The sequence below is a fragment of the Acidovorax sp. FG42 genome, assembly GCF_057809195.1.
The window spans coordinates 280881-337477 of the sequence record NZ_JBMDJM010000002.1; the positions used below are offsets into that span (position 1 = coordinate 280881).

48 protein-coding genes (2 of these 48 cut by a window edge) are annotated in these 56597 nt (G+C 66.2%); 26 read left to right on the forward strand and 22 right to left on the reverse strand.

Features of this window, described 5'->3' with window-relative positions; genetic code table 11:
• The 4 genes from coaBC to ACODSM_RS03935 all read left to right on the forward strand — a co-directional run.
• A protein-coding gene (coaBC, locus tag ACODSM_RS03920; RefSeq protein ID WP_488804378.1) for a bifunctional phosphopantothenoylcysteine decarboxylase/phosphopantothenate--cysteine ligase CoaBC crosses the window boundary here: on the forward strand, positions 1 to 532 show its final stretch. It extends 692 nt beyond the left edge of the window; only the last 532 of its 1224 coding nucleotides appear in the window; the start codon falls outside the window, past its left edge; its stop codon occupies positions 530 to 532.
• Positions 533 to 619: 87 nt separating this feature from the next.
• Positions 620 to 1054 (forward strand): hypothetical protein, encoded by a 435-nt coding sequence (locus tag ACODSM_RS03925; RefSeq protein WP_488804379.1) that lies wholly within the window; start codon positions 620 to 622, stop codon positions 1052 to 1054.
• Entirely contained in the window at positions 1051 to 1497 is a 447-nt protein-coding gene (gene dut / locus ACODSM_RS03930; RefSeq protein WP_015013334.1) for a dUTP diphosphatase, read from the forward strand. Before ACODSM_RS03925 ends, dut begins: the two co-directional genes overlap by 4 nt.
• A 216-nt stretch (positions 1498 to 1713) precedes the next feature.
• Positions 1714 to 2214, forward strand: coding sequence for an outer membrane lipoprotein (locus ACODSM_RS03935; protein ID WP_015013335.1), 501 nt, complete (start codon positions 1714 to 1716; stop codon positions 2212 to 2214).
• 81 nt (positions 2215 to 2295) lie between these two features.
• Here ACODSM_RS03935 and ACODSM_RS03940 read toward each other — a convergent pair whose 3' ends face one another.
• Entirely contained in the window at positions 2296 to 2820 is a 525-nt protein-coding gene (locus ACODSM_RS03940) for an FKBP-type peptidyl-prolyl cis-trans isomerase (RefSeq protein WP_488804380.1), read from the reverse strand.
• 54 nt (positions 2821 to 2874) lie between these two features.
• Here ACODSM_RS03940 and ACODSM_RS03945 point away from each other — a divergent pair, with 54 nt between their 5' ends.
• The 3 genes from ACODSM_RS03945 to ACODSM_RS03955 all read left to right on the forward strand — a co-directional run bounded on the left by ACODSM_RS03945 (position 2875) and on the right by ACODSM_RS03955 (position 5073).
• Positions 2875 to 4005, forward strand: a complete 1131-nt coding sequence (locus ACODSM_RS03945) for a JmjC domain-containing protein (protein WP_488804381.1) — start codon at positions 2875 to 2877, stop codon at positions 4003 to 4005.
• A 13-nt stretch (positions 4006 to 4018) separates the two neighbouring features.
• Entirely contained in the window at positions 4019 to 4540 is a 522-nt protein-coding gene (locus ACODSM_RS03950; RefSeq protein WP_488804382.1) for a hypothetical protein, read from the forward strand.
• Between the two features lie 251 nt (positions 4541 to 4791).
• Positions 4792 to 5073 (forward strand): hypothetical protein, encoded by a 282-nt coding sequence (locus ACODSM_RS03955; RefSeq protein ID WP_043565263.1) that lies wholly within the window; start codon positions 4792 to 4794, stop codon positions 5071 to 5073.
• Between the two features lie 123 nt (positions 5074 to 5196).
• On the opposite strand, the gene ACODSM_RS03960 is transcribed toward ACODSM_RS03955, so the two are convergent.
• The 6 genes from ACODSM_RS03960 to ACODSM_RS03985 all read right to left on the reverse strand — a co-directional run bounded on the left by ACODSM_RS03960 (position 5197) and on the right by ACODSM_RS03985 (position 10201).
• Positions 5197 to 5979 carry an MBL fold metallo-hydrolase gene (locus tag ACODSM_RS03960; protein ID WP_488804383.1) on the reverse strand — a complete coding sequence of 261 codons (783 nt, stop codon included), beginning with the start codon at positions 5977 to 5979 and terminating at the stop codon, positions 5197 to 5199.
• Between the two features lie 110 nt (positions 5980 to 6089).
• Entirely contained in the window at positions 6090 to 7187 is a 1098-nt protein-coding gene (gene bamC / locus ACODSM_RS03965; protein ID WP_110959280.1) for an NlpB/DapX family lipoprotein, read from the reverse strand.
• 47 nt (positions 7188 to 7234) lie between these two features.
• Positions 7235 to 8131, reverse strand: coding sequence for a 4-hydroxy-tetrahydrodipicolinate synthase (gene dapA / locus ACODSM_RS03970; RefSeq protein WP_488804384.1), 897 nt, complete (start codon positions 8129 to 8131; stop codon positions 7235 to 7237).
• A gap of 30 nt (positions 8132 to 8161) precedes the next feature.
• Positions 8162 to 8716 (reverse strand): class I SAM-dependent methyltransferase, encoded by a 555-nt coding sequence (locus tag ACODSM_RS03975; RefSeq protein WP_209817790.1) that lies wholly within the window; start codon positions 8714 to 8716, stop codon positions 8162 to 8164.
• 91 nt (positions 8717 to 8807) lie between these two features.
• The gene (locus ACODSM_RS03980; protein ID WP_203422208.1) at positions 8808 to 8963 is read right to left on the reverse strand and encodes a hypothetical protein; all 156 of its coding nucleotides are present in this window, start codon (positions 8961 to 8963) and stop codon (positions 8808 to 8810) included.
• 20 nt (positions 8964 to 8983) lie between these two features.
• A complete protein-coding gene (locus ACODSM_RS03985; RefSeq protein ID WP_488804385.1) occupies positions 8984 to 10201 on the reverse strand; it encodes an MFS transporter in 1218 nt (405 codons plus the stop codon).
• A 130-nt stretch (positions 10202 to 10331) separates the two neighbouring features.
• On the opposite strand from ACODSM_RS03985, the gene ACODSM_RS03990 reads away from it, so the two are divergent.
• The 4 genes from ACODSM_RS03990 (at position 10332) to ACODSM_RS04005 (ending at position 17628) form a co-directional block, all read left to right on the forward strand.
• Positions 10332 to 12314 (forward strand): DNA topoisomerase IV subunit B, encoded by a 1983-nt coding sequence (locus tag ACODSM_RS03990; protein WP_060986401.1) that lies wholly within the window; start codon positions 10332 to 10334, stop codon positions 12312 to 12314.
• A gap of 33 nt (positions 12315 to 12347) precedes the next feature.
• Positions 12348 to 13202 (forward strand): lytic transglycosylase domain-containing protein, encoded by an 855-nt coding sequence (locus ACODSM_RS03995; protein ID WP_488804386.1) that lies wholly within the window; start codon positions 12348 to 12350, stop codon positions 13200 to 13202.
• A 10-nt stretch (positions 13203 to 13212) separates the two neighbouring features.
• Positions 13213 to 15570, forward strand: coding sequence for a DNA topoisomerase IV subunit A (parC, locus tag ACODSM_RS04000; RefSeq protein ID WP_422849158.1), 2358 nt, complete (start codon positions 13213 to 13215; stop codon positions 15568 to 15570).
• Between the two features lie 255 nt (positions 15571 to 15825).
• Complete coding sequence (locus tag ACODSM_RS04005; protein ID WP_488804387.1) at positions 15826 to 17628, forward strand: methyl-accepting chemotaxis protein; 1803 nt, start codon at positions 15826 to 15828, stop codon at positions 17626 to 17628.
• 139 nt (positions 17629 to 17767) lie between these two features.
• Here the strand turns inward: ACODSM_RS04005 and ACODSM_RS04010 are convergent, their stop codons facing one another.
• Positions 17768 to 18226, reverse strand: a complete 459-nt coding sequence (locus ACODSM_RS04010) for a RidA family protein (protein WP_008906002.1) — start codon at positions 18224 to 18226, stop codon at positions 17768 to 17770.
• A 136-nt stretch (positions 18227 to 18362) separates the two neighbouring features.
• Here ACODSM_RS04010 and ACODSM_RS04015 point away from each other — a divergent pair, with 136 nt between their 5' ends.
• From ACODSM_RS04015 to ACODSM_RS04030, 4 genes are all read left to right on the forward strand, one after another.
• A complete protein-coding gene (locus ACODSM_RS04015; protein WP_488804388.1) occupies positions 18363 to 20930 on the forward strand; it encodes a DNA internalization-related competence protein ComEC/Rec2 in 2568 nt (855 codons plus the stop codon).
• Between the two features lie 85 nt (positions 20931 to 21015).
• Positions 21016 to 22530 carry a circularly permuted type 2 ATP-grasp protein gene (locus tag ACODSM_RS04020; protein WP_488804389.1) on the forward strand — a complete coding sequence of 505 codons (1515 nt, stop codon included), beginning with the start codon at positions 21016 to 21018 and terminating at the stop codon, positions 22528 to 22530.
• Between the two features lies 1 nt (position 22531).
• Positions 22532 to 22678 (forward strand): alpha-E domain-containing protein, encoded by a 147-nt coding sequence (locus ACODSM_RS04025; protein ID WP_082753467.1) that lies wholly within the window; start codon positions 22532 to 22534, stop codon positions 22676 to 22678.
• Complete coding sequence (locus ACODSM_RS04030) at positions 22672 to 23631, forward strand: alpha-E domain-containing protein (RefSeq protein ID WP_209817071.1); 960 nt, start codon at positions 22672 to 22674, stop codon at positions 23629 to 23631. Before ACODSM_RS04025 ends, ACODSM_RS04030 begins: the two co-directional genes overlap by 7 nt.
• Before the next feature lie 35 nt (positions 23632 to 23666).
• Here ACODSM_RS04030 and ACODSM_RS04035 read toward each other — a convergent pair whose 3' ends face one another.
• Together ACODSM_RS04035 and ACODSM_RS04040 are read right to left on the reverse strand one after the other, a co-directional pair.
• On the reverse strand, positions 23667 to 23948 hold the full coding sequence (locus tag ACODSM_RS04035; protein WP_488804390.1) for a VF530 family protein: 282 nt from the start codon (positions 23946 to 23948) through the stop codon (positions 23667 to 23669).
• 162 nt (positions 23949 to 24110) lie between these two features.
• Entirely contained in the window at positions 24111 to 25028 is a 918-nt protein-coding gene (locus ACODSM_RS04040) for a LysR family transcriptional regulator (protein WP_488804391.1), read from the reverse strand.
• A 192-nt stretch (positions 25029 to 25220) separates the two neighbouring features.
• On the opposite strand from ACODSM_RS04040, the gene ACODSM_RS04045 reads away from it, so the two are divergent.
• The 4 genes from ACODSM_RS04045 to ACODSM_RS04060 all read left to right on the forward strand — a co-directional run bounded on the left by ACODSM_RS04045 (position 25221) and on the right by ACODSM_RS04060 (position 32700).
• Positions 25221 to 26102: an alpha/beta hydrolase gene (locus ACODSM_RS04045; RefSeq protein ID WP_488804392.1), complete on the forward strand. Its 882-nt coding sequence runs from the start codon at positions 25221 to 25223 to the stop codon at positions 26100 to 26102.
• 470 nt (positions 26103 to 26572) lie between these two features.
• Positions 26573 to 27835 (forward strand): efflux RND transporter periplasmic adaptor subunit, encoded by a 1263-nt coding sequence (locus ACODSM_RS04050; protein WP_488804393.1) that lies wholly within the window; start codon positions 26573 to 26575, stop codon positions 27833 to 27835.
• 34 nt (positions 27836 to 27869) lie between these two features.
• The gene (locus ACODSM_RS04055; RefSeq protein WP_488804394.1) at positions 27870 to 31103 is read left to right on the forward strand and encodes an efflux RND transporter permease subunit; all 3234 of its coding nucleotides are present in this window, start codon (positions 27870 to 27872) and stop codon (positions 31101 to 31103) included.
• Between the two features lie 100 nt (positions 31104 to 31203).
• Positions 31204 to 32700 (forward strand): efflux transporter outer membrane subunit, encoded by a 1497-nt coding sequence (locus ACODSM_RS04060; RefSeq protein WP_488804395.1) that lies wholly within the window; start codon positions 31204 to 31206, stop codon positions 32698 to 32700.
• 893 nt (positions 32701 to 33593) lie between these two features.
• On the opposite strand, the gene ACODSM_RS04065 is transcribed toward ACODSM_RS04060, so the two are convergent.
• Positions 33594 to 34766 carry a pyridoxal phosphate-dependent aminotransferase gene (locus ACODSM_RS04065; protein WP_488804396.1) on the reverse strand — a complete coding sequence of 391 codons (1173 nt, stop codon included), beginning with the start codon at positions 34764 to 34766 and terminating at the stop codon, positions 33594 to 33596.
• An 88-nt stretch (positions 34767 to 34854) separates the two neighbouring features.
• Here ACODSM_RS04065 and ACODSM_RS04070 point away from each other — a divergent pair, with 88 nt between their 5' ends.
• Together ACODSM_RS04070 and ACODSM_RS04075 are read left to right on the forward strand one after the other, a co-directional pair.
• A complete protein-coding gene (locus tag ACODSM_RS04070; RefSeq protein WP_209817063.1) occupies positions 34855 to 36291 on the forward strand; it encodes an NAD-dependent succinate-semialdehyde dehydrogenase in 1437 nt (478 codons plus the stop codon).
• A 169-nt stretch (positions 36292 to 36460) separates the two neighbouring features.
• On the forward strand, positions 36461 to 37234 hold the full coding sequence (locus ACODSM_RS04075; RefSeq protein WP_488804397.1) for a hypothetical protein: 774 nt from the start codon (positions 36461 to 36463) through the stop codon (positions 37232 to 37234).
• A 25-nt stretch (positions 37235 to 37259) separates the two neighbouring features.
• Here the strand turns inward: ACODSM_RS04075 and ACODSM_RS04080 are convergent, their stop codons facing one another.
• The 6 genes from ACODSM_RS04080 to ACODSM_RS04105 form a co-directional block, all read right to left on the reverse strand.
• The gene (locus ACODSM_RS04080) at positions 37260 to 37982 is read right to left on the reverse strand and encodes a formylglycine-generating enzyme family protein (protein WP_488804398.1); all 723 of its coding nucleotides are present in this window, start codon (positions 37980 to 37982) and stop codon (positions 37260 to 37262) included.
• A 287-nt stretch (positions 37983 to 38269) separates the two neighbouring features.
• Positions 38270 to 39238, reverse strand: coding sequence for a porin (locus ACODSM_RS04085; protein WP_015013363.1), 969 nt, complete (start codon positions 39236 to 39238; stop codon positions 38270 to 38272).
• A 455-nt stretch (positions 39239 to 39693) separates the two neighbouring features.
• A complete protein-coding gene (locus ACODSM_RS04090) occupies positions 39694 to 41883 on the reverse strand; it encodes a TonB-dependent siderophore receptor (protein ID WP_488804399.1) in 2190 nt (729 codons plus the stop codon).
• 87 nt (positions 41884 to 41970) lie between these two features.
• A complete protein-coding gene (locus ACODSM_RS04095) occupies positions 41971 to 42726 on the reverse strand; it encodes a TonB-dependent receptor (protein WP_488804400.1) in 756 nt (251 codons plus the stop codon).
• A 266-nt stretch (positions 42727 to 42992) separates the two neighbouring features.
• Positions 42993 to 43217 carry a hypothetical protein gene (locus tag ACODSM_RS04100; protein WP_488804401.1) on the reverse strand — a complete coding sequence of 75 codons (225 nt, stop codon included), beginning with the start codon at positions 43215 to 43217 and terminating at the stop codon, positions 42993 to 42995.
• Positions 43214 to 44416, reverse strand: coding sequence for a PepSY-associated TM helix domain-containing protein (locus ACODSM_RS04105; RefSeq protein ID WP_488804402.1), 1203 nt, complete (start codon positions 44414 to 44416; stop codon positions 43214 to 43216). The genes ACODSM_RS04100 and ACODSM_RS04105 overlap by 4 nt, the downstream gene beginning before the upstream one ends.
• 478 nt (positions 44417 to 44894) lie before the next feature.
• On the opposite strand from ACODSM_RS04105, the gene ACODSM_RS04110 reads away from it, so the two are divergent.
• On the forward strand, positions 44895 to 45653 hold the full coding sequence (locus tag ACODSM_RS04110; protein ID WP_488804403.1) for a hypothetical protein: 759 nt from the start codon (positions 44895 to 44897) through the stop codon (positions 45651 to 45653).
• Between the two features lie 256 nt (positions 45654 to 45909).
• On the opposite strand, the gene ACODSM_RS04115 is transcribed toward ACODSM_RS04110, so the two are convergent.
• The 5 genes from ACODSM_RS04115 to bfr all read right to left on the reverse strand — a co-directional run bounded on the left by ACODSM_RS04115 (position 45910) and on the right by bfr (position 51659).
• Positions 45910 to 48096: a TonB-dependent receptor gene (locus ACODSM_RS04115; protein WP_488804404.1), complete on the reverse strand. Its 2187-nt coding sequence runs from the start codon at positions 48094 to 48096 to the stop codon at positions 45910 to 45912.
• Between the two features lie 177 nt (positions 48097 to 48273).
• Entirely contained in the window at positions 48274 to 48606 is a 333-nt protein-coding gene (locus ACODSM_RS04120; RefSeq protein WP_488804405.1) for a DUF3325 domain-containing protein, read from the reverse strand.
• 5 nt (positions 48607 to 48611) lie between these two features.
• The gene (locus tag ACODSM_RS04125) at positions 48612 to 50432 is read right to left on the reverse strand and encodes a PepSY-associated TM helix domain-containing protein (RefSeq protein ID WP_488804406.1); all 1821 of its coding nucleotides are present in this window, start codon (positions 50430 to 50432) and stop codon (positions 48612 to 48614) included.
• On the reverse strand, positions 50429 to 50737 hold the full coding sequence (locus ACODSM_RS04130; protein WP_015013371.1) for a hypothetical protein: 309 nt from the start codon (positions 50735 to 50737) through the stop codon (positions 50429 to 50431). The genes ACODSM_RS04125 and ACODSM_RS04130 overlap by 4 nt, the downstream gene beginning before the upstream one ends.
• 445 nt (positions 50738 to 51182) lie before the next feature.
• A complete protein-coding gene (gene bfr, locus ACODSM_RS04135) occupies positions 51183 to 51659 on the reverse strand; it encodes a bacterioferritin (protein ID WP_015013372.1) in 477 nt (158 codons plus the stop codon).
• 284 nt (positions 51660 to 51943) lie between these two features.
• Between bfr and ahpC the strand changes: the two genes are divergently transcribed.
• The 4 genes from ahpC to ACODSM_RS04155 form a co-directional block, all read left to right on the forward strand.
• The gene (gene ahpC, locus ACODSM_RS04140; protein WP_056061816.1) at positions 51944 to 52519 is read left to right on the forward strand and encodes an alkyl hydroperoxide reductase subunit C; all 576 of its coding nucleotides are present in this window, start codon (positions 51944 to 51946) and stop codon (positions 52517 to 52519) included.
• Positions 52520 to 52672: 153 nt separating this feature from the next.
• Positions 52673 to 54286, forward strand: coding sequence for an alkyl hydroperoxide reductase subunit F (gene ahpF, locus ACODSM_RS04145; protein ID WP_488804407.1), 1614 nt, complete (start codon positions 52673 to 52675; stop codon positions 54284 to 54286).
• Positions 54287 to 54967: 681 nt separating this feature from the next.
• A complete protein-coding gene (locus ACODSM_RS04150; RefSeq protein WP_488804408.1) occupies positions 54968 to 56245 on the forward strand; it encodes a TolC family protein in 1278 nt (425 codons plus the stop codon).
• Positions 56246 to 56281: 36 nt separating this feature from the next.
• Positions 56282 to 56597, forward strand: the 5' portion of a protein-coding gene (locus tag ACODSM_RS04155; RefSeq protein ID WP_488804409.1) for a hypothetical protein. Its footprint extends 263 nt past the window's final position; the window shows 316 of its 579 coding nt (coding positions 1-316); its start codon is at positions 56282 to 56284; its stop codon lies off the right edge, out of view.

Sequence of the window (56597 nt, forward strand, 5' to 3'; positions counted from 1 at the left end):
TGCCGATGTCACCCTGGTCGCGGGGCCTGTGCATGTGCCCACGCCACGTGGTGTGCGGCGCGTCAATGTGCAGTCTGCCCAGGAGATGCTGGCAGCCGTGCAGCGGCATGTGCAGGCAGCCTCGGTGTTTGTTGCCACGGCTGCGGTGGCCGACTGGCGCCCGGCCCACGCGTCTGACCAGAAGATCAAAAAAGACGGCTCCGGCCAGTCTCCATCGCTGGAGTTTGTCGAGAACCCCGACATTCTGGCCACCATCGCCAAGTCGCCCCATGCGCTGGAAGGCGACCTTTTCTGCGTGGGTTTTGCCGCCGAAAGCCATGACCTGCTGGCCCATGCCACAGCCAAAAGGGCGCGCAAGGGCGTTCCCTTGTTGGTTGGCAATATTGGCCCCGCCACCTTTGGGCAGGACGATAACGCGCTGTTGCTGGTGGACGCGCAGGGCCACCGTGAGCTGCCCCGCGCGTCCAAACGGGTGCTGGCGCAGCAGCTCATTGCGGAGATCGCCGCGCGTTTGCCATCTCTGCGTTCTTGACGATCACCACCGTGGGGAGGTGTGATGACAACTGGTGCTACCAAGCCTGATTGGGACACGCCGCCTGATGGCGATTTTGCGGCCTATGTGGAGCGCCTGACCGCCCAGAAACCCCTGCAGAACGCCCCGGTGACGCAGGCTCCTGCTGCCGCTGTTGCTGCTGTCGGCAGAGCGGCCCAGGCGCCCAACACCGGTGCACAAGCTCAGGCTCTGCCGCCCGATCTGTTGCAGGTGATGCGTCCGCTGGCCGGTGTATTGCGCACGGTGCGTGCGGTGTTGCTCGTGATGGTGGTGTTGCACGGCTTTGCCCTTTTCCTGATCGGTCATGGCTCGTTGCCCGGTCTGGTGGTCATGGGCGTGGTGTGGTGGGGGCTGGGCTGGCTGATGCAATCGGCAGCGCAGCTCGGAGGGGCTCAAGCCTCGGGGATGAATACAGCGACGCAGGCCTTGCAGGATCGCTTGCGACAAGTGGCGCAGCAGCGCAGTGGTACAGGATTAGGAACAGGAAAGAAAAAACCGTGAAGATTGACGTGAAGATTCTCGACCCGCGCATGGCGGACCAATTGCCGACCTATGCCACGCCCGGTAGCGCGGGGCTGGACCTGCGTGCCTGCCTGGATGCGCCGCTGACCCTGCAGCCCAACGCCTGGCAACTGGTGCCCACGGGCATTGCGATCTACCTGCAAGACCCAGGCTATGCCGCACTGATCTTGCCGCGCTCGGGCCTGGGCCATAAACATGGCATCGTGCTCGGCAACTTGGTGGGGTTGATCGACAGCGACTACCAGGGGCAGCTCATGGTAAGCGCCTGGAACCGCAGCAACGTGGCTTTCACTCTGGAGCCTATGGAGCGGTTGGCCCAGCTGGTGATTGTTCCGGTGGTGCAGGCCCAGTTCAACGTCGTCACCGAGTTCGCAGCCACACAGCGGGGTGAGGGCGGGTACGGCTCCACGGGCAAGTCCTGAGGCGCACCAGCTGATAGCGTGGTGCTCCCGGGGCCGCGTAGCCGGTTTGTAAGAATCCGCTTACGTTTCGATGGGTCTGTTACCGACCTCCCGATGGCCCCTGTGTCTACGCTACGGCATCCTCGGGCGTTGTTCCAATCAGCACATGGGCATTGAGCTGGAATCCTTCTGGATTCTTTTGCCAATGCGTAGCCCGACAACTTCAGGAGATTGAACATGCAATTCCACCGTCCTCTCGCCCTCGTGGGCACCGTGGTTCTGGCTGCTTCGCTGGCCGCTTGCGGCCACAGCCGCCCCGCCCCCGCGCCGCAGTATTCCGGCGGCTATTCCAGTGGGTACCAGACGGCTCCTGCCTATCCGCAGCAACAAGCGGGCACAGAATATGGCCGCGTTTCCAACATTGAGGTCCTGCAAGGACGCAGCCAAGGCCAGACCACTGGCACGGGTGCCGTTCTGGGCGCCGTGGTGGGTGGCGTGCTGGGCAACCAGGTGGGCAAGGGCACGGGTCGCGCCGCAGCCACTGCGGTGGGCGTGCTGGGTGGTGCAGTGGCTGGCAACGCCATCGAAGGCCGCAACAACCAGGAATACGTGCAGGGATACCGGCTGTCTGTGCAGCTGGACCAAGGTGGCTACCGCGTGTACGACGTGAGCAGCCCGGGTGACCTGCGCATCGGTGACCGCGTGCGTCTGTACAACGGCCAGATCTCGCGCATGTGATCTGATCGACACCACAAAAAACGGGCGCCCCGATTTGATTCGGGGCGCCCGTTGTGCTTTTTGAACCGGTTCTTAGGGAGATCAGTGCAGCAACGAGCTGCCTGGAGCCTGGGGCTGAACGCGGAAGAAGCCGGTTCCTGCCGTGCCGCGTCCAATTTCCTCTTCGGTGGCCTCGCGCACGGCCTCTACGGTCAGTTGCAGGCGCAGCGCGATGCCCGCCAGCGGGTGGTTGCCGTCGAGCACGATGTGGTCGGGGTAGATCTCGGCCACGGTGTACAGGGCGGTGCGGGGGGCATCGGGGTTGCAGCCTTCGGGCAGCGCCATGCCGTCAAAGGTCATGCCTTCTTCGATCTCGGCGGGGAAAAGGGCGCGTGGCTCCAAGAACAGCAATTGGTCATTGAAGTCACCGAAGGCGTCCTCGGGTTCGAGGTGCAGCGCCAGCTTGGCGCCCGGGCCATGGCCTTGCAAGGCCTCTTCGATGCGGGGCAGGAGATCATCACCGCCCACCAAAAACTCCACAGGTTCGTCGAGCACGTCCAGCTCTTCGCCCAGGGTGTCTTTCAGGGTCCAGGTCAGTGCGACCACACATTGTTGGGTAATTTCCATAGGAGAATTGTCGCAGTTTGACCAACGGCCCCGCAAAGGGGCAAGACTTTCCTCATGGACATTCAGCAACCCCTGGCGCTGCTCGGCGGCCTCACTCCCGCGCAATTCATGCGCCGCCACTGGCAGAAGAAGCCCTTGCTGGTGCGCCAGGCGATCCCGCAGTTTGCACCGCCGGTGCTGCGGACCGAGCTGTTTGCGCTGGCTGCCCAAGAGGGCGTGGAGTCGCGTTTGGTGCAACTGGTCAAGGGCGTTTGGAAGCTGCGCCACGGGCCCTTCAGCCGCCGAGCACTGCCTGCGTTGCAGCAGCCCGACTGGACGCTGCTCGTGCAGGGCGTCGATCTGCACAACGACGCGGTGCATGCGCTGATGCAACAGTTTCGTTTTGTGCCCGAGGCGCGGCTGGACGATCTCATGATCAGCTACGCCAGCAACGGCGGTGGCGTAGGGCCTCATTTCGACAGTTACGACGTCTTTTTGCTGCAGGCGCACGGCAAGCGGCGCTGGCGCATCGGGCGCCAGAAGGATCTGTCGCTGCGCGACGGCATTCCCTTGAAGATATTGGCCGAGTTTGAGCCCGAAGAAGAGTTTGTGCTGGAGCCGGGCGACATGCTGTATCTGCCTCCGCGCTATGCCCACGACGGGATTGCCGAAGGCGAGTGCATGACGTATTCCATCGGTTTTCGCGCGCCAGCCCGCGCCGAGCTGGCGCAGGAGCTGCTGGTGCGTCTGGCGGAAGATGCCGGGGAGGATGATCATCCGTTGCTCTACCGCGATGCAGGGCAGGACGCAGTGGCGCAGCCAGCGCACATTCCCGCCGGACTGCAGGACTTTGCACGCGAGGCCCTGTCGCGTGCGCTGGCCCAGCCTCTGGTGCTGGAGCGCGCGCTGGGCGAGTACCTCACCGAGCCCAAGCCCAGCGTATGGTTTGAGCCGGGCGACACCCGGGTGATGCTGGAAGGGGTGCGGCTGGACCGCAAGAGCCGCATGATGTACGACGCACACCACATCTTCATCAACGGTGAAAGCTACCGTGCGGCAGGGCGTGACGCCACGCTGATGCGGCGCCTGGCCGATGAGCGCCAACTGTCGGCACGGGATCTAGCCCGGGCCAGCGACGATGCGCTGGAGCTGCTTTCGTCGTGGTGCGATGCGGGCTGGGCCCATGTCTGGGCCGGTGGAGAATGACCAGGAGCCAGTGATGACCGACACAGCCACCCCCTCTGCCGAGCCTTTGCGCGAGTTGCCCAGCGGGCGATTCAGCGGGCGCGAGACGTTCCAGCAACTGGTGCGCGACGCCATTGCGACGGCGGCGCGGGATGGCTGGCAGGAAATTTTCATCAGCGATGCCAACTTCCATGACTGGCCCCTGGGCGAGCGTGCGGTGGTCGACGCCTTGCAGGACTGGGCCCGCAGCGGCCGGCGCTTCACCATGCTGGCTTGCAGTTATGACGACGTGATCCGCCGCCATGCCCGCTTTGTGCGCTGGCGTGGCACCTGGGACCACATCATCACCTGCCGCCGCAACCCGGCCGCCGACCCGCTGGACTTGCCCAGTGCGCTGTGGTCGCCGCAATGGGTACTGCACCGGCTCGATCCCGAGCGCTGCGTGGGGGTCACCGGCAGCGAGGCCGATCGCCGGGTAATGCTGCATGAGACGCTCAACGAGTGGGTGCGCAGCAAAAGCGCGCCTGGATTCCCCTCCACCACGCTGGGGTTGTAGCTTTTGCCCCATTTTGGGGAGTGCCCGTTGGCAGGGCGCCACGCGGCGGTCGCGCCCGTCGGCATACTGCGCAAAGTCAAGCTGGCGTAAAGCTTTCGTCAGTGTTAGTCAGTATTGACTAAATACTAATATAATCTGCGGCTGTGCCCAAAAAGGTGCAACCAAGTGCATTGTGCCAATGCGTGCATGGGCTCAGGAAGCCTGACGCCGTGGCTTTTCAAGATTCTGTCTGTCCAAATAGGAAAATCGAAATGAAGAACTCTCTCGTTCTGGCCGCCCTGATCGCTGCTGCTGCACTCGCCGCTTGTGGCAAGAAGGAAGAACCCGCTCCAGCACCCGCTCCCGCTCCTGTGGAAGCTCCCGCCGCAGCACCTGCTCCCGCCGCCGAGCCAGCAGCTCCTGCCGCTTCCGACGCTGCTGCTCCTGCCGCCGCTGCACCTGCTGCTGACGCTGCTGCTCCTGCCGCTGACGCTGCCAAGGCTGCTGCTGACGCTGCTGCCACCGCCGCTACCGGCGCTTCCGCAGCCAAGTAAATCGCTGCAGGCTCTGGGCTGACCCCAAGGTCAGCCTGTGCCAGGGCCCCGCACCGCAAGGTCCGGGGCTTTTTTTATGCCCTTCGCCAGGGTGAGGCAGTCAAGGGCGCACGGTTCGGGCCATCAGGGGTTCACGTCGAACCATTGCGTCCCCTCGGTGGGGCTGGCGACCTGGATCTCCTCATCCGCCCAACCCAGCGCGGCAGCGAGCGATTGGCGAGCGAGGGCGGGGAGGTTGTTCTGCGCACTCAGGTGCGCCGCCACCACGCGCTGCAGGCCGTCATGCTGCACCGCGCGCAGGATCTCTGCAGTTGCTGTGTTGGCCAGGTGGCCGTACAGCCCCCCTACGCGGCGCTTCAGAAACGGCGGGTAGCGGGATGCGGCCAGCATGTCGGGGTCGTGGTTGGCCTCGATCATCAGTGCGTGGCATCCCTGCAGCTGCTGCAGCACATGGGAGCTGGCATGGCCCAGATCGGTCAGGACACCCAGGTGTGCGGCGCCGTCGGAGCAGCGCAGCTGCAGGGGCTCGCGGGCATCGTGCGGCACGGTGAACGGGCGGGCTTCGAACGCGCCCATGTCAATCGCTTCCATGTCGTGCGCCACCCGCAGCAAGCCGTCCAAGTCTGGCGCACCGAGGGCCGCGTACGTGCCCTCGCTCATCCACACGGGAATGCGAAAACGCAGCGCCACGGTCTGGGCACAGCCGATGTGGTCCGAGTGTTCGTGGGTGATGAAGAGGGCGTCCAGGTCTTCCACCTGCAACTGCGCTTGCGCCAGACGGGCTTGCAGCTGCCGGATGCCGAGCCCGCAGTCGATCAGGAGGCGGCGAACCTGGCTGCCACTGCGGCCTTCGACGACCGTGGCATTGCCAGTGCTGCCGCTGCCCAGGTTCTTGAATCGAAGCATGGCGGAGCGAAAGGGTGGGTTTGTGGCAGCCCAAAAAACCAGAGCCACCGTCCACCCGAAGGCGGAGGGGGCTCCAGAGGTGTGGGTGGCGGCCTTTCGGCCTGCGCCGCTTATTTCAGGTCGTCAGCAATCACGCGCACGATGCGCTCGGCATTGGCCGAGGTTTCGGGGGCTCCGGCTTCGTTGAGCACCGACACGGTGGTTGCTTCACCCTGGCTGCGCACCACGATGCGGTACTTGAGCGGAGGGGTCGCAGAAGTGGAACTGAACAGCTTGCTGAAGAAGCCAGGCTCTTTCTTCTCGGTGTCCGGCGCCACGTAGCGCACGAAGTACGTGCCTTCATTGCGGTTGCGGTCTTCCACCGTGAAGCCGGTGCGGTCCAGCGCCAGGCCCACACGGCGCCATGCGCGGTCAAAACCTTCGTCCAGTTGCACCACCGGCACATTGTTCACCGTGGCCATGCGGGCGGCCTGGGCGCGCGGTGCGGGGGCTGCGGCGACAGCCTTGGACTGCTCCTGGCTCACGCCCAGCTTGACCATCAGGCGGCGCAGGAATTCGGTTTCGAGTTCCGGGTCGGACGGGCGAGGCTGCCAGACGGTGCTGTCCTTGGTGACGTTGCCATAGACCTCGACCATCCCGCGGTGGGTGATGTAGATCTCGGTGCCGCCATTGGCATTGCGTTCCAGACGGGTGCGGAACTTGTCCCGTTCGCCGGTCGAGTACAGGGACTCCATCAGCTTGCCGATGGTGGAACGGATGAAATCCTGCGGCAGCTTGGCGCGGTTCTCGGCCCAGTCGGTTTCCATGATGCCGACATTGGCCTCTGACTGGGCCAGCGTGAAGCCACTCTCCAGCCAGAAGTCGCGCACGGGCTCCCACAGCTTGTCGGCAGGGCGGTTGACCACCAGCCAGCGCTGGTTGCCATCGCGCTCGATGCGCACGTCGCCCAGCTGCAGGGCCGCGGCGTTGGCGTTGCCCGACGGCTGCGCTGCCTGGCCGGCCTGCATGGCGGCGGCAGAGACCGAGCCACCCGGCATGGCATAGCGCGAGTCGCGCGACAGCTGGGTGAGGTCCGGTGGGACTTCCAGCGACGAGCCCTTGGCGGCGCTCTTGTAGTCGATCTTGTCGCCTTCCAGAATGCTGGTGGAGCAGGCGGACAGGGCCATGGCGAGGGCCAGCAGGCTGAGGCGGGTGGTAGCAGCTTTCACGCGGAAATCCTTGGGAAGTGTCTCTGAGAGCGGGCGCAAAGCCCGAATTAGATCAGGCCGCTGGTGCGCAGTGCCGACTCGACCACAGCCTCATTGCTGCTGGCCAGGGGCGTCATGGGCAGGCGCATGGTGCCGCCACACAGGCCCATGCGGGACATGGCCCACTTGACCGGGATGGGGTTGGCTTCGACGAACAGGTTCTTGTGCACGGGCATCAGCTGGAACTGGATTTCCATGGCCCGGCGCGTGTCGCCCGCCAGGGCGGCCACACACAGCTCGTGCATCAGGCGCGGGGCCACGTTGGCCGTCACGCTGATGTTGCCGTGGCCACCGCACAGCATCAGGGCCACGGCGGTCGGGTCGTCGCCCGAGTACACGCCAAAGCCCTTGGGCACGTCGCGGATGAGCCACTGGGCGCGCTCAATGTTGCCGGTGGCTTCCTTGATGCCAATGATGCCGGGCACCTGGGCCAGGCGCAGCACGGTGTCGTGCTGCATATCAGCCACCGAGCGGCCGGGCACGTTGTAGAGCACGATGGGCAGGTCGCCCGTGGCTTCGGCAATGGCCTTGAAGTGCTGGTACTGGCCTTCTTGGGTGGGCTTGTTGTAGTAGGGCACCACCTGCAGCTGGCTGTCGGCCCCCACGCCGCGCGCGAACTTGGCCAGTTCGATGGCCTCGGCGGTGGAGTTGGCGCCGCAGCCGGCCATGATGGGCACGCGCTTGGCGGCCTGTTCCACGGCCACGCGGATGATTTCGCAGTGTTCTTCCACGTTCACCGTGGGGGACTCGCCCGTGGTGCCCACCACGCCGATGCAATCGGTGCCTTCGGCGATGTGCCAGTCGATCAGTTTGCGCAAGGTGGGGTAGTCCACGCTACCGTCCTCATGCATGGGGGTGACGAGGGCGACGATGCTGCCGGTGAGTGGCACGGAAGAAGAAGTCATGTCCGCAGTGGTAAACGGTAAAAGGGCATTCTAACTAGCCCCGATGGGCAAAAGATGTCGTGAGGGTCCGCCCGCCTGCGGGAGTTCCCGTACGGCCGTGATGCGTTGCACGAAACGCGCAGGTTCGTCGATGAAGCCGTCTTCATAACCTACCACGCGCAATTCCTTGCACACGTGCAGCAGCTCGCCGGGCGTCAGCAGAAACTCAGGCCGGGCGGGGCGCCCCACGGTTTCGTTGCCCTGGGCAAAGGTTTCATAGACCAGCACCCCGCCCGGCGCCACGCTGGCCACGATGGTGGGCAGCAAGGGGCGCCACAGGTAGTTGGTGACGACCACGCCACCAAACTGGCGGCCTGCAAAAGGCCAGGGGCCGTTTTCGATGTCGGCTTGCACCAGCTCGCCCAGCCCTTCGCAGGCGGCCAGCGCCTCGGCCGACCGGTCCACGCCGACCACCGTGTGCCCCAGTTCGCGCAGATGGCGCAGGTGGCGCCCTGCGCCGCAGGCAACGTCCAGCACGGTGCTTTTGGGGGCGATCAGGTGGCTCCAGCGCCGCACCCATTCCGAGGGGGCCTCTGTACCGTGCATACTGTGCATGAGACTATAAAAATGATAGCTGCTAGCGCATGATTCACTAGCGCTTGCGGCCAAAAAAAGCTTGAAAATGTTGCGGAACAGGTCAAAAACACGCCCACATCTGGTCGGCCAGCATCACCATGAATTCGGGCACGGTGTAAAAGCCAAACACCACCAGGCACAGCAGCACGGCCACGGCGCCGCCCAGCCAGCGCAGGGCGCGCGGCGTGGTTTTGCGGGGCGGGGTGGTGTGGCTCATGCAGGGAGGGGGCCAAAAGGTCAGGCGGGTTGTGGGCTGCTGCGCGAGATCTGGCTTTCCTTGACCGGCAAGTTCACCAGCCCGGCAAAAATCCCCAGACCAATCGCGATGTACCAGACGATATCGTAGCTGCCGGTGGCGTCATACAGATAGCCGCCCAGCCAGACGCCCAGGAAGCTGCCGATCTGGTGGCTGAAGAACACAAAGCCGCCCAGCATCGACAAATGCTGCACGCCAAAGATCTGCGCGATGGTGGCATTGGTGGGGGGCACGGTGGACAGCCACAGCGCGCCCATCACGGCCGAGAACACGTACACCGACAGCGGCGACAGCGGCACCAGCAGGAAGATGCTAATTGCAACCGCGCGGGCAAAGTAGATGAAGGCAAGGATGTGGCGCTTGGGCATGCGCTGGCCCAGCGTGCCCGCGATGTAAGTGCCGAACACGTTGAACAGCCCGATCAGCGCCAGCGCATAGCTGGCCACCTGGGGCGACAGGCCGTGGTCCTTGAGGTAGCTGGGCATGTGCACGCCAATGAACACCACCTGAAAGCCGCACACAAAGTAGCCCGCCATCAGCAGATTGAAGCTGGGGTAGCGGAAGGCCTCGCCCAGCGCCTGCGCAATGGTCTGGTCGCGCTTGACCGGGGCCGTGCCCTTGAAGCCCGGCTCCCGCAGGCCAAAGGCCAGCGGCACGATCAGCAGCACCGCCATCGACAACGCCAGCAGCGCCTGCTGCCAGCCCAGGCCCGCGATGAGCCAGCCTTCCACCGGCACCATCAGAAACTGCCCAAACGAGCCCGCTGCCGCCGCCACGCCCATGGCCCAGGAGCGCTTTTCAGGCGCAATCTGCCGCCCCAGCACGCCGTAAATCACCGCATAGGTGGTGCCCGCCTGGGCCGCGCCAATCAGCACGCCAGCCGTCAGTGCAAATAACGTGGGCGTGGGTGACAGGGCCATGCCTGCCAGGCCCAAGGCATACAACACCGCTCCACCGAGCAGGACGCGGAAGGCCCCAAACCGGTCGGCCGCCATGCCCGCAAAAATCCCGATCAGGCCCCAGGACAGGTTCTGGATGGCGATGGCCAGGGCGAACGACTGGCGCGTCCAGCCCATCTCCTGGGTGATGGGAAGCAGCCACAGCCCGAACCCGTGGCGGGTGCCCATGGACAGGGTCACGATGGCCGCGCCGCAGGCCAGCACCTGGAACATGGATAGTTTGGGAGGATTCATATGCATGCGCAGGAATGTAGCCAGATTGTGTGAAACGCGCAGATACACCCGCGACCAATACAGTTGCCGCCAGGGTCGCGCGAAGACTGTCTTTTTATCCAGCTCCAGGGCGGTGGCCGCACTACAATCCGCCGCTATGTCTGCCAAACCGTCTTCTGCTTCCGCCAGCGAATATTCCGAAGGTTCGATCCGCGTGCTCAAGGGCCTGGAGCCCGTCAAGCAGCGCCCGGGCATGTACACGCGCACCGACAACCCCTTGCACATCATCCAGGAGGTGCTGGACAACGCCGCCGACGAGGCCCTGGCCGGCCACGGCAAGAAGATCCGCGTCACCCTGCACGCCGACGGCTCGGTCAGTGTGGAAGACGACGGCCGGGGCATCCCCTTCGGCATGCACCCGGAAGAAAACGCGCCGGTGATCGAGCTGGTCTTCACCCGCCTGCACGCGGGCGGCAAGTTCGACAAGGGCAAGGGCGGCGCCTACAGCTTCTCGGGCGGCCTGCATGGCGTGGGCGTGTCGGTCACCAACGCGTTGGCCACCCGGCTCGAAGCCACCAGCTACCGCGAGGGCAAGGTGGCGCGTTTGGTGTTCGCCGCCGGTGATGTGGTCGAGCCCCTGGTGGCCCGGCCGCTGGAGGCGGGCGAGCGCAAGCAGGGTACCTCGGTGCGCGTCTGGCCCGACGCCAAGTATTTCGAATCCAGCGCCCTGCCCATGGGCGAACTCACCCACCTGCTGCGCAGCAAGGCCGTGCTGATGCCCGGCGTGACGGTGCAGCTGGTCAACGAGAAAACCCGCGATACGCAAACGTGGCAGTACAAGGGCGGCCTGCGCGACTACCTGATGCAGACGCTGAACGGCGACCCGGTGATCCCGTTGTTTGAGGGCGAGGGTTTTGCCGACCGCAACAACGAAAGTTTTGCCGAGGGCGAAGGCGCCGCCTGGGCCGTGGCCTTCACCGAAGACGGTCAGCCCATGCGCGAGAGCTACGTCAACCTGATCCCCACCAGCGCGGGCGGCACGCACGAAAGCGGTCTGCGCGACGGCCTGTTCAACGCCGTCAAGAGCTTCATCGAACTGCACAGTCTGTTGCCCAAGGGCGTGAAGCTGCTGCCCGAGGACGTGTTTGCGCGCGCCAGCTATGTGCTCTCGGCCAAAGTGCTGGACCCACAGTTCCAGGGCCAGATCAAGGAACGCCTGAATTCGCGCGACGCGGTGCGCCTGGTCAGCGGTTTTGTGCGTCCGGCGCTGGAGCTGTGGCTGAACCAGCATGTGGAATACGGCAAGAAGCTGGCTGAGCTGGCCATCAAAGCCGCGCAGACTCGCCAGAAGGCGGGCCAGAAGGTGGAAAAGCGCAAGGGCTCGGGCGTGGCCGTGCTGCCCGGCAAGCTCACCGACTGCGAAAGCCGCGACACCGCGCACAACGAAGTGTTTCTGGTCGAGGGCGACTCAGCGGGCGGCAGCGCCAAGATGGGCCGCGACAAAGAGAGCCAGGCCATCCTGCCGCTGCGCGGCAAGGTGCTCAACACCTGGGAGGTGGAGCGTGACCGCCTGTTTGCCAACAACGAAATCCACGACATCTCGGTAGCCATTGGCGTGGACCCGCACGGCCCCAACGACACCCCCGACCTGAGCGGCCTGCGCTATGGCAAGGTCTGCATCCTGTCCGACGCGGACGTGGACGGCTCGCACATCCAGGTGCTGCTGCTCACGCTGTTCTTCCGCCATTTCCCCAAGCTCATCGAGGCTGGCCACATCTACGTGGCGCGCCCGCCGCTGTTCCGTGTGGACGTGCCCGCGCGTGGCAAGAAGCCTGCGGCCAAGATGTACGCGCTGGACGATGGCGAGCTGGCCGCCATTCTGGACAAGGCCGAAAAGGACGGCGTGCCGCGCGAGAAGTGCCAGATCAGCCGCTTCAAGGGCCTGGGCGAGATGAACGCCGAGCAGCTGTGGGAAACCACGCTCAACCCCGACACCCGCCGCCTGCTGCCCGTGCAGCTGGGCGACATGGACTTTGCCGCCACCGAGGGCCTCATCACCAAGCTCATGGGCAAGGGCGAAGCCGCCGCGCGCCGCGAACTGATGGAGCTGCATGGCGATGCGGTCGAGGTCGATATCTGAAGAGCAGCGTCATACGCGCCCGAGCCGCCTGCCATGACCTCATTTCGCCAAATCGGCCGCTTGCGCTGGTATGTGTTGGGTTGTTTGCTCTGCTTTTTGCAGCAAACGGCCCGTGCAGACCTGTGGGCGCATGTGGACGAGCGTGGCGTGACGCACTTTGCGGCGGAGCAGGTCGATGCGCGCTACCAGCTGTTTTTTCGTGGCAACGACTTTGACTCGACCCGGGATACGCCCGTCAATGCCTCGCCCATGCCCTACGCGCTGCCTGCAGCGGGCGCGCGCCTGCTGGCGTTTTTCGACATTGCGCCGGACTACAAGCGCGTCAAGCACCACCTGCGCGCTGCGTCCAGCCAGCATGGCGTGGACTATGAGCTGCTGCAGGCCGTGATCGCCACCGAGTCCGGCTTTGACGCCGCCGCCGTATCGCCCAAGGGCGCCGTGGGCCTGATGCAGGTGATGCCCGCTACGGCCAGCCGCTTTGGCGTGAGTGCGGACAAGAAGCGCACGGTGGAGCAAAAACTGGCGGACCCCGCTGTGAACGTGCCCACCGGCACCCGTTACCTGCGGCATCTGCTGGACCTGTTCCCCGGCCGCATCGACCTGGCCGTGGCCGCCTACAACGCGGGCGAAGGCGCCGTGCAAAAGGCGGGCAACCAAGTCCCGGCCTTTAAGGAAACCCAAAACTACGTGCGCACTGTGCTGGGCCTGTACGCCCAGCTCAAGCCGCCAGCGCCCGTGCTGACACAGCGCGCCCTGCCGGGCCGTGTACGCATGGAGCTGTCGGGCGGCGCGCAGAACGGTGGCAACCTGCCGCCCACCCAGGTGGCACAGACCCGCAACGCGCCGCAGACCGCGTTTGAACCCTTACCGACGATTCCGAACGAATGAGCGCTAACGAATGAGCGACCAACCCACTCTTGATTTCACCACCGCAGGCGATGACGGGGGCGACTCCCTGGGCCTGGCGGGCTACGCCCAGCGCGCCTACCTGGAATACGCGCTGTCGGTCGTCAAGGGCCGTGCGCTGCCCGATGTGTGCGACGGCCTCAAGCCCGTGCAGCGGCGCATCTTGTATTCGATGGACCGCATGGGCCTGGGCTACAGCGGCCCCACGCGCAACACGGCGGCCAAGCCCGTCAAGAGTGCCCGCGTGGTGGGCGATGTGCTGGGCCGGTTCCACCCCCACGGTGACCAGTCGGCCTACGACGCGCTGGTGCGCATGGCGCAGGACTTTGCGCAGCGCTACCCCCTCATCGACGGCCAGGGCAACTTCGGCAGCCGCGACGGTGACGGCGCTGCGGCCATGCGGTACACGGAAGCCCGCCTGTCGCGCATCACCAGTCTGCTGCTCGACGAAATCGACGAAGGCACGGTCGATTTCATGCCCAACTACGACGGCAGCACCGAAGAACCCCGCCAGCTGCCCGCCCGCCTGCCGTTTGCGCTGCTCAACGGCGCCAGCGGTATTGCCGTGGGCTTGGCCACCGAGATCCCCAGCCACAACCTGCGCGAGATTGCCGATGCTTGTGTGGCGCTCATCAAGACGCCATCGCTCAGCCAGGACGAGCTGCTGGCCATCGTGCCCGGCCCGGACTACCCCGGTGGCGGCCAGATCATCAGCAGCCCCGGCGACATTGCCGACGCCTACCGCACGGGCCGAGGCAGCCTGAAGGTGCGCGCACGCTGGAAGATCGAGGACATGGCGCGCGGCCAGTGGCAACTGGTGGTCAACGAACTGCCGCCCGGCGTGAGTACCCAGCGCGTGCTGGAAGAGATTGAAGAAATCACCAACCCCAAGGTCAAGGCCGGCAAGAAGGCGCTGACGCAGGAGCAGACGCAATTGAAGGCCAGCATGCTGGCCGTTCTGGACGTGGTGCGTGACGAGTCGAGCAAGGACGCCCCTGTGCGCCTGGTGTTCGAGCCCAAGACGGGCAAGACACCGCAGCAGGAGCTGATCACCGCGCTGCTGGCCCACACCAGTCTGGAGACCTCGGCGCCCATCAACCTCACCATGGTGGGGCTCGACGGCAAGCCCGTGCAGAAGTCGCTGCGCCAGATGCTGGAAGAGTGGATTGCCTTCCGCCAGACCACGATCACCCGCCGCAGCCAGCACCGGCTGAACAAGGTGCTGGACCGCATCCACATCCTCGAAGGGCGGCAGCTGGTGCTGCTCAACATCGACGAGGTGATTGCCATCATCCGCCAGGCCGAAGACCCCAAGGCCGCGCTGATTGCACGCTTTAACCTCAGCGACCGGCAGGCCGAGGACATCCTCGAAATCCGCCTGCGTCAGCTCGCGCGGCTGGAAGCCATCAAGATCGAGCAGGAGCTGAAAGAACTGCGCGAAAGCCAGGGCAAGCTCGAAGACATCCTGAACAACCCCGGCTCGCTGCGCCGCACCATGGTCAAGGAGATCGAGGCCGACGCCAAGACCTTTGCCGACGCACGCCGCACGCTCATCCAGGCCGAGAAAAAGGCTGTGGCCGAAGTGAAGGTGGTGGACGAGCCCGTCACGGTGGTCGTTTCGCAAAAGGGCTGGGTGCGCGCCCGCACTGGCCACGGTCACGAGGCCGCCAGCTTTGCTTTCAAGGCGGGCGACGGGCTGTACGGCACGTTTGAATGCCGCACGGTCGATACCCTGCTGGCCTTTGGCAGCAACGGCCGCGTGTACTCGGTGGCCGTGTCGCTGCTGCCGGGCGCACGGGGCGACGGCCAGCCGGTGACCACACTGATTGAACTGGAAGCCGGCACGCAACTGCTGCACTACTTTGCGGGGCCCGCCAACGCCACGCTGCTGCTGTCCAACTCTGGGGGCTACGGCTTTCTGGCAGCGGTGGAGAACATGGTGTCGCGCCAAAAGGGCGGCAAGGCCTTCATCACCCTGGGCGAGGGTGAAACCGTGTGCGTGCCTTCGCACGCCGCAGGCGGCACAGGCAGCAAGCCGGTGGTGCCCGCCACGCATGTGGCCTGCGCCTCCACCGGCGGGCGCATCCTTACGTTTGAGATCACCGAGCTGAAAACCATGGCCAACGGCGGCCGGGGGCTGATGCTGATCGACCTGGAAGACAAGGACCAGCTCGCAGGCGCGGCGGCCTACACCCGCAGCATTCGCCTCGATGGCATTGGCCGGGGCGGCAAGCAGCGCGACGAAACGCTGGAGATCCGCAGCCTGAACAACGCCCGCGCCGCACGCGGCCGCAAGGGCAAGGCGGCGGACTTGGGCTTCAAGCCCCAGGCGGTGACGCGGGTCGAGTAACAGCGGCTCGCACAAGGCTTCTGGCTTTTTTGCCGCATCGCCTGCGGTGCAGCTCTCGGCCGGAGCCGTGTCGCTGCGTTTTTTAGCCACTCCAAGCGGGTGAAGTGGGGTGCACGGAAAGGGCTCAACGCAGCCTACGCCTATGGCTGCGCCTCTAGTGGCGCTTGGGGATGACCCTCATGCGGCCGCTCCTGGTTTGTGCAATTGTCGGAAAGCGAGCAACATCTCGTGACAAACACACTCCAGGAGACCTCCATGCCCAAACAACTGAGGATGGCCCACAAGCTGTGGCTGGCTGTGATTCTGATCGTGGTCATGCTGGTCGCCGTGGTGGGGTTTGCGGCCTACCGCTCGGCCAAAGTGCAAGCCCAGGCCGATGCCGTGAGCAAGGAGATGGAAGCGCGGGTGCAGGCCGCCCTGCGGTGGTCGGGGTTGACCGAAACCAATGCCGCGCGCACGCAGGCGCTGATCGTGAGCAACGACCCTGCGGTGGAGGCCGAGTTCAAGGACGTCATTGCGGCCACCTCGGCCCAGATCAGCGAGGTGCAGAAGTCGCTCGAATCCATGGCCCTGTCCGACGCTGACAAGGCCCAGATGAACAAGATCGCGGCCGCCCGCAAGACCATGATCGACCTGCGTGGTGAGGCCCGCAAGCTCAAGGGCGACGGCCAGCAAGACCAGGCCGTGACGCTGATTAATCAGAAGTACAACCCGTCCGTGGTGGCCTACCTCACGGCACTGCGTGAGTTCGTGGCCCAGCAGCAGAAGAACGCCGCAGACACGCAGGCAGCCATGGCGGCCGAGCGCATGCTCACCGTCAAGATCGCGGCGGTGGCTGTGGCCCTACTTCTGCTGGCCATCATCGTGGGGGCGTACTACCTGATCGGCAGCATCCAGCGTCCACTGGCCCAGGCCAACGGACTGGCCGAGCGCATTGCGGGGGGTGACCTGAGCCAGCAGGAGTCCGTCACGCGCGGCGACGAGTTTGGCGACCTGTTGCGCTCGCTCTATGCCATGAGCAACGCCCTGGGGCGCATGGTGCACCAAGTGCGCCAGAGTACGGACAGCATTGCCATTGCCAGCGCCGAGATCGCGACCGGCAACCAGGATCTGTCGGCCCGCACCGAACAAACCTCCAGCAACCTGCAGGAAACCGCCGCCGCGATGGAGGAGTTCACCAGCACCATCCAGCAGAGCGCGGGCAGCGCCCAGCAGGCCAGCAGCCTGGCTGCGGGGGCCACCGGCGTGGCCCGCCGGGGCGGCGAGGTGGTGACTCAGGTGGTGGCCACCATGGAGGACATCAACCACAGCAGCAAGAAGATTGCGGACATCATCGGTGTCATCGACGGCATTGCCTTTCAGACCAACATCCTGGCGCTGAACGCGGCGGTGGAGGCCGCGCGGGCTGGCGAGCAGGGCCGTGGCTTTGCCGTGGTGGCCAGCGAGGTGCGCAGCTTGGCCCAGCGCAGCGCCGAGGCGGCCAAGGAGATCAAGCAGCTCATCAGCGCGTCGGTCGAGAAGGTGGAGACCGGCTCGCGCCTGGTGTCTGACGCGGGCACCACCATGACCGACATCGTGCAGTCGGTGCAGCGCGTGACCGACATGATCGGCGAGATCACCGCCGCATCGTCCGAGCAGAGCGCGGGGGTGTCGCAGGTGAACAAGGCGATCAGCAACCTGGACCAGATGACCCAGCAGAACGCCGCGCTGGTGGAGGAAAGCGCCGCAGCGGCGCAGAGCCTGCGCGAGCAGGCCGACCATCTGGCGCGCGAGGTGTCCATGTTCAAGGTCAATGCTGCCAGCTATGGCCCAGCCCAGGCCGCCATCGGTGCGGCGCGCGGTGCAGCCAAGGTCACCGCCAGCCTGTCTCCAGCCCGCGCAACTCCAGCGCCCGCCGCTGGCGGTACTACCGCTTCAGCGGCCCGCATCGGCACCACCGGCACTTCTGCCGCTCTGGCCAAGGCGCCCGCTCCCTCATCGGTCGCCAAGACAGGGAGCCAGAAAAACGCGAAGCAGGGCGCTGCGGCGGGAGCCGAGGAGGACTGGGAATCCTTCTGACGGGTGTTGGGATCGCACCGATCTCGAGTCAGCGCGCACGTCGCCTTTTGCATACCCAGGTGGCGGGGCTGGCGGACCGCAGGCAACGAAAAAAGCCCTTGGCAGCGATGCCAAGGGCTTTTTGCTGGAGGTCTGAAGGTCAGGCCAGTTCAGCGATCAGTTCGATCTCTACGCATGCGCCCATGGGGATCTGGGCCACGCCAAAGGCGCTGCGGGCATGCACGCCCTTTTCACCAAACACCTGGCCCAGCAGTTCGCTGGCGCCATTGGTCACCAGGTGCTGCTCGGTGAAATCGCCGGTGGAGTTCACCAGGCTCATCACCTTGACGATGCGCTTGACCCGGTTCAGGTCGCCACCGCAGGCGGCTTGCAGCGTGCCCATCAGGTCGATGGCGACGGCACGTGCGGCCTGCTTGCCTTCTTCGGTGCCGATGTCGCGGCCGAACTGTGCGGCCCAGGGCTTGCCGTCCTTGCGGGCGATGTGGCCGCTCAGAAACACCAAGTTGCCGGTCTGTACATAGGGCACGTAGGCGGCGGCGGGCACCGACACGGGGGGCAGGGTGATGTTGAGTTCTTTCAGCTTGTCGTAAACGCTCATGGTGGTCCTCGTTAGGAAGTGCGGGTGGATAGACGAGGGCAGCCTGGTGCGCAGGCCGCCGAGCGCGGTAAGTGTTACACAGCACCTCACCCTCGCACCGGCGTGGCAGGCCCTGGCGGCGCATTAGCATCAGTGCATGTCCACCATAAGCGCCCCTAATGCCGCGCCGCTGTCCGCCACAGGCCAGGGGTTGGAGGGGCCGTTGCCCCCGCGTCCTTGGCTGCTGCCCGCTGTGTTGCTGGGCGTGCTGGCCGGGGCTGCGCTGCAACTGCAGCAGCCCGCGCTGTGGTCTGCGGCGGCCTACGGGTGGTTGTTGATGGCTGGCCTGCTGCTGGGCGGTGGTGCGGTGGCTGCCGCGCGGCGGCACCCCGGGCTGCGCCGGGCTCGCAGTGTGATCGCCATGTCGCCCTGGATGATGTTGCTGGCGGGGGCGCTGGCCATGTTTGGTGGCACCGGCCTGCGGGCCGTGGCCTACCAGGCCCAGGCGTTGCCTGCCGCACTGGAGGGCAAGGACCTGCGCATCACCGGCGTGGTGGCCGCCATGCCGCAGGTCAACGAGGCAGGAACCCGCTGGCGCATGGCGGTGGAGTCCGCAACGCTGCAGGGCACACCCGTGGCCATGCCGCCGCAGATCGACGTGGCTTGGTATGGCGGCGCCTTTGGCGGTGGGGGCGAGGTGCTGGACCTGCAACGCCAGCCTGCGCCTGTGCGGGCGGGCGAGCGGTGGCAGATCACCGTGCGCCTGAAGGCGCCCCATGGCCTGCGCAACCCGCACGGCTTTGACTATGAGCTGTGGATGTGGGAGCAGGGCGTACAAGCCGCAGGCTACGTGCGCGCCGGCCCCAAGGACGAGCCACCGGTGCGCGTGGCCGCCACCTGGCAGGTCCCGGTGGAGCAGCTGCGCCAGCGCGTGCGGGACGCCATCCTGGATCGCCTGGTGTTTGGGCAAGATGGGTCGGGCGATGACAACGCCGACACGGCTCGCGCGCGCACTGCAGGCGTGGTGGCGGCACTGGTCACAGGCGACCAGCGCGCCATCGACCGTGCGGACTGGGATGTGTTCCGCGCCACCGGGGTGGCCCATCTCATGAGCATTTCGGGCCTCCACATCACGTTGTTTGCCTGGCTGGCAGCGTTGGTGGTGAGGGCACTGTGGCGGCGCTCGCCCCGGCTGAGCCTGGCGGTGCCAGCGCAGTCTGCCGCGCTGGTGTCGGGTGTGCTGCTGGCCACGGCCTACGCGCTGTTCAGCGGCTGGGGCGTGCCCGCGCAGCGTACCGTGACCATGCTGGCCATCGTGGGGCTGCTGCAGCTGAGCGGGCGCCGCTGGCCCTGGCCCCAGGTGTGGCTGCTGGCCTGCGGGTCCGTGGTGTTGCTGGACCCATGGGCGTTGGCGCAGGCAGGCTTCTGGCTGAGCTTTGTCGCGGTGGGCGTGCTGTTTGCTACAAATCCGATAGCTGCTGAGGCAAGCGATACTGGCGCTACAGGCCGTTTTTATGCCTTGGTGCGTGAACAATGGGTCGTGACACTGGCATTGACGCCCCTGGGCTTGTTGCTGTTTGGCCAGGTGTCGCTGGTGGGTTTTGTGGCCAACCTGGTGGCCATCCCCTGGGTCACGCTGGTGGTCACGCCGCTGGCGCTGGGTGGCGTGCTGTGGGCGCCGTTGTGGAGCGCGGCAGCCCTCAGCCTGCAGCCGTTCACCGCATGGCTGCAGTGGCTGGCGCAGTGGCCCTGGGCTGCCGTGTTTTTGCCGGCAGCGCCGCTGTGGGCGGGCGTGGCGGCGGTGGCCGGGGGGGCGCTGTTGGCCATGCGCCTGCCCTGGCGCCTGCGTTTGCTGGCGCTGCCTTTGCTGTTGCCGGTGCTGTGGTGGCAGCCCGTGCGGCCCGCAGCGGGGCAGTTTGAGCTGCTGGCCGCCGACATTGGCCAGGGCAATGCCGTGCTGGTGCGCACGGCCACGCACACCCTGCTGTACGACGCCGGGCCGCGCTTCAGCCGCGAGAGCGATGCGGGCCACCGCGTGCTGGTGCCGCTGCTGCGGGCGCTGGGAGAGCGGGTGGATGTGCTCATGCTCAGCCACCGCGATGCCGACCACACGGGCGGCGCAGCGGCCGTGCTGGCCCAGCAGCCCCGCGCCGAACTCACCGGCTCCATCGAGGCCGAACACGCCCTGCAGCGCTTGCGCCCCAGCCGCCCCTGTCTGGCGGGCCAGCGCTGGGCATGGGATGGCGTGGTGTTTGAGGTACTGCATCCCCTGCCTGGCGACGACGCACCGGGGGCGGCCAAGCCACCGCGCCCCAATGCGCTCAGCTGCGTGCTGCGCATTTCCGCCGCAGGCACCGAGGGCGCGTCGGCTTTGCTGGTGGGCGACATCGAGGCACCGCAGGAGCAGGCCCTGCTGGCGCGTGGCGCACCGGTGCGGGCCGATGTGCTGCTGGTGCCACACCATGGCAGCAAGACCTCGTCGTCGGCGGCTTTTCTGGAGGCCGTGCAGCCGCGCACCGCTTTGGTGCAGGCTGGGTATCGCAACCGCTTTGGCCATCCGGCTCCGGATGTGCTGCAGCGCTACCGCGCGCGCCAGATTGCGGTGGTGGAGTCGTCGCGCTGCGGGGCCGCACGGTGGTCCTCGTCACAGCATGGGCAGGTGGCCTGCGAACGCGACACCGGCGAGCGCTACTGGCAGCACCGCATGGTGCCACGGGACGACTGAATCGGGGCCCATGGCGCAGCGCCGTCAGGGGTGTTGTGCGGGGGCGGGCTCACAACTTGCTATCCTGACTGCAGGAGGCCCGTTCATGCAGAAATTTGACGAGATGTACGCCATGCTGCCGTTTGATGGCAGCGACGTGCGGGAACACTACAAGCGCTACGCGCAGTGGTTGAGCAAACAGCCCCCTGATGTGATGCAGGCCCGCAGGGCCGAAGCCGAGATGATCTTCCGGCGCGTGGGCATCACCTTTGCCGTCTATGGCGCCAAGGACGAAGGCGGCGCGGGCAACGAGCGGTTAATTCCGTTTGACCTGATCCCCCGCATCATCCCTGCCCATGAGTGGGCCAGCATGCAGCAGGGGCTGGTGCAGCGCGTCACGGCGCTCAACCGCTTCATCCATGACGTGTACCACGGCCAGGACATCATCCGCGCCGGCATCGTGCCCGCCGACCTCATCCTGAACAACGCGCAGTACCGCCCCGAGATGGCCGGCGTGCATGTGCCTCAAGACATCTACGCGCACATCGCCGGCATCGACATCGTGCGCGCCCCCGATGCCCAGGGCAATGGCGAGTACTACGTGCTCGAAGATAACCTGCGCGTACCCAGCGGCGTGAGCTACATGCTCGAAAACCGCAAGATGATGATGCGGCTGTTCCCCGAGCTGTTCAGCCTGCACAAGGTGGCGCCCGTGGCGCACTACCCCGACATGCTGCTCGAAACCCTGCGCGCCAGCGCCCCGGCCACGGCCGACGAGCCCACGGTGGTGGTGCTCACGCCCGGCATGCACAACAGCGCGTACTTCGAGCACGCCTTCCTCGCGCAGCAGATGGGCGTGGAGTTGGTCGAAGGGCAGGACCTGGTCGTCAAGGACAAGTTCGTGTACATGCGCACCACGCGCGGCCTGCAGCGGGTGGACGTGATCTACCGCCGCGTGGACGACGACTTCCTAGACCCGCAGGTGTTCCGTCCCAATTCCACATTGGGCTGCTACGGCCTCATGGAGGCCTACCGCGCGGGCAACGTGGGCATCTGCAACGCCGTGGGTACGGGCGTGGCGGACGACAAATCGGTCTACCCCTATGTGCCCGAGATGATCCGCTTCTACCTGGGCGAAGAGCCCATCCTGAAAAACGTGCCCACCTGGATGTGCCGCAAGCCGGACGACCTGCAGCATGTGCTCGCCAACCTCAAGGACCTGGTGGTGAAGGAAGTGCACGGCGCGGGCGGCTACGGCATGCTCATCGGCCCGGCCGCCACGCAGGCCGAGATCGAGGACTTCCGCCGCGCGCTGATCGCCAACCCCTCGGGCTACATCGCCCAGCCCACGCTCAGCCTCTCCAGCTGCCCCACGTATGTGGAAAGCGGCATCGCCCCGCGCCACATCGACCTGCGCCCCTTCGTGCTCAGCGGCCGCGAGGTGCAGATGGTGGCCGGTGGGCTCACACGCGTCGCACTGCAGGAGGGATCGCTGGTGGTGAATTCGTCGCAAGGTGGGGGCACCAAGGACACCTGGGTGCTGGGCGAGGGCCGCAGCAGTGCGCCCATGACACAGTCCCAGACTTTGGGCGGCATGACCCAAACGCAAGGAGGGTTCTGAGATGCTGAGCCGCACCGCCGACCATTTGTTCTGGATGTCCCGCTACACGGAGAGAGCAGAAAACGCCGCCGAAGGCGGGGTTTCACTACAACACAGCCAGCGTGCGCAGCACGCGCGGGGTTCTCTGCCCGGGGAGGAAAAATGCTAAGTCGCACTGCCGATCATCTGTTCTGGATGTCCCGATATACAGAGCGGGCAGAGAACACCGCGCGCATGCTCAACGTGAGCTATGAAATGTCCCTGCTGCCGCAGTCCGCTGACGCGGCGCAGGCGGGCTGGGAAGGCCTGCTGTCGATCAGCGAACTGATCCCGGCCTACACCGCCAAGCACGGCGAAGTCACGCCCGCCAACGTGCTCGAGTTCATGGTGCGCGACGGCAACAACCCGTCGTCCATCCTGTCGTGCCTGCGCGCCGCGCGCGAGAACGCACGCGCTGTGCGCGGTGCGCTGACCACCGAGGTGTGGGAGACGCAGAACCAGACCTGGCTGGAGTTGCACCGGCAGCTGGAAGGCGGCGCCTTCGAGCGCGACCCGGGCCAGTTCTTTGAGTGGGTGAAGTACCGCTCGCACCTGTCGCGTGGCGTGGTGCTGGGCACCATGTTGCAGGACGAGGCGTTTCACTTCCTGCGCATGGGCACCTTCCTGGAGCGGGCGGACAACACGGCGCGCCTGCTCGATGTGAAGTTCCACGCCGTCAAGAACGACTTCTTCGGCCGCACCAGCGACCGCAACCAGGAGAGCGACTTCTACCACTGGAGCGCCATCCTGCGCAGCGTGTCGGCGTTCGAGGTGTACCGCAAGGTGTACCGCGATGTGATCACGCCCGGCCGCGTCGCCGACCTGCTGATCCTGAGCCGCGACATGCCGCGCTCATTGCACGCGTGCCTGCGCGAGGTGGTGGACAACCTGGCTGTGCTTGCCAACGGTCAGTCTGCCGAGACCAGCCGCAGGGCAGGGCGCCTGCTGGCCGACCTGCAGTACGGCCGCATCGACGAGATCCTGGCGACGGGCCTGCACGCGTTCCTCACGCAGTTCCTGGACCGGGTGAACGATCTGGGCGGCGGGATCAGCCGCGATTTTTTGGTGACCTCGGGCGACTGAGAGCGCCCTGAAAACGGCGTAGTGCGTGGACTGGTTCACTCCTGCGCGTTGCGCCGCTGGTCGCGCAGCATGAAGAGGTAAAGGCTTTCCACCTTTTCGCGCGCCCACGGCGTCTTGCGCAGGAACTTGAGGCTGGAACCCACGCTGGGGTCGATCTGGAAGCAGCGGATGGGAATCTGCCGCCCCAGCTCATCCCAGCCAAAGTAATCGGCCAGGCCCACGACCATGGCTTCGAGTGTCACGCCGTGCAGGGGATTGCGCGGCTGGGCGGGCTTGTTGGCCGGTGGGGCGGGTGGCAGGGTCTCTGGAGTGCTCATGGCTCCAAGCATACAGACTGGGAACGTTTCCAGGCTCCGAATGCGGCCCCTGTCGTGCGCCCCAGGCGTGAAACCCGGCGGCGCCGCTGTGGAGTTGGCACGGCCAGGCCGAGTTTCTCTTCACCCTCAGAAGGGGCGACGCAAAGCGGGGCAAAGTGACCGTCAGGCTTTGCGTTGCAGATGGTCTTCCCGCTGAAAAAGCTCGGCCGCCCAGTCCACAAAGGCGCGTACCTTGGCGCTCAGGTGCCGGTTGGGGGGGTACACCACATACACGGGCAACAGGGGCTGGGTCCAGTCGGGCAGCAGTTGCACCAGGGCTCCGCTGGCCAGGTAGCGCTGGGCTTGCCAGCTGGTGATCTGGCCAATGCCCAGGCCCGCCACGATGGAGGTGACGTAGGCGTTGGCCTCGTTCACGCTCAGGTGGTAAGGGCCGGTGATGTCGATGGACTCATCCCCCCGGCGAAACTCCAGCGGGTAGTGCCGCCCGCTTTGGGGCGAGAAGTAGATCACGCTGGCGTGTTTCTCCTCGATCTCCAGCGGGTGCGTGGGTGTGCCCTTGCGCTCCAGGTAGGCGGGTGCGGCGACGGTGATGAACTCCAGGTTGCCAATGCGGCGCGCCACCAGCGACTGGTCGCTCAGCTCGCCCCCCCGGATCACGCAGTCCACGTTGTCGCCGATCAGGTCCACCGTGCGGTCGCTCACGCCCAGGTCCACCTGGATGTCCGGGTAGCGGGCATGGAACTCCGCCAGGTGCGGAATGATGAGCAACTGGGCCACCGACGTGCCCACGTCGATGCGCAGCCGCCCGCGCGGGTTGGCGCGCGCGTTGGTCATGCTGGCCTCGATGTCGTCCAGGTCGGTCAGCAGCCGCACCGTGCGGTCGTAGTACGCCGCACCGTCGGGTGTCACGGTCACGCGGCGGGTGGTGCGGTTGAGCAGCTTCACGCGCAGCCGCTCCTCCAGCGCCTGCACATGCTTGGTCACCGTGGCTTTGGGCAGGTTCAGCGAGTCTGCTGCCCGGGTAAACGTGCCGGCCTCCACCACCCGCACGAATATGCGCATGGCCTGAATCTGGTCCATGGCTTCTCCTTGAGTCTTCAGCACCCAGATTGGGTGCTGAGGAATTCTCACACGGGGACCCTGGTTTGATTGTTGAGCTTTTGGAAACAGTGCGGTGGTGTTTGACCTGTTTATCAGAAAAGCCCAAGCCACTACATTTCATCCATCGTCAACCGATCCTCCACCTCATCATCTACCTACTGGGTACCTGCCATGCAGCCCGACCACCCGTCCTCGTCTTCTTTGCCCACGCAGCCCGCTGCGGCGCCTGCCAAGGCGTCTGGTGCGGCTTCGTCCGTCTGCACTGATTCCACCATTGAGGTGGCCCAGGGGCAGGACGTGGCCGTGCGCATGTACGGCCGCAAGAAGACCGGCCACACGTCGCCGGTGGTCGTGCACTTCCATGGCGGGGCCTTCATGTCGGGCGACCTGGACAACGGCTGCACCGTGGCCTCGCTGCTGGAGAGCGCCGGGGCGGTGGTGGTGTCGGTCGCGTATCCGCTCACGCCGTTTCCGCAGCCGGTGGACACGGGTTACGGGGTGCTCAAGTGGGTGCACAAGCACCGCACCAAGCTTGGCGGGCAGGGCGCCGCCGTGTACCTGGCGGGCGAAGAAGCCGGGGGCAACCTGGCGGCGGCCGTGGCGCTGATGGCGCGCGACCAGTCGCACCCTCCGCTGGCCGGGCAGATTCTGCTGTCGCCCATGCTGGACCCCTGCGTGGGCACCGCGTCGCTGCGCGAGGCCACGGGCGATTCCACGGGCTGCAAGTGGACCGAGGGCTGGCGCAACTTTCTGCGCTGCCCGCGCGATGCCGAGCACCCCTATGCCGTGCCGGCCGGTGCACAGCGTCTGGCGGGGCTGCCACCCACGCTGATCCTGGTGGGCGACACCGACCCCATGCACGACGAGGCGCTGGCCTATGCGGCCCGGCTGGAGGCCGCCGGCCTGCCGGTCACCCGCCATGTGTTTTCCAAGAACCCGCAGTGGCCCGATGCCCTGCTGCAGACCGGCTCGCACGAATGTCCGTGTGCGGCGGGGGCGCAAGAGCAGTTCCGGCAGTTCTTTGCCGCCACGCGAAGTCCGGTGCCGTCCTGACGACGGTCCTGACACCTTCTCACACCCCTGACTGCTGCTGACCTCCACCCCCGTGGAGGCAGAGAAACGCGGGCTCTGCGCGAGCCCCACTCCCTTTTTGCCCCTTGATTTCCGGCCTGGCGTGCCGGAGGGGAAACGCTTGCCAGGCGTTACCCGCTCCGCACGTCCTGGAGCCCACGCTAACCATTCAAACGACACGGAGGAAAGAACACACCATGCATGCATTCCTGACCACACCGGCCTGCGGCGACTGTCACAGCGTACCCGGCTGCACCGTCTTTTGACGATGCCCCACAGGCCGCCCTGGTGTTTGTTGCCGGGGTATTGACCTTTCCACCGTGTCATTGCCGAGACTGCTTTCCGCCCCCTTTGCATTGACCCCTGCCGAGCGCAGCCCACAGGCGCCAGCGCACTGCAGACAAGTTTCACAGCGTGCTTCACAAGGGCACACCTACTGATCGAAAGTGACCATGAACTTCCCATCCTTCTCCAAGTTCTCCCAGCGCCGCCCCCTGGGTCTGGCCACCCTTGCCACGGCCGTGACGGCCACCGTGGCGGCAGCCGTGCTGGTGTTCCAGGCGCCCGTGGCGCAGGCGGATAGCGCCCCCGCCGCACCCCCTGCCATGCCGGTGTCGGTGGCTGCCGTGCTGCAGAAAGACATCGCCCTGTGGGACGAGTTCTCGGGCCGGCTCGAAGCCGTGCAGCGCGTGGACGTGCGCCCCCGCGTCTCAGGCGCGGTGCAGGCCGTGCACTTCCGCGAAGGCTCGCTGGTCAAGCAGGGCGACCTGCTGGTGACCGTGGACCCGGCCCCCTACGCCGCCGAGGTGGACCGCGCCGAAGCCCAGGTGGTCGCCGCGCAGGCCCGCCTGTCGTACACCCGCAGCGAGCTGGAGCGCGCCTCGCGCCTGCTCGAAGAAAAGGCCATTGCCCAGCGCGAGCACGACGAGCGCCTGAATGCCCAGCGCGAGGCCGATGCCAACCTGCGTGCGGCCCAGGCTGCGCTGCAGACCGCCAAGCTGAACCTCTCGTACACCCAGGTGCGCGCTCCCGTGGCGGGCCGTGTGGGCCGCATCGAAGTCACCGTGGGCAACCTGGTGGCGGCCGGTGCGGGCGCGCCCGTGCTGACCACGCTGGTGTCGGTCAGCCCCATCTATGCGAGCTTCGATACCGACGAGCAGATCGTGGTGAAGGCGCTGGCAGACCTGCAAAGCGGCTCCAAGGGCCACAGCGCCCGCCAGCTCATCGAGCGCATCCCCGTGCAGATGGGCACGGGCACCACGGGCGGCACGCCCTACGCCGGTCGCCTGCAGCTCATCGACAACCAGGTCGATGCCAAGAGCGGTACCGTGCGCGTGCGCGCCGTGTTCGACAACGAAGATGGCTCGCTGATCCCTGGCCAGTTTGCCCGCATCCGCATGGGCCAGGCCCGCAACACGCAGGCGCTGCTGATCAACGAGCGTGCCGTGGGCACCGACCAGAACAAGAAGTTCGTGATGGTGGTGGGCGAGGGCAACAAGGCCGAGTACCGCGAGGTCACCCTGGGCGCGCCGATTGACGGCCTGCGCGTGGTCACCTCGGGCCTCAAGGCGGGCGAGAACATCGTCGTCAACGGCCTGCAACGCGTGCGCCCCGGTGCCGTGGTCGCACCCCAGCCCGTGCCCATGACCGCCAAGGCCGAGATTGCGGGTGATCGCAAGGAAGCCAAGAACAACAGCAAGTCGCCCGCCGCCTGAGCGTGCGAACCAGCGACGCAAGGAATTTGCATCCATGAACCTGTCCCGCTTTTTCATCGACCGCCCCATCTTCGCCGGGGTGCTGTCGGTGCTCATCTTTCTCGGGGGGCTCATCGCATTGCGCGGTCTGCCCATCTCCGAATACCCTGAAGTCGCGCCGCCCTCCGTGGTGGTGCGCGCACAGTACCCGGGCGCCAACCCCAAGGTGATCGCTGAGACCGTGGCAACGCCGCTGGAAGAATCCATCAACGGCGTGGAAGGCATGCTCTACATGGGCAGCCAGGCCACCACCGACGGCGTGATGACGCTCACGGTGACGTTTGCCCTGGGCACCGACCCCGACAAGGCCCAGCAGCTGGTGCAGAACCGCGTCTCGCAGGCCGAGCCGCGCCTGCCCGAGGAAGTGCGCCGCCTGGGCGTCACCACCGTCAAGAGCGCGCCGGACCTGACCATGGTGGTCCACCTGGTCTCGCCCAACAACCGCTACGACATCGACTACCTGCGCAACTACGCCGTGCTCAACGTGAAGGACCGCCTCGCGCGCATCCAGGGCGTGGGCCAGGTGCAGATCTTTGGCGGCGGCGACTACTCCATGCGTGTGTGGCTCGACCCGCAGAAGGTTGCGCAGCGCGGCCTCTCGGCCAGCGACGTCGTGTCGGCCATCCGAGGCCAGAACGTGCAGGCCGCCGCCGGCGTGGTGGGCGCATCGCCCGGCCTGCCCGGCGTGGACCTGCAGCTGTCCATCAACGCCCAGGGCCGCCTGCAGACCGAAGAAGAGTTCGGCGACATCATCGTGAAGACCGGTGCCGATGGTGCGGTGACGCGCCTGCGCGACATCGCCCGCCTGGAGCTGGGCGCGGCCGACTACTCGCTGCGCTCGCTGCTCAACAACGACCCGGCCGTGGGCATGGGCGTGTTCCAGGCGCCGGGCTCCAACGCGCTCGACATCTCAGCCAATGTGCGCAAGACCATGGACGAGATCCAGAAGAACATGCCCGAAGGCGTGGAGTACCGCATTGCGTACGACCCCACGCAGTTCGTGCGTGCGTCCATCCAGTCCGTGATCCACACGCTGCTCGAAGCCATCGCGCTGGTGGTGCTGGTGGTGATCCTGTTCCTGCAGACCTGGCGCGCCTCCATCATTCCGCTGCTGGCCGTACCGGTGTCGGTGGTGGGTACGTTTGCCGTGCTGCACCTGCTGGGCTTCTCGATCAATGCATTGAGCCTGTTCGGCCTGGTGCTGGCCATCGGCATCGTGGTGGACGACGCCATCGTGGTGGTGGAGAACGTGGAGCGCAACATCGAGGCGGGCCTGACCCCGCGCGAGGCCACCTACCGCGCCATGCGCGAGGTGTCCGGCCCCATCATCGCCATTGCGCTGGTGCTGGTGGCGGTGTTCGTGCCACTGGCTTTCATCAGCGGGCTCACGGGCCAGTTCTACCGCCAGTTCGCGGTGACGATTGCGATCTCCACGGTGATCTCGGCCATCAACTCGCTGACCCTGTCGCCCGCGCTGAGCGCGCTGCTGCTCAAGGGCCACGACGAGCCCAAGGACGCGCTTACGCGCGGCATGGACAAGGTGTTTGGCGGCCTGTTCCGTGGCTTCAACCGCATGTTCCATCGCGGCTCCGAGGCCTACAGCGGCGGCGTCAAGCGCGTCATTGGCCGCAAGGCGCTGATGTTCGTGGTCTACCTCGCGCTGGTGGGTGCCACCATGGGCCTGTTCAAAATCGTGCCCGGCGGCTTCGTGCCCGCGCAGGACAAGCAGTACCTGATCGGCTTTGCGCAGCTGCCCGACGGCGCCACGCTGGACCGCACCGAGAACGTGATCCGCCGCATGGGCGAGATCATGAAGGAGAACCCGAACGTCGAAGACGCGATCGCATTCCCCGGCCTGTCGATCAACGGCTTCACCAACAGCTCCAACTCCGGCATCGTGTTCGCCACGCTCAAGCCCTTTGCCGAGCGCACCCGTGCTGACCAGAGCGGCGGTGCTGTGGCGGGGCAACTGAACCAGGCGTTCGGCAGCATCCAGGACGCGTTCATTGCCATGTTCCCACCACCACCGGTGGCGGGCCTGGGCACCACGGGCGGCTTCAAGCTGCAGATCGAGGACCGCGCCTCGCTGGGCTACGAAGCCATGGACAACGCCGTGAAAGCCTTCATGGGCAAGGCCTACCAGACGCCCGAGTTGGCGGGCCTGTTCACCAGCTGGCAGGTCAACGTGCCGCAGCTCTATGCCAATATTGACCGCACCAAGGCGCGCCAGTTGGGTGTGCCGGTGACGGACATCTTCGACACGCTGCAGATCTACCTGGGCAGCCTGTATGCCAACGACTTCAACCAGTTCGGTCGTACCTACAGCGTGCGCGTGCAGGCCGATGCGGCCTACCGGGCGCGGGCTGAAGACGTGGGCCTGCTCAAGGTGCGCTCTGCCACCGGCGAGATGGTGCCACTGTCGGCGCTGATGAAGATGGAGCCGAGCTTCGGCCCCGAGCGCGCCATGCGCTACAACGGCTACCTGGCGGCGGACGTGAATGGCGGCCCCGCGCCCGGCTATTCATCGGGCCAGGCGCAGGCGGCCATCGAACGCATCGCCAAGGAGACGCTGCCCCAAGGCATCACGTTTGAATGGACCGAGCTGACCTACCAGGAGATCCTGGCTGGCAACTCCGCCGTGCTGGTGTTCCCGCTCGCCATCCTGCTGGTGTTCCTGGTGCTGGCCGCGCAGTACGAAAGCCTCACGCTGCCCATCGCCATCATCCTGATCGTGCCCATGGGCATCCTGGCCGCGATGACGGGCGTATGGCTCACCAAGGGCGACAACAACGTGTTCACGCAGATCGGGCTCATCGTGCTGGTGGGGCTATCGGCCAAGAACGCGATCCTGATCGTGGAGTTCGCGCGTGAGCTGGAGTTTGCCGGGCGCACCCCTGTGCAGGCCGCCATCGAGGCCAGCCGCCTGCGGCTGCGCCCCATCCTGATGACCTCGCTGGCCTTCGTGATGGGTGTGCTGCCCCTGGTGCTGTCCACCGGAGCGGGTGCCGAAATGCGCAGCGCCATGGGCGTGGCGGTGTTCGCCGGGATGATTGGGGTGACGGCCTTTGGCCTGTTCCTCACGCCCGTGTTCTACGTGCTGCTGCGCAAGCTGGCGGGCAACCGCCCCCTGGTGGAGCATGGCGCGCATGTGGCGCCCATCTCGCACGCCCCGGGTACCGGTGGCACGGCCCACCCCGTGCTGGCCGCGCTGCGCAAGGCGCACGAGTGATGCTTCTTTCTACGGTGACAACAACGACCTTTTTGGCCTCGAACGCGCGCTCCGCGCTGCTGAATGCAGCGGGTGAAACGACTGGGGCAGGAGAACAACCATGACCGATTTGCTATTGACAAAGAACTCCAACGACGGAGCATTGGCAGCGCGCAAGCGCAGCCTGCTGGCGCCCCTGGCCGCCGCCCTGGTGCTGGCCGGTTGCATGACCCAGCCCGTGGCCCCCGCGCGGCATGCGGGCGTGCCCGTGCCTACCAATTTCACGGCAGGTGGCGATGCACTGCCCACCGCCCCCTGGACCGTGGCCGCCCCCGCCGAGGCGCAGCCGCGCGGCGAGTGGTGGCTGGGCTTTCAAGATCCGGTGCTGGCCGACCTGGTGCAGCGTGCGGGCACGGCCAACACCAGCATCCAGCAGGCGGCAGCACGGCTGGCCGAGGCGCGTACGCTGCTGCGCTCGGCCGACGCCGCGCGCTCGGTGCAGGTGGGTGCCTCCGCCGGTGTGACGCACCAGGCAGGCGCTGCCACCACGGGCAGCGCTGCACCTGCCACGCTGGGCACGGCGGGGCTCAACGCCTCGTACGAGCTGGACCTGTTTGGCCGCCTCTCGCAGACCAGCGACGCCGCGCGCCTGGACGCCGATGCGCGCGAAGCCTTGCTGCAAAGCACGCGCCTCATGGTGCAGGCCGATGTAGCGCAAACGTACTTGCAACTGCGCGCCGTGCAGGCCGAGCAGGTGCTGGTGCAAGAGAGTCTGGCCGCGTACCAGAACACCCTGCGCCTCACGCAGCGCCGCCTGCAGGCGGGCGACGTGGCCGAGCTGGACGTGGCCCGTGTGCAGACCGAGGTGGCCGCCACCGAGTCTGATGCACTGGCCTTGCAGCGCCAGCAGGCCCTGCTCACCAATGCGCTGGCCGTGCTGGCGGGCGAGGTGGCCAGCGGCTTTGTGCTGCCGCCAGCGACGGGCGATGCTGCGTTGCCCGTGATCCCACCGGGCGTGCCCGGCACGGTGCTGGCGCGTCGTCCCGATGTGTCGGCCGCGCAAACTGCCGTGCTGGCCGCGCAAGCGCGCGTGGGCGTGGCGCAGAAGGCGTGGTTCCCGGCCGTCACGCTCACGGGCAATGCGGGGCATGCGTCGCCCGAGCTGGGTGACCTGTTCAAGTGGTCGGCCCGTGCCTGGGGCGTGAGTGCGCTGCTGTCGCTGCCGATCTTTGACGGCGGCCAGCGCGATGCGCAGATCGAGGGCGCCAAGGCGCGCCTGGAGGCTGCGCTGGCGGACCACCGGGGGCAGGTGCTCAATGCGTTCCGTGATGTAGAGGATCAGCTGACCTCGCTGCGTTTGCTCTCCGGCCAGGCCGAGGCGCAGGGGCGGGCGGTGACTGCCGCGCGGCGGGCTACGCAGTTGTCGGATGTGCGGTATCGCAATGGGCTGGTGAGCCAGTTGGAGTTGCTGGACGCGCGGCGCAGCGAGTTGCGCAATCGGCGGCAGGAGCTGCAGGTGCGGACGGCGCAGTATGTGGCGACGGTGGGGTTGATTCGGGCGCTTGGGGGAGGGTGGGGGGATCAGCCTGCGGTGAAGATGGCTGCTGTGTCACAGTAGTTTTTGTGCGAATTTGGCTGCTTGCGCTAGTGGGATATGCGCTGGTAGCTATTGATTTTGTAGTGTTTGTTTTTGTGCGCTGATTGAACCGCATGCCTCGGTTGAGGGCGGAGGCCGGGAGTCGCCCCGGCGGGCGAGGTACTTTTCTTTGCTTCGCCAAAGAAAAGTACCCAAAAGAAAGGCGACCCCCAGTCTGCGACCCCTTCGCGGTGCGAAGGGGCAAACCTGCGTCGAGTCGGTTGCGGGGTGCGCCGTGGAACTCGCTTTGCGCTGCGCGCGCCGCTCGGACAGCCACGGCGAGTCAGAGTACGAAGCATGGGCGCTTCGACGCCCATGCCCACCCCGCAACCGCCCCGCCGCAGGCGCAGCCAGCAGGGGGTGGACAGCCGAACATCCAAGCAACCGAACAGCCGAACAGCCGAACAGCCATTCGGGCCATCGCTGCGCTCGGCCCAAGTTGTGCAGCGCGTGGCGCTTGCGCCCGCGAGGTGGGGCCGAGCGAAGCAAAGGCCCGTGTGGATATTCTGCCCCCGTGCCCCTCTGGATGCGCCGAGGAGCGCAGGGTTTGGCGGATTAGGGCTCGCGATTGTCTGAGCGAAGTGAAACGGAGCGAGTTCGAGCGAGACCCCGCCAAACCCGAGCACCGCAGGTTGCCCCGGAGCGAAGCGCAGGGGACGCAGCCAGTGGGGTCGCCCTTTCTTTGGTTCCTTTCTTTCGGCGACGCGAAAGAAAGGGACTCGCATGCCGGGCGACTCCCGGCCTCCGCCCTCCATCAAAGCATGCCGTTAACCGGGCACACAGTTCTTTGCATGGATGGTGGGCACTTCAAAAAGCATAGCTACCAGCGCATATCCCACTAGCGCTTGCGGCCAAAAAGGCTCAAAAACCCCCGCTCACCCCTTCAACCACCCCCTCAACCTCCCCACCCCTTCCTCCAACCTCCCCACATCCCGACTCGCAAAACACCACCGCAACCACCCCGACGCCTCCCCCCCAAACGCACTTCCCGGCGCCAACCCCAACCCCGCCTCCCGCACCAGCCGCTTGGCCAGCGTCAGGCAATCGTCATGCCCGTCGATGCGGAAAAACGCATACATCCCCCCACGCGGCGTGGCTACGGACACCCCTGGCACATCGGCCAGCAGCGGCACTAGCGTGTCCCGGCAGGTCTTCAGATGCGCCACCAGCGCAGGCGTCACCTCATCCGTGCGCTGCAGCGCCACCGTCGCCCCGCGCTGCACAAACACCGGCGCACACGAGGTGTTGAACTCGATCAGCTTGCCGACGGCGTGCGTCAGCGACGGCGGCAGCACCAGCCACCCTAGGCGCCAGCCGGTCATCAGAAAACTCTTGGAAAAGCTGTGTGTCACGATGAGTCGATCTTCCGGTTCGGCCACGTCCAGAAAGCTGGGCGCGGCGCCGTTGGCCGTGTCGCCTGCGTAGTACAGCCGCTCGTACACCTCGTCCGCCAAAATCCACGTGCCCGTGCGGCGGCAGTGCGCCAGGATGGTGGCTTGCTCCTCGCGCGTCAGCGTCCAGCCTGTGGGGTTGTTAGGTGCGTTCACCACCAGCAGGCGCGTGCCGGGTGTGATGGCGCCGAGCAGTGCGTCCATGTCCAGGCGCCAAGCGCCCTGTGCGTCGGCCACCAGCGGCACGGTGCGAACCTGCGCGCCCAGAATGCGCGGCTGCGCCACCAGGTTGGGCCACACGGGCGTGACCAGCACCACTTCGTCGCCCGCGTCCACCAGGGCCTGCACCGCCACCATCAGGCCGTTCACGCCGCCCGATGTGACGGCGATGCGGTCAAACCACGCATCGGTGTGCTGCTGCGGGTGCAGGCCGTGCATGTAGCCCGCAATCGCGTGGCGCAGTTCGGGCAGGCCCAGGTTATGGGCATAAAAGGTTTCACCGTGCTGCAGCGACGCAATGGCCGCCTCGCGGATGAAATCCGGCGTCACCTCATCGCTCTCGCCAAACCAGAACTTCAGCACATCGCTGCGCCCCAGGCCTTCGTTGGCCACTTCGCGGATGCGCGACTCTTCGAGGCTTTGGACTACTTCTCGCATGCAATCTCCTTGAAATACACAGCCATCATCGCAGGCGTATAGTCGTTTCTTTGATTTTTTCACCACATTGGCTGACCAACCAACGCTCATGACCTATCCCAACACCCAGCTCTTCATCGCAGGCCAGTGGCAAGACGCCGCCGAAGGCAAGACCCTTGCCGTGTTCAACCCCGCCACGGGCAAAGAAATCGGCCGTGTGGCCCATGCCACCAAGGTGGACCTGGACCGCGCGCTGGACGCCGCACAAAAGGGCTTTGAAGCCTGGCGCGACATGCCCGCTGCCGAGCGTGCCAAGACCATGCGCCGCGCCGCCGCACTGATGCGCGAGCGTGCCGAGGCGATTGCCGCCATCATGGTGCAAGAGCAGGGCAAGCCCCTGGCCGAAGCCAAGGTCGAGACCATGGCGTCCGCCGACATCATCGAATGGTTTGCCGACGAGTCGCTGCGTGTGTATGGCCGCATCGTGCCCTCGCGCAACCTCAAGGCCACGCAGATGGTGCTGAAGGACCCGGTGGGACCCGTGGCGGCCTTCACGCCGTGGAACTTCCCCATCAACCAGGTGGTGCGCAAGCTGGCCGCCGCGCTGGGCGCAGGCTGCTCCATCCTGGTCAAGGCGCCTGAAGAAACCCCGGCCAGCCCGGCCGAGCTGATCCGTGCGTTTGCCGATGCGGGCGTGCCCGCAGGCACCGTGGGCCTGGTCTATGGCGACCCGGCGGAAATCTCCAACTACCTGATCCCGCACCCCATCATCCGCAAGGTCACGTTCACGGGCTCCACACCCGTGGGCAAGCAGCTGGCCGCATTGGCGGGCAAGCACATGAAGCGCGTGACGATGGAACTGGGCGGCCACGCCCCGGTGATCGTGGCGGAAGACGCCGACCTGGAACTGGCCATCAAGATTGGCAGCGGCGCCAAGTTCCGCAATGCGGGCCAAGTCTGCATCTCGCCCACGCGCTACCTGGTGCACGAAAGCATCCGCGCCGACTTTGCGGCCGCGTTCGCCAAGTACGCACAGGGCCTGAAGGTGGGTGATGGCCTCACGGCTGGCACGCAGATGGGCCCGCTGGCCAACCCGCGCCGCATCACCGCCATGGCCGACTTGCTGGCCGACGCGGTGCAGCAGGGCGCCAAGGTGCTGACAGGTGGCGAGCGCATCGGCAACGAAGGCAACTTCTTCCAGCCCACCGTGCTGAACGACGTGCCCCTGTCGGCCCGCATCGTGAACGAAGAGCCCTTTGGCCCCGTGGCCGCGATTCGCGGGTTTGAGAAGATTGAAGACGCGATTGCCGAAGCCAACCGCCTGCCGTTTGGCCTGGCGGGTTATGCGTTCACCTCGTCGCTGAAGAACGCACACCTGCTGGCCCAGCGCCTGGAAGTGGGCATGCTCTGGATCAACCAGGCTGCCGCCCCTGCGGCCGAGCTGCCGTTTGGCGGCCTGAAGGATTCGGGCTACGGCTCCGAGGGTGGCCCGGAGGCCATCGAGGCGCACCTGAACACACGCCTGGTGTCGATCATGAACGTGTAACCATCGCGCTCTTTGCTCCTTGGACACAGGCCCCCGGTGCCATGGGCATCGGGGGCCCTTTTTGCTTTTGGAAGATTGCACGGGGCGGCACAATGGCGTGGCGTTGAAGATCTGCGGCCGCCAAAGGCGGCAGTTACCCACCGTCCCCCATTTCAGGAGTGCCCCGCCCATGCTGCCCCGGCAATGCCTCGCCCTCATCATTGCGCTGGCCTGCGTGCCCCTTGCCTGGGCGGGCGAGGAGAAGGAGAGCTCCAGCCAGCGTCCCGGGCTGTTCTTTGCCTGGCTGTCGCCTGACGATGACCCGGTGTGGGCACACTTTGAGAACCCCGCGCACCTGCAGCAACTGGTGCGGCACTGCAATGCCGGTACGCCGGTATTTGCGCTGCAATCAGGCACCCGCTACCAGTGCAAGGCAGAACTGCCGCCGAAGTCTGCCGGGCAGGAAGAACCCTACGCCGCAGCCCTGACCGTGCAGGGGCCCAGGCCCCAGACAGACAACCCGCAGTACCGGCTCTTCGCCCTCACGCCGCCGCGCACGCCCCAGTGGCTGGTTGCCAAACCCGACGCCGAGCAGCTTGGCGCACTGCAGTCGTTCGTGCAGTCGGACGACCGCCGGTTTGGCGCGCTGCGCCGCCAGCTCCAATGGGGTGCTGCACGCACGATTCAGCAGCCCCAGGGCGCACGCACCACCGTGGTGGTGCCTGGCAGGGTGGTGCGCGACCCGGACGCTTTTTACGGAGCCCAGCGGCACCATGTTTTTGTGCGTGGCAGTAGCGGCTATGCCTACATGGGCGAGGTGCCCGGCAAGCCCGACAGCTACGTGGACATCGACGGCAACGACCTGCCGGGCCTTGTGGTGTCTGAGGGGTGTGACGGCTGGTGCGTATCGCTGTGGGGCCTTACGGGCGGGCTGCGGCAGGTAGCGAGGTTCGGCGGGCACTGAGTTCGCACCCGCACAGTACGGGTTCTCAGCGCTGTTTCACCGGGTCGTACACGCAGCGAAAGCCGATGTACACCGCATAGAAGTCCGCAGGCTTCCAGGCCTCGACATCCGCGCGCATTTGCGAGGCGGGATACCACCAGGATCCGCCCATCGTGCGCCGCTCTTCGCCGCGCGCATCGGCCGCCCATTCCCACACATTGGCGCCCATGTCGTGCAGGCCGTTCACTCCGGCCACAGTGGCGTTGACGGGCGCGGCGCGGGGCCAGGGGTCGGGGTCGCTGGTGTTGGCGCCCTGCGGGCTGTGGCCCGTGGTCCAGGGGTAGGTGGTGCCACGCACCCAGGGCGTGGGTGGTTGGCTGCGCAGCTCGGTAAAGCCGGCGGTGCGCCACTCGGCGGCGGTGGGCAGGCGGCCGCCGGCCCATTGGCAGTACGCCTGGGCCTCGGTGTGGGTGAGGTGCACGGCGGGCAACTGGTCGGTGTCGGGCGGTGAGCCGTCGGGGCGCTGCCAGGTCCAGCCCGCGCGGCGCTGCCAGCCGCCCACGTATTCAAAACCGCCGCCTTCGCGCTCGGCACGGGTGGTGGTGCCGGTGGCCCGCGCGTAGCGCGCAAACTGGGCGATGGTGACTTCGGTCTTGTCGATGCGCAGGCCGTGCAGGTCGTCCAGCACCACGGGCGCTGGGGTCTGGGCAGATGCGGCCAGGGCCCAGAACGCCAGGGTGGCGATGACTGCGTGGCGCGGTGTTGGCATGGTCCTGTGCTCCCCGTTTCACAGCCAGGCAGCCATTGCCGGACCTGTGTGGCGCAGAGTATCGGCCGCTGCAAAAGCCTGTGGGCGGGGCTGGGTTTGCAGTGGCTGAACAGCCCTGTGGGGGGGCGCCGGGTTGGGTGGTCGGCGCCGCGTCCGCCCAAGGGCTGTGTGCCTTTTCCAACCGGTAGCAGGCATAAAAAACCCCGCACTCCCAAAAAAAGGAGTGCGGGGTAATTGGCTGTGTGTCTGCCCTCCCACCAGTCAGGGCAGCAGCGTGTGGGGCGCTATCAGAAGTTGTGGCGCACGCCCACGGCGAAGGAGCTGAAGTCGTTACCCGGAGCCGACACGCCGTAGGTGGCTGCCTGGCTGTTGTTGATGCGGGTGTAGTACGTGTAGATCTTGGTGCGCTTGCTCAGGTTGTAGTTGTAGCCCAGTGTGTACTGGGTGGCGGCGCTGTTGGACACGTTGGAGTAGTTACCGGCACGGCCCACGTTCACGTGGAACTCGGACACGCCCATGATGTAGGCGGCCGACAGGCGCAGGTTGGTGCGGTTGCCCCCGTTGGCGATGAACACGTTCTTGTCGCGTTGCACGTAGGCGCCCATCACGAAAGGACCGGTGGAGTACGAAGCGCGCACTGCGAACTGGTTCTGGTCGCCCAGCTTGGAGTAACCAGCGCCCAGGCCCAACTTGCCGATTTCGTAGTTGGCAGCCAGGTCCAGGCTGTTCTTGCCGCCGGTGCCGCTGGGCTGCTCGTGCTGGGCCCAGCCGGCTTCGAACGTTGCGCCGCCCAGGCTGGGGGTGCGGTAAGCGATCTTGTTCACGTCACGGGCGGGGTAGGCGTACAGGGCGTCAGCCGACGAGCCGGTGTCGTGGTTGTGGTTGCTGATGAAGTCGGCCGTGGCGTAGTACGACTCGGACGTGAAGTTGCCCAGGCGCACCATGCCGAAGCCGCCGGACAGGTTCACTTCGCTCTGGCGGGCAAAAATGCCGCGCGAGTCGGAAGCGCCGGAGCTGGAGTCAAAGCCGCTTTCCAGTTGGAAGCCAGCCATCAGGCCGCCGCCCAGGTCTTCCTGGCCCTTGAAGCCGAAGCGGGAGGAGTTGTTGAACAGACCGGTCTTGGAGACATCGCCGTCTTTTTGGTGTTCGAAGGTCGTGTTGACCCGGCCGTACAGGGTGACGCTGCTCTGTGCAAAGGCAGCAGACGTACCCACCAGGGCCAGCGCGGCGAGGGCGCAGCGGTTCAATGTTTTCATTCGCGAGGTTCCTTAAATCAAATTTTGTTTGACGACAAATAATCACCGGCCAAAAACGCACAGGGGTGATGCCTTCGGGCCGCCGCTACAAGCAAGTTTGATGCCTGTGGTGATGTGATCGTTGCACTTTGCAACGGAGGGGGATGCTACTGGCCGCCGTGATTGGCCGCCAACGGGGTAAACACCTTTTTGTCATCCAAATGTCGTTGCGGCGCAACATGGTTCTGGTATGGCGCGCCAGAACCCAACTTTGGGCGGAGCCTGGCACCCCTTTGAGTCCCTTGGAGCCCCTTGGAAGGTCGCGAATGTGGTGCAAGCCCCGCGCGGGCTGGCACCGGCGTGGCGCTGCGTACAGGCCACTGCCGCCGTGCGAGCCCTGCACGGCAGCTTGTGGCGTGGCGGCGATCCCTTGACTATCCCTTGTGGGATCGCCAACCGGCGCCTAGAACCGGGACCTAGAACCGGTACGTCGAGGTCAGCGTGTAGGTGCGCGCCTGTCCGTAAAAGCAGTCCCCGCGTGCCAGGCACTGGGTGATATGCACCTTGTCGGTCAGGTTCACCACGTTGAAGGCCACGCGCCAGTCGCCAGCGTCGTAGGCCACCATGGCATCGGCCAGGGTGGCCGCCGGGGTGGTGATGGCGCTGGTGCCCGTCCACTGCGAGCCGGTGTAGCGCACGCCCGCGCCCACCACCCAGCCGCCACGCCCCTGCGCTGCAAAGCGGTGGCTCAGCCAGGCCGATGCAGTGTGCCGGGGCACGCCGGCCACGGCCTGGCCCTGGTCGCCTGCGTTGCTGCGGCTGATCTGGGCCTCGGTGAAGGCGTAGGCCAGCGTAAAGTCCCACTGGCGCGCCAGGCTGGCCTGCACTTCGGCCTCGAAGCCGTTGACCTTCACTTCGCCGATCTGCAGGCTGTTGAGCGGGTTGCTGGGGTCGGTGGTCTTGCGGTTCTTTTCGCGCAGGGTGTACACAGCGGCAAACGCGCTGATGCCCTGGCCCGGCGGCTGCCACTTCACACCCGCCTCCCACTGTTCACCGCGCTGCGGCTTGTAAGGGGTGCCGTACGCGTCAAGCCCGCCCAGGGGCTGGAACGATTCGGAATAGCCCACATACGGCGCCCAGCCGCCGTCCATCTGGTACGTCACGCCCGCACGTTTGGTCCAGGCTTTGTCGTCCACGGCAGCGGCAGGGCGGCCCTCGGTATCGGTCTGGGCGCTGTCATGGCGCAGGCCCAGCGTGGCCGTCCAGCGGCCCCATTGGATCTGGTCTTGCGCGTAGAAGCCCAGCTGCTTTTGCACCACGCTGGGCTGGCGCACCAGCTGTGCCGCCGTGGGCGGCGTGAAGTTGCCGTACACCGGGTTGTACACGTCGATGGACGACGCCACCGCGCGCCAAGCCTGCTGGCCGGTGTGGTTGCGCTGCACGTCCAGGCCGGCCAGCAGCGTGTGTGCGGCGCTGCCGGCTTGCAGCTTGCCTTCGAGCTGCGTGTCGATGAGCAGCATGCGGCCGGTGTTGAGGTTCCACACCGCGTCGCGTACCAGCGTGCGGTTGTCGCTGTTGAACACCGGGCGCGCAGGGCGGCCCGTGGCAGCGTTGGCCGTGAAGCTGGTGTAGATGGTGCGGTAGTCCACCTCGCTCACGGTGCGGCGCAGGTTCTGGCGCACCGTCCAGTCGCTGTTCAAACGGTGACTGAACAGGTAGCCCCAGGAGTTGTTGCGGGTGTCGTACGCGTCCCAGCCCGGCTCGCTGATGAAGGTGTTGCGCGGAATCTGGCCGTACTGGCTGGGCAGCTGCGTGCCTTGCCACGGGAAGAAGCCGATGAGCGAGCCGCTTTGATCCTTCTGGTGCAGCGCCTGCAGCGTGAGCGACGTGTCGGCATTGGGCTTCCAGGTGAGCGATGGCGCAAACACCACGCGGTTGTCGTCCACATGGTCCACCTGCGTGCCGCTGTCGCGGCCCACGGCCACCAGGCGATAGAGCCACTGGCCGTCCTGGTCGAGCGCGCCCGTCAGGTCGGCGGCGATCTGCTTGCGTGCGTTGTTGCCCAGCTGCACCTGCACCTCGCGCAGGGTGTCGGCCTGCGGGCGCTTGCTGGTGAGGTTGAGCACGCCGCCCACGCTGCCCTGGCCGTACAGCACGGAGGTGGGGCCACGCAGAAACTCCACGCGCTCCAGCGTGTAGGGGTCTGGCCGGCTGGTGTTGTAGGTGCCATAGGTGCGCAGCAGGCCGTCCTGGTATTGCGACACGGTGCCGCCGCGCGCGGCGAAGCTGTCCACGCGGCTGTCGAAATAGTTGGACACCGCGCCTGCGGTGTACGCCGTCACCTGCCGCAGCGTCTGCACGCCCTGCGCCTCCATCTGGTCGCGGGTGACCACGCTGATGGCTTGCGGGGTTTCGATGAGTGGCGTGTCGGTCTTGGTGGCGCTGAGCGCACGCTGGGCCACAAAGCCGGTGACGGGTGCCGTCGGGTTCTCTTGCTCCGCGCCCGAAGACACGGTGACCGGGGCCAATGTGGCCTCGGCAGTGGGCGATGGGACGGTGGTGGTCTGCGCCTGGGCCGCGGCACTGCACAGCACCAGCACGGCGGCCTGTGCAACGGCGGTGCGCGGCGCGCGGCATGCGCGCGAACGGGATGGGAAAGGAGGCATGGTTTGCTATTGATTCGATAGCTGCTTGGGCATGTTCGACTAGCGCAAGCGGCCGGTTTTGCTTGAATTGCTTGAAATGGGCGCTGATCAGCGACCAGCGGGTGCGGGCGTGGCCGCTGGCGGCAACGACGGCGAGGGCATGCCCTCGGCCAGCACAAAGCTCAGCGTCGTCACGTAGTTGGCTTCGCCGTACGGCGCGCCGTGCGCCTCGCCCGGCGTCTTGTCGCTGTGCTTCACCTCGGCCACGTACTGGCCCTTCCAGGGGGTGACGAAGGTCACCGTGCCGTCTTCACCCGCCTCGGCCTCGCGCGTCCAGCCCGAGGGCGCGGCCAGCTGCACCTTGGCCTTGGGCAAGGGGGCGCCCTGATAGACCACCTTCAGCTCACCGGGCTTGCCGGTGGGCACCAGGTCCAGCGGGGCAGTGGGGGCCACGGGCTTGGCCAGACTGGCCACCCAGCGGGCGGCGGGCTGCGAGTACATCGCGGGCAGGTTGCGCTTGCTGCGGTCGATCACGGGGTAGGTAGGCGTTGCAAACAGCGTGTCTGGGGTGCCGGTGGTGGCGTAGACGAAGGCATCCTTGCCCAGTTGGCCGTCCACGCGCTGCGCCGGGGTGTCGGTGCGTTGTTGTTCCAGCACGGGCACGCCCTTGAACTGGTCGAGCCGGCCAGGCGATGTCTCGCGCAGGTTGTCGTTGAACTCGCCAAAGTGCAGCCGCGCCTGGCCCCCGGCGTTCTCCAGCCACACCTGGTGGGCGTGGGCAGGGGCCAGGGCAGATACGCCGGCTATGGCCAGCACGGCAGCCAGCCAAGGGCGTGGGGAGGTGGGAGCGCAAGACATGGACATGGATATTTCCTCTCTTTGGTTTGGGATTCCGGAGCGCTGCTCCAAACGCAGCGCGCAGCCCGCTGCACCACCGCAAGGGGGGGTGCAGTGAAGCTCACTTTTTGATAGCTGCCTGCGCTTGATGGATAAGCGTAGGTGGCTTTTTGATCTGAACGTTGCAGCGCCCGGCTCACACCGAACGCCAGCGCAGACTGGGGGCCGTGAGAGCCGCTTCAGCGGCCGTCATGGGTCGTCAGGAGGTCGTCATGCCGACAGCCAAAAACCGCTCACCACTCCACGCCTGCGCGCGGGCTCTGCGCTGGGGGCGTCGGCCTTGGTGCGCGCGGCCGGCCGTACCAGCCCATCACCGCGACGGGGACACCCAGCCCCACCCACGACCACCAGTCACCCCAGGTGTCGGACACCAGTGCGGTGATCAAGCCGGTGGTGGTGAGCACACCCATCACGATGGGCCCGCCCCACAGGGCCCAGAAAGGGCGGTGCTTTTTCATGCGGTGCCCTCGGTGGAGCGCGCAGCGCCCGATGTGGGCAAAGCGCTGCCTGCAAAACCCCCCGTGGCGCTGCCTGCGGTGGGTGTTGCGGGGCTTGCCGCCTGCACGCCCTTGCGCAGCCACAGATACAGCCCGCTGCCCAGCACCACGATGGTGGCGATGTCCAGCAGCGCCCACAGGATCTTCATCGGCATGCCGCCGTAGTCGCCAAAGTGCAGCGGCTGCGACACCAGCAGCGCCGTCAGGTACCACGGCAGCTGGGGCGACGCGGTGACCTGCGCGGTGCGCGCATCCACCAGCACCGGCTGGAGCAGCTTGGAGGTCAGCGGCTCATTGCCGCGCAGGAAGAACGTGTTGTGGTGCGGGCTGGAAAACGCCGTGCCCGGGAACGCAATGAATGACAGCTTGGTGCCCGGCGCCTGGGCCTGCGCGGCCACCAGCGCCTGCTGCAGCGGCCCGCGTTCGGCAGCGGGCACGATGGGCTGGCCTTCGTAGGGCTTGAGCAGCATCGAGAGCTGGTCGTACTGCCAGTACTTGATGAGCAGGTCGGCCCACGTGTTGATCATGCCGGTGCCACCCACCACGAAGGCCCACACCAGCGTGACGATGCCCAGCAGGTTGTGCAGGTCGAGCCACTTCACCCGCGTGGACCGATCCCGCCGCACCTCACCAAACGCCAGCTTGCGCATGAACGGCGCATACAACACCACGCCGGTGACGATGGCCACCAGCAGCAGCAAGCCCATGAAGCCCAGAAACAGCTTGCCCGGCAGCCCCGCGAACAGGTCCACATGCAGCTTGAACATCACGTACATGAAGCCCTCGTCAAACCGTGGCTGCGCCAGCACCTGGGCCGTGCGGGCATCCACCGCCACAGAGCGGAAGTCATCGGTGGGCGCCGGGGTGGGCGTGAGCGTGACGAACCACACGTTGTCATCGTCCTCCGCGTGCGACGCGAACTGCACCACACGATCCGGGTGCAGCGCATGCGCGGTGGCCAGCACCTGGTCGAGGCTGGCGCGCGGCGTGTTAGCGGGCATCGCAGGCGCCTCCACCTCGGTGCCCAGCAGGTGACCAATTTCGTGGTGAAAGATCAGCGGCAGGCCGGTGATGCACAGCAGCAGCATGAAGACGGTGCACACCAGGCTGGACCACTTGTGGGTCCAGCTCCAGCGGCGAAGGGCGGTGGGGCTCAGCATGGTGTGGGGGCGGTGTGGCAAGGGCCGTCGGGCAGTCGCACCACCGCCAGCGCCGCCCCAGGCACAGGGCGCGCTATCGCAACTGAAAGGGCGAACAAGTGATTCATCAAGCCAGACAACCCGAAAACATCGAAAAACGGTGGGTGCTGGCTGCAGCCGGGAGGCCTGTGAAAAGGGCTCCCGGCAAGGGCTATGGCTGGCGGAAACCCAATTTTACATTGCAAATGGGAATTGTTTGTATTCGTGATGGTGTGTGGGGGTAAGGATGTTGCGAAATCGCTGCGGCCTGCTCCCGATCGGACACTGCGAAGTAGAGGAAGAATTTCGCACGCGGGGGGTGGGGCGCAGGGCGGGGTGTGCGCCTGCAGGCTATAGTGCCGTCGCCCCAGCGTGCTGGTTTTGCAGACATTCACACCCGCGTTTGCGACCCTTGCATGGGCTTTATCCCCCGGCTGCAAGCCGCTTGCAGGAGAGTTCCGTGTCCACGATATTCGGCGCCGTTCAGGCCGTTGCGCACGCATCTGCGAGAGGCATGGGGGCTTTGTACCGGACGGCCTTGCCATGGCTCGCTGTGGTGGCGATTTTGTGTACGGGCAACGTGCGCGCCGCAGACGAAAGCACCTCTGCGGAGCAGAAGGCACAGCTTGCAATACCCCCCGAGTTTCGGCATCCCGATTTTGTCTGGACCACTGCGGAAGGCGACTTGAACGGCGATGGCATCCCCGACCTGGCCCTGTTGCTGACAAAGCACAAAGGAGAAGACCAGCGAGAGGAGCGGTTGCTTGTCCTGACCGGGAGGGCGGATGGCAGCTATCAGGTGCTCTCTACGTCCGGCGAGTTCTGCCACCCCAGCAAGTTCTACAACCTGGAAATCAAGAACCATTCATTGTTCGTTCAGGCGGTCTACTACGCAGACGCCGCCCGGTTCTCGGGCTTCACGCTGCAGTTCCGCTACAACGCCAAGATCAAAGACCTGGAACACATCGGCGAGCAGCAGGACGACGAAGACTATTCCAGCAACGCCTCCCACCGCGTGAGCCTCAACTACCTGACCAACACCGCCATTCATTCGCGGCGTGCTGGCAAGAAGTACAAGGAGGCGAGAGGCCGGATCGTTGATGGTCCGGGCGTGCTGCCTTTGAACGGGTTTGTCTGTGAAGGCTATGGCATGACGGGTTCTTCGGTCTACCTGGATGAAAGTTTCAAGGTGCACAAGAAGGGCGGGACGCCGCCATGATGCGGAGCGGGTTCGTCGGAGGGGCTCGCAGCGCGATGGGCATGACCCGTCACGCCTGGTTCTAAGCGCGCTGCTGCGGCCCGTTCACTGCCCATGTGAGGCATCCTGCGTTTGACGCTCTGGCAAGAAGAGGCATTCCGATGGGGAGGTTTTTTGCTATTGAATTGGTAGCTATAAAGCCATAAATATCAGGCGGAAGAGGCCAAAATCTCTTGAGAAGTTTGGTCTTGAACCCCTTCCGCCACGCCCCTCACCCTCAGAACCGTGTCCGCAGCGTCACCTGCACCGCGCGCGGCGAGCCCGGCAGGATGAGGTTGTCGTTGCTGCCGTGGGCCGACACGTAGTACTTGCGGTTGGCCAGGTTCTTGATGTTCACATCCACATCCCACTGGCCCAGCGTGTATTGCAGCGCGGCATCCACCGTGGTGTAGGCGGGCAGGGTGACCAGGTTGGTGAGCGATGTGAAGCGGGCGCCCACGTGGTTCACGCCGCCGCCCACACGCAGGCCGTGGCCCAGGTCTTTCATGGCCCAGAGGAAGGCGGAGTTGCGTGGCGTGAGCGCGGGCACCTTGCCTTGCGCGGGGATGTTGGCCGTGGGCAGCTGCAGCGAGCCCGTCGTGGCCAGCGATTTCGTCATGCGGCCGTCCAGCCACGCGTAGCCTGCGCTCACGTCCCAGCGGCCGGGCAGGCGGCCGTTGGCGGTCAGCTCCAGGCCATTGGTGCGCTGCGTGCCCACGTTGATCTGGCGTGCCGGGTTGGTCGGGTCGGTGTTCTTGATGTTGGTGCGCTCCAGGTTGAAGAGCGCGCCAGTCACATTCATGCGGCCATCGAGCAGGTCGAGCTTCACGCCGATCTCCTTGTTCTCGGTGATCTCGGGCTCGGCGGCGGTGTTGTTGGCGGCCAGCGCAAAGGTTTCTGCCGAGGGCTGGAACGACTTGCTGTACGACACGTAGTACGACACGGTATCGCTGGGCTGCCACACCAGGCCCGCGCGGGGGCTGAACTTCTTGTCGGTGCGCGACAGGCCCGCGAGCTTGCGCTCGAACGTGGTCTCCTGGCCGAACACGTCGTAGCGGGCGCCCACCAGCGCCTTCCACTGCGGGGCCAGCGTGATCTGGTTTTGCCAGTACAGCGCGGCCGTGTCCTGCGTGGTATGGCTGGGGATGGCGCTGTCGGCGTTGTAGTTGGCGGCCGGGATGGCCGGCGCCGGGCGGTTGCCGGGGCTGAAGATCGGCACCCGGTCCGCGCCGCCCGAGACGGACTCGGCGCGCTTCTTCTGCTGGCCCAGCTCCACGCCCATCAGCCACTCCTGCTGGAAGCCGCCCAGCCGGTTGCGCCAGGTCACGTCGGTTTGGTTGAAGAAGCCCTTTTCGTCGCGCAGCACAAACGAGCGTGTGCGGCCCACGGTCAGGTTCACCGGGTCGGTGGTGCCGCCGGGCAGGGTGTTGTAGCGGTCCAGCGTGTAGTCGTACAGGCGCGTGACGTTGCGCACCGACCAGTCGTCGTTGAAACGGTGGTTCAGCGTGGCCGCAAACGACTGCATGGTGCTGGTGGTGGTGTCGTCCTGCGCCGCGTTGCTCGAGCCGTAGTAGGTGCCGGCGGGCACGTTGACGGGGCGACCGTTCAGCGCGGGGATGCCGAAGTCCGTGAGGCGCTTGTCGCGGGCGTTGGTGTACTGCAGCAGCAGGTCGGTCTGCGCGGCGAGTTTGAGCGCGAGCGAGGGCGCGAAGTTGTGCCGCTTGACGAACTGCTGGTCGCGGTAGCTGCCCGAGTCCTCGACGGCGGCATTGATGCGGAAGGCTGCGGCGTCGCTGATGCCCAAGTTCACATCGGCCGTCGCGCGCCGGTAGTCGAAATTGCCCAGGCCCAGCGATGCCTCGCCCGAGGTCTCGCCGAATTTCGGCTTCTTGGTCACGCGGTTGATCAGGCCGCCCGATGAACCCCGCCCGTACAACACGGCGGCCGGGCCCTTGAGCACTTCCACGCGCTCGATGTCGGCGAGATCGCGGAAGTACAGCGCGTCGTCGCGCACGCCGTCCACAAACTGGTCGGCAATGGCCGTGAAGCCGCGTATCACCACCTGGTCGCGCTGGCCGTCGCCATGGCTCATGGCCACGCCGGGCACGTTGCGCAGCGCGTCTTCCATCGACCGCGCGCCCTGGTCGCGCAGCAGCTGCTCGGGCACCACGTTCACGGCCTGGGGTACGTCGCGCAGCGGCGCGCTGCCCTTGGTGGCCGAGGTGCTGGCGGCGGGCGAATAGCCGTCATCGTCGCTGGTGGATTGCACGGTGACCTCGCCCAGTGTCTGGGTGGGGGCTGCAGGCGCTGGGTTTTGCGCCAGCGCGGTGCCGCAGAAGGCGGCAAGAACGGCTGCAGCCAGCGGGTGCAGGGCATAGGAGCGGCCGAGAGAACGGCGGAAGGAGTGGTGCAAAGGTGCGTGCATAGGTTGTCCTTGGTGTGTGCGCAACGCGGTGGAAAACGGCTCCGCAGGCACCGGGCCTGACGCGGGCCTTTTGGGGCCGTGGCTGGGAGGGGTGCGGAGAGCGGGAGAAAAGGAAGCTGAGCAGGGCGGTGGATCAGAAGGAGCGACGGGCCCGCAGGGCCGCTGCATCCCTCGCGCTTACCACCCCCAGGCCCAGGCGCCGAGGCCGGCCACCAGGGCCATCCCTGCCAGCATCGGTGTGCGCCGGGGCTGCCAGGTCACGGCGGCCGTCACGGCCAAAGCGGCTACCGACAGGGCCACCGTCCACGCGGTCACGCCGAGCGAGGCGGGCACGCCACCGGCGGGGTGTGCGGCCAGCCACAGCGACAGCAACAGCAGCATGCATCCGGCGCGGCGCAGCTGTTGCAGGCGGCGGGCTGCGCCTTCGCGGCCTGTAGCTTCTTCGTGGTGGCGGTCCATGCCCCGCGCCAGGGCCGACCAGGCTGCAAAACACAGCAGAAAAGCGGACATGGTGCTCAGGCCCCCGAGGTAGACACTGACACATCGCTGGCCGCAGGCAATGTGGCCACCGGGGCAGTGCGCGATGCCATGGCTGCAGCGGCTTTGCCCTTGGGGGCCCGGCCCGGGCGCAGGCGCCACGACAGCCAGCCCAGCAGCAGTCCGGTGATCAGGAAGGCCAGGTCCATGCTGGCCCACACCCACTCGCCCGCAGGCAGCGTGACGCCCAGGTGCGTGTGCGTGGTCAGGGCGTTGATGACCGGCAGCAGCGCCCACGCCAGCCCCGCAGCGCCCAGCGGCACCGACCAGCCCATGCGGCTGGGCCGCACCACGGCGCAAGCCAGCGCCCACAGCAGGGCCAGGCCCCAGGTGCTGAAGAACCAGGCCAGCTCCACATCGGCACGGCCCTCGGTGCCCAGCGGGATCAGGCGGTTGGAGGCGATGTACACGCCGCAGGCCAGCGGCAGGCCCGCCAGCGTGGCGATGTTGATGGCCGCCACCAGACGCTCGCCAAACGGTGGCTTTGTGGCGGTGCCTGCGTTGGCTGCTGCCCCTTTGCGGCTGGCCTGCGTCTGCGACTTGGCGCTGCGCTTGACCGACCACAGCACCATGCCGGTGGCAATCATCAGGCTGCCCAGCACACCAAATCCAAACAGCGCCCAGCGCAGGCCCACATCAGCAAACCGCGCCATGTGCAGGCCATACAGCACGCCGTAGGTCTTGACGGCGGGGCCGGTGGCATCGGCCTGGTCCAGCCACTGGCCGGTGGTGGCGTCAAACAGCAGGCGGGGCGGGCGGTATTGCAGGCGGTCGCCCTCGTGGCGGGTGACTTCGACCACGGCGCGGCCCTTGGCATCGCGGCGTGCCTGCACGCTGCCAATGCGCCCGCCGTCCCAGCGGGTGCGGGCCTCGGCCAGGATGGGCGGTAGGGCGATGGCGGGCAGGGGCTCCACCTTGTCGCCGGGGCCGCGCCGGGGGCGGCTTTCGGCCTTCTCGCCCTGCAGGTCGGCAAAGTACGCGTTGGAGTCCACGCCTTTCTCACCCTGGTAGGCCGTGGCAATGCCCGCAGGCATGTACAGCGTGTGGAAGATCATCAGCCCGCTGAAGGTGATCATCAGATAGAAAGGCAGCACCAGCACGCCGGTGACGTTGTGCGCGTCTAGCCAGGCGCGCTGCCCGCCCTTGGCGGGGCGGAAGGTGAAGAAGTCCTTGAAGATGCGGCGGTGCGTGATCACGCCCGAGATCAGCGCCACAAACATCAGCATGGTGGCCACGCCCACCACCCAGCGGCCCTGCAAGGTCCAGCGGCCCTTTTGCGCGGTGCGCAACTCGAAGTGAAAGCGGTAGAAGAAGTCGCCGCCCATCGTCTGGCGGGTGTCGATGGCCTCGCCGGTCTGCGGGTGCATGCGCAGCGTTTCGAAGCGGCCATTGCCCGTGTCGCGCCACAGGATGTTGACGGCGGGGTCGCGGTCGTCGGGCAAGTGCATGATCCACTGCGTGGTGTTGGGCACCTTGCGCACCAGCGCGTCCAGGGCCCTCTGCGCCGTTTGCGCCACCTGGGGGGCGGCGGCCTCCACCGGCTGCAGGCCATGCATCTCGGGGCGCATCCACAGGTTGAACTCGTTCTTGAAGAACGACAGCGTGCCGGTGAGGAAGATCGCAAACAGCAGCCAGCCCAGGATGAGCCCCGCCCAGGTGTGCAGCCACGACATGGCCTGGCGAAAGCCCTCGCGGTCGTTGAGCGCCTTGGGTGGTTTGGCTTTGCGGGCTTGTTCAGAAGCGGTGCTTGCAGATGCCCGATCGACTGGCTGGCATGCAGGGGCCGTGATGCGGGTCATGCGGCGGCCCTCATCCATTGAGGTGCCGTGGCACATGCGCCCAGCACCATTGCGGGCAGCAGCGTGCCACCCCACGCGCCCCAGGCGGTGCGTGCATAAAAGGCCCAGCCTGCGGCGATGGCATACACCACCCACGACAACATGGTGGCCGTGAGCACGGCTTCCACCCGTGGCATGCACTGCGCCAGCAGCAGCGACAGCGCCGCAGTGAAACCGGCGGCCAGCGCATAGCCGCCCCCTATTGCGGCCACGGCACGCGAGGTGATGGCCAGCCGGTAGCGTCCATCGACGCGAGGGGTCTTCATGGCTGCGAGACCATCGGCGCAGTGACTGGGCGATCAGGGGGGGACAGCGCCTCCGAAGGGCAGAGGCGGGCAAGGCTGCGCAGCATGGGCAAGGGCTCCAGTCGTTGGATGGGTGAACAAACCAAACGCTGGCTGTTGCCGGTGATGCGGGTCACCGGCTGGCTGGCTTCCAGGTGAAGTCATCGCCCTGCGGGAGCAGGCGCTTGCCTGCTCATGCGCACTGCAACGGGAGCCGGTGCGCAGGATGCGGCAGGGGATGATCGACCGCTATTTTAATGTGGTTGCAAATCATTCGCATTAACTAACAAAGAAACTGCGAGGTTTGATGTGCAGTTGCAACAGAGTGTGCGCAGTTCGCGCCAGCACGGGCGAAAAAAAACGGGCCGAGGCCCGTTGGGAGGTCAGAGGGGGGCCATGTCGGGGTACCCCTTAGTCACTCATTGGCTCACTCGATCTCGCCCATCTGCGATTGCAGGTAATTTTGCAGGCCCACTTTACCGATCAGGTCGATCTGGGTTTCGAGGAAGTCGATGTGCTCTTCGGTGTCGTCCAGGATCTTTTGCAACAGGTCGCGCGACACATAGTCACGCACGCTTTCGCAGTGGGCAATACCCTCCTTGATGGTGGCTTGGGCGCCCTGCTCGGCGCGCAGGTCACAGGCCAGGATCTCCGGCACGTCTTCGCCCACCTGGATCTTGGCCAGGTCCTGAAGGTTGGGCAGGCCGTCCAGCGTAAAGATGCGGTCCATGAGCCAGTCGGCATGCTTCATCTCGCCGATGGATTCCGAATACTCCTTCTTGGCCAGCTTGTCGAAGCCCCAGTGCTTGAGCATGCGGTAGTGCAGAAAGTACTGGTTGATGGCCGTAAGTTCGTTCTTGAGCTGGGCCTGCAGATGGCCAATGACCTGTGCGTCACCTTTCATGGGGACTCCTTGTAATGTGTGAATTCGGCGCTGATTGTCGTGACCCGCATCAAGCAGCGCAAGGCAAGCCCCTGCTATGGCGTGCGGGCTGCGTGTGATGCTGAGAGGCGTTCGCGTTCACAGGCTGAGTTCCCCGTGGCGCACCAGGGTTGTCATGGGGAGGCCACAGTGGGAGTTGTATAGTAATTGACAATTGATTCAATGCAATCAATTAATTGGATTGATGGCTTGGAAATGCCTAAACTTCAGTCCTGTTCAGTCAACCAACCACTAAGGAAACAGCAATGTCCCTGATCAATACGCAAGTTCAGCCCTTCAAGACCACCGCTTTCGTCAACCGTGGCGGCAAGGGTGAATTCATCGAAGTGACCGAGCAGTCCCTCAAGGGCAAGTGGTCCGTGCTGATCTTCATGCCCGCAGCGTTCACCTTCAACTGCCCCACCGAAATCGAAGACGCTGCCGACAACTACGCTGAGTTCCAGAAGGCCGGTGCCGAGGTCTACATCGTGACGACCGACACCCACTTCTCGCACAAGGTGTGGCACGAAACTTCCGACGCCGTCGGCAAGGCCAAGTTCCCCCTGGTCGGCGACCCGACGCACCAGCTGACCAACGCCTTCGGCGTGCACATCCCTGAAGAAGGTCTGGCGCTGCGCGGCACGTTCGTGATCAACCCCGATGGCGTGATCAAGACGATGGAAATCCACTCCAACGAAATCGCCCGCGACGTGTCGGAAACCCTGCGCAAGCTGAAGGCTGCCCAGTTCACCGCCGCCAACCCTGGCCAAGTCTGCCCCGCCAAGTGGAAGGAAGGCGCCAAGACCCTGACGCCTTCGCTGGACCTGGTCGGCAAGATCTAATCCACGGCTCCCCTAAAGCCGGACAGCGTCATGGCGCCATCGCGCCATGCCGTCCGGCTTTTTTACGCCCGGACGTTGACAAGCAGGCTTGATTTGCAGCCCTCAGGCGTCAACCTCCCAGACATCACCACTCCAAATTCAAAGGACACCACCATGCTCGACGAACAACTCAAGACCCAACTCGCCGCCTACCTGGAGCGCGTGCAGCAGCCGTTTGAGCTGGTGGCTTCCCTGGACGACAGCGAGACTGCGCGCGACATGCGCGAGCTGCTGACGACCATCCAGTCGCTGCGCAGCGACAAGATCACCCTGCGCACCGACGGCAACGACGCGCGCAAGCCATCTTTCAGCCTGCAGCGCGTGGGCGCCACCAACAGCCTGCGCTTTGCCGGGCTGCCACTGGGCCACGAATTCACTTCGCTGGTGCTGGCCCTGCTGTGGACGGGTGGCCACCCGCCCAAGGTCGAGCAGGACGTGATTGATTCCATCAAGGCCTTGGATGGCGACTTCAACTTTGAGGTCTACATGAGCCTGACCTGCCACAACTGCCCGGACGTGGTACAGGCACTGTCGCTCATGGCCGTCGTCAACCCGAAGATCAAGACCACCGTCATCGAAGGCGGCGCCTTCCAGCAGGAAGTGACCGAGCGCGAAATCATGGCCGTGCCCATGGTGTTCCTCAATGGCCAGGTGTTCGGCTCCGGCCGCATGACCATTGAAGAAATCGTCGCCAAGCTCGACACCGGTTCTGCCGCCCGCGAAGCGGCCAAGCTCAGCGCCAAGGACCCGTACGACGTGCTCATCGTCGGTGGTGGCCCCGCAGGTGCCGCAGCCGCCGTGTACGCCGCCCGCAAGGGCATCCGCACCGGTGTGGCGGCCGAGCGCTTTGGCGGCCAGGTGAATGACACGCTGGCCATCGAGAACTACATCTCGGTGCTCGAAACCGACGGCCCCAAGTTCGCCGCCGCGCTCGAAGCCCACACCCGTGCCTATGGCGTGGACATCATGAACCTGCAGCGCGCCGACAAGCTTATTCCTGCTGCGCAGCCCGGCGGCTTGATTGAAGTGCAGCTGGCCAACGGCGGCTCGCTCAAGGCCAAGACGGTGATCCTGTCCACCGGCGCCCGCTGGCGCAACGTGAACGTGCCCGGCGAAGCCGAGTACAAAAACAAGGGCGTGGCCTACTGCCCGCACTGCGACGGCCCGCTGTTCAAGGGCAAGCGCGTGTCGGTCATCGGCGGCGGCAACAGCGGTGTGGAAGCCGCGATTGACCTCGCCGGTGTTGTGGCCCACGTCACGCTCATCGAATTTGCGGACCAGCTCAAGGCCGACGCCGTGCTGGTCAACAAGCTCAAGAGCCTGCCCAACGTGACCATCCACACCAACGCGCAGACCACCGAAATCACTGGTGCTGACGGCAAGGTGAACGGCCTCAAGTACAAGGACCGTGCCACGAACGTGGAGCACACCGTGCAGCTCGAAGGCGTGTTCGTGCAGATCGGCCTGGTGCCCAACACCGAATGGCTCAAGGGCACGGTGGAGCTGTCGCGCTTCGGCGAAATCATTGTCGATGCGCACGGCCGCACCAACATCCCCGGCGTGTTTGCGGCGGGCGACTGCACCACGGTGCCGTTCAAGCAGATCGTGATTGCAGCGGGCGAGGGCTCCAAGGCAGCGCTGAGCGCGTTCGATCACCTGATCCGCATGCCCGTGGTGGCTGAAGGCGCCAAGGCGCAGGCTGCGAAGCCCGAGGCAGTTGCTGCTTGATGCAGCGGGGGACGCGGGGGCGGATGCTGCCCTCGTCCCTGCAGGTGGTGCGGCCTGTGGGCCTTCCATCCTCCAAAGTCCTTTGAATCGGTCCGGGCGATTCGCTGTGTTTGTAGGGGTTCTACAAACGTCCCTAGAATCCGGCCGTCCATGTGCCGCTTGCTGTTGATCTTCCTGTTGGTGTTCATGCCGCTCCAGTCCATCTGGGCGGCTGCTTCGCCTTATTGCGGGCACGAAGCCGCACCGCAAGCCTCGCACTTTGGCCACCACGTACACGATCACGTGGCCGACGAATCCCCTGTCCATCCCGCCAAGACGTCCACTGCCACCCCGGCGGACATGGACTGTCACGCCTGCCATGGCGCGGGTAGCGGTCTCGCGCACAGTCTGGGTGACCATGCCATCGTGGTGACTGCCGCCCGCCCGCCGGCCCAAGCGGCACCAGCCTGGCCTCCAGCTCCCCTTTCGCGCCCTGAACGCCCCAACTGGCCTGTCCTCGCCTGAGCGGCGAGGCGGGGGCTCTGGGCTGTCCCGTTTTCATTTGGATGTGTATCGAGACCTGCCTTGCGGGGCGGTCGCGACGCGCGCGCTGACGCCTGCGTGCGCACTTGATCGTTTCTGACCACCATCGCGCCTCGCCGATTTCAACCTGTGGCCCTCCGGCCATTGCAGAGGAATCGGATGCAATCAACAAAACAACGACAACACAAGCCCATCGCCGCGCTGGTGGTGATGGGGCTGGGCTGGGCACTGCTGGGCAGTGCTGCACAGGCCCAGACTTCTAACCCCCGCACAGGGCCCCTCACGCTCCAGGCCCTGTTTGACCAGGCCTGGCAACGCCAGCCTGAGGCGCAGTCTGTCGCCTTGCGGCGCGAGGCCGCGCGGGCAACACGCAGCGCGGCAGCGGCCTGGACGGCCGAGCCGGTTGCGCTGGAGCTGTCCACCAAAACCGACCGCCCCGGCAGCAACCAGGGCAGCCGCGAAGCCGAAGTGGGCCTGGCCCTGCCACTGTGGCTACCCGGCGAGCGCGCCCGCAAGGCAGCCTTGGCCGACGCTGAACTGCAGGCGCTGAACAGCCGCCAGCGTGCCGCGCAGCTGCAACTGGCCGCCACCGTGCGCGAAGCCTGGTGGGCCGCGCAGCGCGCGCAGACCGACTGGGCGTTGGCGCAAGACCGGCTGAACAACGCCCAGCGCTTGGCCGCCGATGTGGCGCGCCGCGTGCGTGCGGGAGATTTGTCGCGTGCCGATCAGGCCCAAGCAGACGGCGTCGTGGCCCAGGCCGAAGCCGCCCTGGCCGAGGCCCAGGGCGCACGCGACGCCGCCCAGGCCGCATTGGCCGCCTGGGGCGTGCAGGCCGAGCCCGGCTTGGCGCTGGCCGACGCCGCAGAGCCCGAGCCCCCCGTGCCCGACGCCACCACGGCCGCTGCCCAGCACCCCGCCGCAGCCGACTGGCAGGATCAGGCCGAGGTGGCCCGCCGCGCCGCCGACCTGGCCGCCGTGCAGACCCGCGCCAACCCTGAGCTGACGGTGGCTGCCACCCGGGCGCGCGAGCAGGCGGGGGACCGCTACCAGCAGACCTTCACCGTGGGCCTGCGCGTGCCCTTGGGCGGGGGCGACCGGGCGCAGGCCAAGCAGGCCGCCGCCCGCGCCGAAGCCCTGGCCGCAGAAGCACGCGCTACGGCAGAGCGCGACCGGCTGGCTGCCGACATCGCCGCCGCCGTGGCGCGCGTGAAGGCCACACAGACCCAGCGCGATGCCTTGGCACGCCACGCAGCGCTGGCGCAGGGCACACGCGGCTTTATCGACAAGGCCTTCCGCCTGGGCGAAGCCGACGGCCCCACGCGCCTGCGTGTGGAGCTGGAAGCCGCCCAGGCCGAACGCCAACTCGCCCGCGCCCGCATCGACGCCGCCGCTGCCGTCTCCACCCTGCGCCAGGCCTTGGGCCTGCTGCCGCAATGACGCCCTTGGGGCTCTCACCACTTTTTGAAGATCACCATGAAACTCTCTTCCGCTTTTTCCACCCTGGCCTTGCTGCTGGGCCTCTTGCTGGGTGTGTTACCGCCCACCGCCGTAGCTGGCCCCGGCCACGACCATGGCGAAGCCCCCGCTGCCGCAGCGGGCACGGCCCTGCCGCGCTTTGCCGCCACCTCCGATCTGTTTGAACTGGTGGGCGTGCTCGACGGGAAAAAAATCGCTCTGTACCTGGACCACGCAGGCGACAACAGCCCCGTGAGAGATGCCCGGCTGGAGCTGGACATTGCGGGCACCAGCGTGCCCGTCACCCGCGTGGCCGAGGGCGAGTTCCAGGCCA

What these genes read in the sequence shown, in the direction of transcription:
- ACODSM_RS03935 (WP_015013335.1), top strand. Translation starts at nt 1,714, where the DNA reads ATGCAATTCCACCGTCCTCTCGCCCTCGTGGGCACCGTGGTTCTGGCT.
- ACODSM_RS03940 (WP_488804380.1), bottom strand. Translation starts at nt 2,820, where the DNA reads ATGGAAATTACCCAACAATGTGTGGTCGCACTGACCTGGACCCTGAAA.
- ACODSM_RS03945 (WP_488804381.1), top strand. Translation starts at nt 2,875, where the DNA reads ATGGACATTCAGCAACCCCTGGCGCTGCTCGGCGGCCTCACTCCCGCG.
- ACODSM_RS03950 (WP_488804382.1), top strand. Translation starts at nt 4,019, where the DNA reads ATGACCGACACAGCCACCCCCTCTGCCGAGCCTTTGCGCGAGTTGCCC.
- ACODSM_RS03955 (WP_043565263.1), top strand. Translation starts at nt 4,792, where the DNA reads ATGAAGAACTCTCTCGTTCTGGCCGCCCTGATCGCTGCTGCTGCACTC.
- ACODSM_RS03960 (WP_488804383.1), bottom strand. Translation starts at nt 5,979, where the DNA reads ATGCTTCGATTCAAGAACCTGGGCAGCGGCAGCACTGGCAATGCCACG.
- dapA (WP_488804384.1), bottom strand. Translation starts at nt 8,131, where the DNA reads ATGACTTCTTCTTCCGTGCCACTCACCGGCAGCATCGTCGCCCTCGTC.
- ACODSM_RS03975 (WP_209817790.1), bottom strand. Translation starts at nt 8,716, where the DNA reads ATGCACGGTACAGAGGCCCCCTCGGAATGGGTGCGGCGCTGGAGCCAC.
- ACODSM_RS03980 (WP_203422208.1), bottom strand. Translation starts at nt 8,963, where the DNA reads ATGAGCCACACCACCCCGCCCCGCAAAACCACGCCGCGCGCCCTGCGC.
- ACODSM_RS03985 (WP_488804385.1), bottom strand. Translation starts at nt 10,201, where the DNA reads ATGCATATGAATCCTCCCAAACTATCCATGTTCCAGGTGCTGGCCTGC.
- ACODSM_RS03990 (WP_060986401.1), top strand. Translation starts at nt 10,332, where the DNA reads ATGTCTGCCAAACCGTCTTCTGCTTCCGCCAGCGAATATTCCGAAGGT.
- ACODSM_RS03995 (WP_488804386.1), top strand. Translation starts at nt 12,348, where the DNA reads ATGACCTCATTTCGCCAAATCGGCCGCTTGCGCTGGTATGTGTTGGGT.
- parC (WP_422849158.1), top strand. Translation starts at nt 13,213, where the DNA reads ATGAGCGACCAACCCACTCTTGATTTCACCACCGCAGGCGATGACGGG.
- ACODSM_RS04005 (WP_488804387.1), top strand. Translation starts at nt 15,826, where the DNA reads ATGCCCAAACAACTGAGGATGGCCCACAAGCTGTGGCTGGCTGTGATT.
- ACODSM_RS04010 (WP_008906002.1), bottom strand. Translation starts at nt 18,226, where the DNA reads ATGAGCGTTTACGACAAGCTGAAAGAACTCAACATCACCCTGCCCCCC.
- ACODSM_RS04015 (WP_488804388.1), top strand. Translation starts at nt 18,363, where the DNA reads ATGTCCACCATAAGCGCCCCTAATGCCGCGCCGCTGTCCGCCACAGGC.
- ACODSM_RS04020 (WP_488804389.1), top strand. Translation starts at nt 21,016, where the DNA reads ATGCAGAAATTTGACGAGATGTACGCCATGCTGCCGTTTGATGGCAGC.
- ACODSM_RS04025 (WP_082753467.1), top strand. Translation starts at nt 22,532, where the DNA reads ATGCTGAGCCGCACCGCCGACCATTTGTTCTGGATGTCCCGCTACACG.
- ACODSM_RS04030 (WP_209817071.1), top strand. Translation starts at nt 22,672, where the DNA reads ATGCTAAGTCGCACTGCCGATCATCTGTTCTGGATGTCCCGATATACA.
- ACODSM_RS04035 (WP_488804390.1), bottom strand. Translation starts at nt 23,948, where the DNA reads ATGAGCACTCCAGAGACCCTGCCACCCGCCCCACCGGCCAACAAGCCC.
- ACODSM_RS04040 (WP_488804391.1), bottom strand. Translation starts at nt 25,028, where the DNA reads ATGGACCAGATTCAGGCCATGCGCATATTCGTGCGGGTGGTGGAGGCC.
- ACODSM_RS04045 (WP_488804392.1), top strand. Translation starts at nt 25,221, where the DNA reads ATGCAGCCCGACCACCCGTCCTCGTCTTCTTTGCCCACGCAGCCCGCT.
- ACODSM_RS04050 (WP_488804393.1), top strand. Translation starts at nt 26,573, where the DNA reads ATGAACTTCCCATCCTTCTCCAAGTTCTCCCAGCGCCGCCCCCTGGGT.
- ACODSM_RS04055 (WP_488804394.1), top strand. Translation starts at nt 27,870, where the DNA reads ATGAACCTGTCCCGCTTTTTCATCGACCGCCCCATCTTCGCCGGGGTG.
- ACODSM_RS04060 (WP_488804395.1), top strand. Translation starts at nt 31,204, where the DNA reads ATGACCGATTTGCTATTGACAAAGAACTCCAACGACGGAGCATTGGCA.
- ACODSM_RS04065 (WP_488804396.1), bottom strand. Translation starts at nt 34,766, where the DNA reads ATGCGAGAAGTAGTCCAAAGCCTCGAAGAGTCGCGCATCCGCGAAGTG.
- ACODSM_RS04070 (WP_209817063.1), top strand. Translation starts at nt 34,855, where the DNA reads ATGACCTATCCCAACACCCAGCTCTTCATCGCAGGCCAGTGGCAAGAC.
- ACODSM_RS04075 (WP_488804397.1), top strand. Translation starts at nt 36,461, where the DNA reads ATGCTGCCCCGGCAATGCCTCGCCCTCATCATTGCGCTGGCCTGCGTG.
- ACODSM_RS04080 (WP_488804398.1), bottom strand. Translation starts at nt 37,982, where the DNA reads ATGCCAACACCGCGCCACGCAGTCATCGCCACCCTGGCGTTCTGGGCC.
- ACODSM_RS04085 (WP_015013363.1), bottom strand. Translation starts at nt 39,238, where the DNA reads ATGAAAACATTGAACCGCTGCGCCCTCGCCGCGCTGGCCCTGGTGGGT.
- ACODSM_RS04090 (WP_488804399.1), bottom strand. Translation starts at nt 41,883, where the DNA reads ATGCCTCCTTTCCCATCCCGTTCGCGCGCATGCCGCGCGCCGCGCACC.
- ACODSM_RS04095 (WP_488804400.1), bottom strand. Translation starts at nt 42,726, where the DNA reads ATGTCCATGTCTTGCGCTCCCACCTCCCCACGCCCTTGGCTGGCTGCC.
- ACODSM_RS04100 (WP_488804401.1), bottom strand. Translation starts at nt 43,217, where the DNA reads ATGAAAAAGCACCGCCCTTTCTGGGCCCTGTGGGGCGGGCCCATCGTG.
- ACODSM_RS04105 (WP_488804402.1), bottom strand. Translation starts at nt 44,416, where the DNA reads ATGCTGAGCCCCACCGCCCTTCGCCGCTGGAGCTGGACCCACAAGTGG.
- ACODSM_RS04115 (WP_488804404.1), bottom strand. Translation starts at nt 48,096, where the DNA reads ATGCACGCACCTTTGCACCACTCCTTCCGCCGTTCTCTCGGCCGCTCC.
- ACODSM_RS04120 (WP_488804405.1), bottom strand. Translation starts at nt 48,606, where the DNA reads ATGTCCGCTTTTCTGCTGTGTTTTGCAGCCTGGTCGGCCCTGGCGCGG.
- ACODSM_RS04125 (WP_488804406.1), bottom strand. Translation starts at nt 50,432, where the DNA reads ATGACCCGCATCACGGCCCCTGCATGCCAGCCAGTCGATCGGGCATCT.
- ACODSM_RS04130 (WP_015013371.1), bottom strand. Translation starts at nt 50,737, where the DNA reads ATGAAGACCCCTCGCGTCGATGGACGCTACCGGCTGGCCATCACCTCG.
- bfr (WP_015013372.1), bottom strand. Translation starts at nt 51,659, where the DNA reads ATGAAAGGTGACGCACAGGTCATTGGCCATCTGCAGGCCCAGCTCAAG.
- ahpC (WP_056061816.1), top strand. Translation starts at nt 51,944, where the DNA reads ATGTCCCTGATCAATACGCAAGTTCAGCCCTTCAAGACCACCGCTTTC.
- ahpF (WP_488804407.1), top strand. Translation starts at nt 52,673, where the DNA reads ATGCTCGACGAACAACTCAAGACCCAACTCGCCGCCTACCTGGAGCGC.
- ACODSM_RS04150 (WP_488804408.1), top strand. Translation starts at nt 54,968, where the DNA reads ATGCAATCAACAAAACAACGACAACACAAGCCCATCGCCGCGCTGGTG.